Source organism: Bradyrhizobium yuanmingense (assembly GCF_900094575.1).
Classification (GTDB): Bacteria; Pseudomonadota; Alphaproteobacteria; order Rhizobiales; family Xanthobacteraceae; genus Bradyrhizobium; species Bradyrhizobium yuanmingense.
In genome coordinates this window covers 111112-166057 of the sequence record NZ_FMAE01000008.1, presented here as the reverse complement: position 1 = coordinate 166057, position 54946 = coordinate 111112, and the positions used below count along the sequence as shown (strand labels likewise).

58 protein-coding genes, 4 tRNA genes and 2 pseudogenes (2 of these 64 running past the window's edge) are annotated in these 54946 nt (G+C 64.3%); 38 read left to right on the top strand and 26 right to left on the bottom strand.

Annotated elements, in window-relative coordinates; genetic code table 11:
- Positions 1-247 carry the 5' end (the start) of an SIS domain-containing protein gene (locus tag GA0061099_RS28250; protein WP_225151402.1) on the bottom strand. 341 nt of this gene lie to the left of the window's left edge, so only the first 247 of its 588 coding nucleotides appear in the window; its start codon is at positions 245-247; its stop codon lies off the left edge, out of view.
- A gap of 166 nt (positions 248-413) precedes the next feature.
- Here GA0061099_RS28250 and GA0061099_RS28245 point away from each other — a divergent pair, with 166 nt between their 5' ends.
- The 19 genes from GA0061099_RS28245 (at position 414) to GA0061099_RS28155 (ending at position 18824) form a co-directional block, all read left to right on the top strand.
- Positions 414-1430, top strand: a complete 1017-nt coding sequence (locus GA0061099_RS28245) for an SDR family oxidoreductase (RefSeq protein ID WP_036027624.1) — start codon at positions 414-416, stop codon at positions 1428-1430.
- Between the two features lie 87 nt (positions 1431-1517).
- A complete protein-coding gene (locus GA0061099_RS28240; RefSeq protein WP_050996025.1) occupies positions 1518-3083 on the top strand; it encodes a PfkB family carbohydrate kinase in 1566 nt (521 codons plus the stop codon).
- A gap of 29 nt (positions 3084-3112) precedes the next feature.
- A complete protein-coding gene (locus GA0061099_RS28235; RefSeq protein WP_036027621.1) occupies positions 3113-4114 on the top strand; it encodes an NAD-dependent epimerase/dehydratase family protein in 1002 nt (333 codons plus the stop codon).
- A 5-nt stretch (positions 4115-4119) separates the two neighbouring features.
- Entirely contained in the window at positions 4120-4731 is a 612-nt protein-coding gene (locus GA0061099_RS28230) for a hypothetical protein (protein ID WP_225151399.1), read from the top strand.
- Positions 4728-5765 (top strand): phosphotransferase, encoded by a 1038-nt coding sequence (locus GA0061099_RS28225; RefSeq protein WP_074448154.1) that lies wholly within the window; start codon positions 4728-4730, stop codon positions 5763-5765. The genes GA0061099_RS28230 and GA0061099_RS28225 overlap by 4 nt, the downstream gene beginning before the upstream one ends.
- On the top strand, positions 5740-6588 hold the full coding sequence (locus GA0061099_RS28220; RefSeq protein ID WP_081492979.1) for a transketolase: 849 nt from the start codon (positions 5740-5742) through the stop codon (positions 6586-6588). The genes GA0061099_RS28225 and GA0061099_RS28220 overlap by 26 nt, the downstream gene beginning before the upstream one ends.
- 10 nt (positions 6589-6598) lie before the next feature.
- On the top strand, positions 6599-7558 hold the full coding sequence (locus GA0061099_RS28215) for a transketolase family protein (RefSeq protein ID WP_036027629.1): 960 nt from the start codon (positions 6599-6601) through the stop codon (positions 7556-7558).
- Between the two features lie 8 nt (positions 7559-7566).
- The gene (locus GA0061099_RS28210) at positions 7567-8673 is read left to right on the top strand and encodes a DegT/DnrJ/EryC1/StrS family aminotransferase (RefSeq protein WP_036027630.1); all 1107 of its coding nucleotides are present in this window, start codon (positions 7567-7569) and stop codon (positions 8671-8673) included.
- Positions 8663-9781, top strand: a complete 1119-nt coding sequence (locus tag GA0061099_RS28205) for a DegT/DnrJ/EryC1/StrS family aminotransferase (protein ID WP_036027631.1) — start codon at positions 8663-8665, stop codon at positions 9779-9781. The genes GA0061099_RS28210 and GA0061099_RS28205 overlap by 11 nt, the downstream gene beginning before the upstream one ends.
- Positions 9778-10584: a sporadic carbohydrate cluster 2OG-Fe(II) oxygenase gene (locus tag GA0061099_RS28200; RefSeq protein WP_036027632.1), complete on the top strand. Its 807-nt coding sequence runs from the start codon at positions 9778-9780 to the stop codon at positions 10582-10584. Before GA0061099_RS28205 ends, GA0061099_RS28200 begins: the two co-directional genes overlap by 4 nt.
- Positions 10577-10969: an LIC12192 family sporadic carbohydrate cluster protein gene (locus GA0061099_RS28195; protein ID WP_036027635.1), complete on the top strand. Its 393-nt coding sequence runs from the start codon at positions 10577-10579 to the stop codon at positions 10967-10969. Before GA0061099_RS28200 ends, GA0061099_RS28195 begins: the two co-directional genes overlap by 8 nt.
- Positions 10970-10994: 25 nt before the next feature.
- On the top strand, positions 10995-11660 hold the full coding sequence (locus GA0061099_RS28190) for a class I SAM-dependent methyltransferase (protein ID WP_036027638.1): 666 nt from the start codon (positions 10995-10997) through the stop codon (positions 11658-11660).
- Positions 11638-12222, top strand: coding sequence for a WbuC family cupin fold metalloprotein (locus tag GA0061099_RS28185; RefSeq protein ID WP_050996026.1), 585 nt, complete (start codon positions 11638-11640; stop codon positions 12220-12222). The genes GA0061099_RS28190 and GA0061099_RS28185 overlap by 23 nt, the downstream gene beginning before the upstream one ends.
- Before the next feature lie 4 nt (positions 12223-12226).
- Entirely contained in the window at positions 12227-12727 is a 501-nt protein-coding gene (locus GA0061099_RS28180; RefSeq protein WP_036027640.1) for a hypothetical protein, read from the top strand.
- Entirely contained in the window at positions 12709-13986 is a 1278-nt protein-coding gene (locus tag GA0061099_RS28175; protein WP_141697683.1) for a hypothetical protein, read from the top strand. Before GA0061099_RS28180 ends, GA0061099_RS28175 begins: the two co-directional genes overlap by 19 nt.
- A 199-nt stretch (positions 13987-14185) precedes the next feature.
- Positions 14186-15151: a lysylphosphatidylglycerol synthase transmembrane domain-containing protein gene (locus GA0061099_RS28170; protein ID WP_036027644.1), complete on the top strand. Its 966-nt coding sequence runs from the start codon at positions 14186-14188 to the stop codon at positions 15149-15151.
- 187 nt (positions 15152-15338) lie between these two features.
- Positions 15339-16544: a class I SAM-dependent methyltransferase gene (locus tag GA0061099_RS28165; RefSeq protein ID WP_036027646.1), complete on the top strand. Its 1206-nt coding sequence runs from the start codon at positions 15339-15341 to the stop codon at positions 16542-16544.
- Between the two features lie 9 nt (positions 16545-16553).
- A complete protein-coding gene (locus tag GA0061099_RS28160) occupies positions 16554-17759 on the top strand; it encodes a class I SAM-dependent methyltransferase (protein ID WP_036027647.1) in 1206 nt (401 codons plus the stop codon).
- Between the two features lie 3 nt (positions 17760-17762).
- Complete coding sequence (locus GA0061099_RS28155) at positions 17763-18824, top strand: Gfo/Idh/MocA family protein (protein WP_036027649.1); 1062 nt, start codon at positions 17763-17765, stop codon at positions 18822-18824.
- Here GA0061099_RS28155 and GA0061099_RS28150 read toward each other — a convergent pair.
- On the bottom strand, positions 18787-20481 hold the full coding sequence (locus GA0061099_RS28150; protein ID WP_036027651.1) for a hypothetical protein: 1695 nt from the start codon (positions 20479-20481) through the stop codon (positions 18787-18789). The two genes, GA0061099_RS28155 and GA0061099_RS28150, sit on opposite strands and share 38 nt — an antisense overlap.
- A 136-nt stretch (positions 20482-20617) precedes the next feature.
- Between GA0061099_RS28150 and GA0061099_RS28145 the strand changes: the two genes are divergently transcribed.
- The 3 genes from GA0061099_RS28145 (at position 20618) to GA0061099_RS28135 (ending at position 22535) form a co-directional block, all read left to right on the top strand.
- Complete coding sequence (locus GA0061099_RS28145) at positions 20618-21124, top strand: hypothetical protein (RefSeq protein ID WP_036027653.1); 507 nt, start codon at positions 20618-20620, stop codon at positions 21122-21124.
- Positions 21125-21128: 4 nt separating this feature from the next.
- On the top strand, positions 21129-21635 hold the full coding sequence (locus GA0061099_RS28140) for a hypothetical protein (RefSeq protein WP_036027654.1): 507 nt from the start codon (positions 21129-21131) through the stop codon (positions 21633-21635).
- Positions 21636-21773: 138 nt separating this feature from the next.
- Complete coding sequence (locus GA0061099_RS28135) at positions 21774-22535, top strand: glycosyltransferase family 2 protein (protein WP_036027656.1); 762 nt, start codon at positions 21774-21776, stop codon at positions 22533-22535.
- Positions 22536-22640: 105 nt separating this feature from the next.
- Here GA0061099_RS28135 and GA0061099_RS28130 read toward each other — a convergent pair.
- Positions 22641-22716, bottom strand: a tRNA-Trp gene (locus tag GA0061099_RS28130).
- A 148-nt stretch (positions 22717-22864) separates the two neighbouring features.
- Here GA0061099_RS28130 and GA0061099_RS28125 point away from each other — a divergent pair.
- Positions 22865-24100, top strand: coding sequence for a serine hydrolase domain-containing protein (locus GA0061099_RS28125; RefSeq protein ID WP_036027658.1), 1236 nt, complete (start codon positions 22865-22867; stop codon positions 24098-24100).
- Between the two features lie 191 nt (positions 24101-24291).
- Here the strand turns inward: GA0061099_RS28125 and GA0061099_RS28120 are convergent, their stop codons facing one another.
- A complete protein-coding gene (locus GA0061099_RS28120) occupies positions 24292-25059 on the bottom strand; it encodes an SDR family NAD(P)-dependent oxidoreductase (protein WP_036027660.1) in 768 nt (255 codons plus the stop codon).
- A 34-nt stretch (positions 25060-25093) separates the two neighbouring features.
- A complete protein-coding gene (locus tag GA0061099_RS28115) occupies positions 25094-25792 on the bottom strand; it encodes a histidine phosphatase family protein (RefSeq protein WP_074448153.1) in 699 nt (232 codons plus the stop codon).
- 133 nt (positions 25793-25925) lie between these two features.
- Here GA0061099_RS28115 and GA0061099_RS28110 point away from each other — a divergent pair, with 133 nt between their 5' ends.
- Both GA0061099_RS28110 and argE read left to right on the top strand, forming a co-directional pair.
- The gene (locus GA0061099_RS28110) at positions 25926-26711 is read left to right on the top strand and encodes an SDR family NAD(P)-dependent oxidoreductase (RefSeq protein WP_036027664.1); all 786 of its coding nucleotides are present in this window, start codon (positions 25926-25928) and stop codon (positions 26709-26711) included.
- Between the two features lie 400 nt (positions 26712-27111).
- The gene (gene argE, locus GA0061099_RS28105; RefSeq protein ID WP_036027666.1) at positions 27112-28284 is read left to right on the top strand and encodes an acetylornithine deacetylase; all 1173 of its coding nucleotides are present in this window, start codon (positions 27112-27114) and stop codon (positions 28282-28284) included.
- 142 nt (positions 28285-28426) lie between these two features.
- On the opposite strand, the gene GA0061099_RS28100 is transcribed toward argE, so the two are convergent.
- From GA0061099_RS28100 to GA0061099_RS28090, 3 genes are all read right to left on the bottom strand, one after another.
- Positions 28427-29053: a LysE family translocator gene (locus GA0061099_RS28100; RefSeq protein WP_036027667.1), complete on the bottom strand. Its 627-nt coding sequence runs from the start codon at positions 29051-29053 to the stop codon at positions 28427-28429.
- A 248-nt stretch (positions 29054-29301) separates the two neighbouring features.
- Positions 29302-30360: a phosphotransferase family protein gene (locus GA0061099_RS28095; RefSeq protein WP_036010960.1), complete on the bottom strand. Its 1059-nt coding sequence runs from the start codon at positions 30358-30360 to the stop codon at positions 29302-29304.
- Positions 30361-30491: 131 nt separating this feature from the next.
- A complete protein-coding gene (locus GA0061099_RS28090; protein WP_036027669.1) occupies positions 30492-31727 on the bottom strand; it encodes an acyl-CoA dehydrogenase family protein in 1236 nt (411 codons plus the stop codon).
- Between the two features lie 207 nt (positions 31728-31934).
- Here GA0061099_RS28090 and GA0061099_RS28085 point away from each other — a divergent pair, with 207 nt between their 5' ends.
- A complete protein-coding gene (locus tag GA0061099_RS28085; RefSeq protein WP_036027671.1) occupies positions 31935-32597 on the top strand; it encodes a TetR/AcrR family transcriptional regulator in 663 nt (220 codons plus the stop codon).
- Between the two features lie 303 nt (positions 32598-32900).
- On the opposite strand, the gene GA0061099_RS28080 is transcribed toward GA0061099_RS28085, so the two are convergent.
- The 8 genes from GA0061099_RS28080 to GA0061099_RS28050 form a co-directional block, all read right to left on the bottom strand.
- Positions 32901-33116: a hypothetical protein gene (locus GA0061099_RS28080; RefSeq protein WP_036010888.1), complete on the bottom strand. Its 216-nt coding sequence runs from the start codon at positions 33114-33116 to the stop codon at positions 32901-32903.
- A 338-nt stretch (positions 33117-33454) separates the two neighbouring features.
- Positions 33455-34684 carry a CaiB/BaiF CoA transferase family protein gene (locus GA0061099_RS28075; protein WP_036027673.1) on the bottom strand — a complete coding sequence of 410 codons (1230 nt, stop codon included), beginning with the start codon at positions 34682-34684 and terminating at the stop codon, positions 33455-33457.
- Positions 34685-34864: 180 nt separating this feature from the next.
- Positions 34865-36067 carry an MFS transporter gene (locus tag GA0061099_RS28070; RefSeq protein WP_036027674.1) on the bottom strand — a complete coding sequence of 401 codons (1203 nt, stop codon included), beginning with the start codon at positions 36065-36067 and terminating at the stop codon, positions 34865-34867.
- 132 nt (positions 36068-36199) lie between these two features.
- Complete coding sequence (locus GA0061099_RS28065; protein WP_036027676.1) at positions 36200-37027, bottom strand: 3-oxoadipate:acetyl-CoA acetyltransferase; 828 nt, start codon at positions 37025-37027, stop codon at positions 36200-36202.
- Positions 37028-37314: 287 nt separating this feature from the next.
- Complete coding sequence (locus GA0061099_RS41420) at positions 37315-37485, bottom strand: hypothetical protein (RefSeq protein ID WP_167361681.1); 171 nt, start codon at positions 37483-37485, stop codon at positions 37315-37317.
- Between the two features lie 13 nt (positions 37486-37498).
- Complete coding sequence (locus tag GA0061099_RS28060) at positions 37499-37714, bottom strand: hypothetical protein (RefSeq protein WP_036010879.1); 216 nt, start codon at positions 37712-37714, stop codon at positions 37499-37501.
- 61 nt (positions 37715-37775) lie between these two features.
- Positions 37776-39110: a PQQ-dependent sugar dehydrogenase gene (locus GA0061099_RS28055; protein WP_036027679.1), complete on the bottom strand. Its 1335-nt coding sequence runs from the start codon at positions 39108-39110 to the stop codon at positions 37776-37778.
- A complete protein-coding gene (locus tag GA0061099_RS28050) occupies positions 39107-39559 on the bottom strand; it encodes a DUF2231 domain-containing protein (RefSeq protein ID WP_036027682.1) in 453 nt (150 codons plus the stop codon). The genes GA0061099_RS28055 and GA0061099_RS28050 overlap by 4 nt, the downstream gene beginning before the upstream one ends.
- Positions 39560-39712: 153 nt before the next feature.
- Here GA0061099_RS28050 and GA0061099_RS28045 point away from each other — a divergent pair, with 153 nt between their 5' ends.
- Positions 39713-40576 carry a formate/nitrite transporter family protein gene (locus tag GA0061099_RS28045; protein WP_036010870.1) on the top strand — a complete coding sequence of 288 codons (864 nt, stop codon included), beginning with the start codon at positions 39713-39715 and terminating at the stop codon, positions 40574-40576.
- Between the two features lie 88 nt (positions 40577-40664).
- The gene (locus GA0061099_RS28040; RefSeq protein WP_063822476.1) at positions 40665-40859 is read left to right on the top strand and encodes a hypothetical protein; all 195 of its coding nucleotides are present in this window, start codon (positions 40665-40667) and stop codon (positions 40857-40859) included.
- 70 nt (positions 40860-40929) lie between these two features.
- Here GA0061099_RS28040 and GA0061099_RS28035 read toward each other — a convergent pair.
- Both GA0061099_RS28035 and GA0061099_RS28030 read right to left on the bottom strand, forming a co-directional pair.
- Positions 40930-41003 (bottom strand) — tRNA-Gly (locus GA0061099_RS28035).
- A 329-nt stretch (positions 41004-41332) separates the two neighbouring features.
- A pseudogene (locus GA0061099_RS28030) lies at positions 41333-43078 on the bottom strand (ATP-binding protein); the annotation flags it as partial.
- A gap of 411 nt (positions 43079-43489) precedes the next feature.
- Here GA0061099_RS28030 and GA0061099_RS28025 point away from each other — a divergent pair.
- Positions 43490-43660, top strand: a complete 171-nt coding sequence (locus tag GA0061099_RS28025; RefSeq protein ID WP_225128221.1) for a hypothetical protein — start codon at positions 43490-43492, stop codon at positions 43658-43660.
- Positions 43661-43671: 11 nt separating this feature from the next.
- Here GA0061099_RS28025 and GA0061099_RS43160 read toward each other — a convergent pair.
- Positions 43672-43933 (bottom strand): annotated as a pseudogene (locus GA0061099_RS43160) (hypothetical protein).
- A 27-nt stretch (positions 43934-43960) separates the two neighbouring features.
- Entirely contained in the window at positions 43961-44146 is a 186-nt protein-coding gene (locus GA0061099_RS28015; RefSeq protein WP_036027686.1) for a hypothetical protein, read from the bottom strand.
- A 211-nt stretch (positions 44147-44357) separates the two neighbouring features.
- Here GA0061099_RS28015 and GA0061099_RS28010 point away from each other — a divergent pair, with 211 nt between their 5' ends.
- Positions 44358-44732, top strand: a complete 375-nt coding sequence (locus tag GA0061099_RS28010) for a YciI family protein (protein WP_036027698.1) — start codon at positions 44358-44360, stop codon at positions 44730-44732.
- Here the strand turns inward: GA0061099_RS28010 and GA0061099_RS28005 are convergent.
- Complete coding sequence (locus GA0061099_RS28005; RefSeq protein WP_036010860.1) at positions 44699-45292, bottom strand: TMEM175 family protein; 594 nt, start codon at positions 45290-45292, stop codon at positions 44699-44701. The genes GA0061099_RS28010 and GA0061099_RS28005 overlap by 34 nt on opposite strands.
- Before the next feature lie 121 nt (positions 45293-45413).
- On the opposite strand from GA0061099_RS28005, the gene GA0061099_RS28000 reads away from it, so the two are divergent.
- From GA0061099_RS28000 to GA0061099_RS27990, 3 genes are all read left to right on the top strand, one after another.
- Complete coding sequence (locus GA0061099_RS28000; RefSeq protein ID WP_036027689.1) at positions 45414-47471, top strand: ATP-dependent helicase; 2058 nt, start codon at positions 45414-45416, stop codon at positions 47469-47471.
- A 56-nt stretch (positions 47472-47527) separates the two neighbouring features.
- Positions 47528-48508, top strand: coding sequence for an NADPH:quinone oxidoreductase family protein (locus tag GA0061099_RS27995; RefSeq protein WP_036027691.1), 981 nt, complete (start codon positions 47528-47530; stop codon positions 48506-48508).
- A gap of 95 nt (positions 48509-48603) precedes the next feature.
- Complete coding sequence (locus tag GA0061099_RS27990) at positions 48604-49635, top strand: LLM class flavin-dependent oxidoreductase (protein WP_036027693.1); 1032 nt, start codon at positions 48604-48606, stop codon at positions 49633-49635.
- 123 nt (positions 49636-49758) lie between these two features.
- Here the strand turns inward: GA0061099_RS27990 and GA0061099_RS27985 are convergent.
- Positions 49759-49844 (bottom strand) — tRNA-Tyr (locus tag GA0061099_RS27985).
- 207 nt (positions 49845-50051) lie between these two features.
- On the opposite strand from GA0061099_RS27985, the gene rlmB reads away from it, so the two are divergent.
- Positions 50052-50882 (top strand): 23S rRNA (guanosine(2251)-2'-O)-methyltransferase RlmB, encoded by an 831-nt coding sequence (rlmB, locus tag GA0061099_RS27980; protein WP_036010853.1) that lies wholly within the window; start codon positions 50052-50054, stop codon positions 50880-50882.
- A gap of 262 nt (positions 50883-51144) precedes the next feature.
- On the opposite strand, the gene GA0061099_RS27975 is transcribed toward rlmB, so the two are convergent.
- Positions 51145-51657: a hypothetical protein gene (locus tag GA0061099_RS27975; protein WP_036027703.1), complete on the bottom strand. Its 513-nt coding sequence runs from the start codon at positions 51655-51657 to the stop codon at positions 51145-51147.
- A 41-nt stretch (positions 51658-51698) separates the two neighbouring features.
- On the bottom strand, positions 51699-52181 hold the full coding sequence (locus GA0061099_RS27970) for a hypothetical protein (RefSeq protein WP_036027705.1): 483 nt from the start codon (positions 52179-52181) through the stop codon (positions 51699-51701).
- 281 nt (positions 52182-52462) lie between these two features.
- Between GA0061099_RS27970 and GA0061099_RS27965 the strand changes: the two genes are divergently transcribed.
- On the top strand, positions 52463-52957 hold the full coding sequence (locus tag GA0061099_RS27965; protein WP_036027707.1) for a hypothetical protein: 495 nt from the start codon (positions 52463-52465) through the stop codon (positions 52955-52957).
- A gap of 171 nt (positions 52958-53128) precedes the next feature.
- A tRNA-Thr gene (locus tag GA0061099_RS27960) sits at positions 53129-53203 on the top strand.
- Here the strand turns inward: GA0061099_RS27960 and GA0061099_RS27955 are convergent.
- Positions 53191-53910 (bottom strand): class I SAM-dependent methyltransferase, encoded by a 720-nt coding sequence (locus GA0061099_RS27955; RefSeq protein ID WP_036027724.1) that lies wholly within the window; start codon positions 53908-53910, stop codon positions 53191-53193. The genes GA0061099_RS27960 and GA0061099_RS27955 overlap by 13 nt on opposite strands.
- 320 nt (positions 53911-54230) lie before the next feature.
- Between GA0061099_RS27955 and GA0061099_RS27950 the strand changes: the two genes are divergently transcribed.
- Positions 54231-54434: a hypothetical protein gene (locus tag GA0061099_RS27950; protein ID WP_050996027.1), complete on the top strand. Its 204-nt coding sequence runs from the start codon at positions 54231-54233 to the stop codon at positions 54432-54434.
- A 23-nt stretch (positions 54435-54457) separates the two neighbouring features.
- Here the strand turns inward: GA0061099_RS27950 and GA0061099_RS41415 are convergent, their stop codons facing one another.
- Positions 54458-54622, bottom strand: a complete 165-nt coding sequence (locus tag GA0061099_RS41415) for a hypothetical protein (protein ID WP_167361680.1) — start codon at positions 54620-54622, stop codon at positions 54458-54460.
- Positions 54623-54721: 99 nt separating this feature from the next.
- On the opposite strand from GA0061099_RS41415, the gene GA0061099_RS27945 reads away from it, so the two are divergent.
- Positions 54722-54946: the 5' portion of a hypothetical protein gene (locus GA0061099_RS27945; protein WP_036027725.1), read on the top strand. It continues 147 nt past the right edge of the window; the window shows 225 of its 372 coding nt (coding positions 1-225); its start codon is at positions 54722-54724; its stop codon lies off the right edge, out of view.

The following is a 54946-nucleotide window of genomic DNA, read 5'->3' as shown; positions in this document are numbered from 1 at the left end:
TGAAGCAGAGTGCGGGCACCGACGCATTCTTCGCCAGATCGATCGCCAGATGCGAAGCGATGCCGGCCGACCCGCCGTTGCCGATGAAGATGACGCGACCGCCCTGCTCACGCGTGCGCAACCAGGACGCGCGCGTTGCGGAGATCCTCGCAAAAACACCGTCGTCGACCGCCGTCGCGCGATGCAGGCGCCCCATGTAATCGTCGAGGAAAGCCTTGTGATCGGGATCGACGGATTCGACAGGCATAGGCTGACGGCTCGATTGCAACATCACCGGGTGATACCGGCTATTACCAAGGATTGCAAAGGTATATTACTTGCAAAGTTTGCGGGCGACTGATAGTCGGCTTTTCGGGTTTCACTCAACATTGGCGAGCCTATTTCGCTGGGCATTCGCGTCACGGATGTTCCCCATGAAATGCATCGTTACTGGTGGCGCCGGCTTCATTGGAAGTCACCTCGTCGATCGCCTGCTCGATGACGGCCATGAGGTCATTGCGCTCGATAATTTCGTGATCGGACGCGCTGAAAACCTCGCCGCACGCGCCGGTTCGAGCCAGTTGCAGGTCGTGCGGGCGGACGTCACCGAACTGGACGCGATCAAACCGTATTTTCACGGAGTAGATTGGGTCTTCCATCTCGCCGCGCTGGCGGACATCGTACCCTCGATCGAATCACCGATCCCCTATCACCGCGCCAATGTCGACGGCACGGTCAACGTTCTCGAAGCGGCGCGGCACGCGGGCGCCAGCCGCTTCATCTATGCGGCTTCCTCCTCCTGCTACGGCATTCCGGATGTCTATCCCACGCCGGAAAGCGCCGAGATCCGGCCGATGTATCCCTACGCGCTCACCAAGAATCTCGGCGAGCAATGCGTCATGCACTGGTGCCAGGTCTACAAGCTGCCCGCCGTGGCGTTGCGCCTGTTCAACGTGTTCGGACCGCGCCATCGCACCACCGGCACCTACGGCGCCGTGTTCGGCGTGTTCATGGCACAGAAGCTCGCGGGCAAGCCCTTCACGGTGGTCGGCGACGGCGAGCAGACGCGCGACTTCACCTTCGTCAGCGACGTCGCCGATGCCTTCGTGACCGCCGCGCACTCCGATGTCTCGCACGAGATCTTCAATGTCGGCTCGGACAACACCTACAGCGTGAACCGCCTGGTCGATCTCCTCGGCGGCGACAAGGTCCACATTCCCAAGCGCCCGGGCGAGCCCGACTGCACCTACGCCGACATCAGCAAGATCAAGCGGGTCCTGAAATGGGCGCCGAAGGTGAAGTTCGAGGACGGCGTCGCGACGATGTTGAAATCGATGGACCAGTACAAGGACGCTCCGCTCTGGACGGTGGACAAGATCGCCGACGCCACCAAGGACTGGTTCAAATATCTCGGTGACGACGAGGCCACCCCGCAGAAGGCAAGCCGTTGAGCAGATTCGTTCACCCCCCAATTTCGCCGCCAGCCGATCATGTCCGGGCCGGCCAATCGAGACCGACCGCCGCCTTGGGTCATTCACATGGGTAACGCTGCGACAGACAAGCCGGCCGGCCATCCGGCACCGCACGAGAAAATCAAGACGATAGAGGAGCTCGGCGAGATTGCGCGCGCCGCACAGGCTGATGGCCTGACCGTCGCGCTCTGCCACGGCGTGTTCGATCTGGTGCATCTCGGCCACGTCCGGCACATCCTGGCAGCCCGCAACGAGGCCGACGTCGTCGTGGTGACCATCACCGCCGACCGTTACGTCAACAAGGGCCCGGGACGGCCGATCTTTCCGGAGAACATGCGCGCCGAGATGCTGGCCGCGCTCGGCACGGTCGACTGGGTCGGCATCAATCAGACCTCCAGCGCCGAGCCGGTCCTCGATACCGTCCGCCCCGACATCTACGTGAAGGGCTCGGACTACGAGAATCCCGAGGATGACGTGACCGGCAAGATCGCGGTGGAGCGCGAGGCGGTCGAGCGTCACGGCGGGCGAATCGTCTTCACGCGCGACGTGACGTTCAGCTCGTCGTCGCTGCTGAACCGCTATTTCGACATCTACGATCCCCCACTGCGCGACTACCTCCAGAAGGTGCGCGATGGCGGCGGCGCCGAACGCCTGCTGAAGCTGATCGACAAGATCCAGGACATGCACGTCGTGTTGGTCGGCGACACCATCATCGACGAATACCAGTACGTCACCGCGCTCGGGAAGGCCTCCAAGGAGAACATCGTCGCGACCCTGCTCAAGAATGGCGAGCAGTTTGCCGGCGGCGTCATTGCCGCGGCCAATCATGTCGCGAGCTTCTGCAAGTCGGTCGAGATCGTCACGACGCTGGGTGGCAACGACTATCCTGAAGAGTTCATTCGAGCGCATGTCCGCCCGAACGTCACGCTCACGCCGATCCGCGTTCAGGGCCGTCCGACCACCCGCAAGCTGCGCTACGTCGAGATGGGCTACCTGCACAAGCTGTTCGAAGTCTACACGATGGACGACACGCCGCTCGACGAGGCCGCGCGAACGGAGATCGACCGCGTCACCACCGAGCGCGTCCGCGGGGCCGACGTCGTCATCGTCACCGATTTCGGTCACGGCATGATCGCATCCAGCACGATCGACGCCTTGATCGCGAATTCCAAGTTCCTGGCCGTCAACGCCCAGAGCAACAGCGGCAACCACGGCTACAACCTGATCACGAAATATCCGCGGGCCGACTACATCTGCATCGACGCACCGGAAGCGCGGCTGGCGGCCACCGACAAGTTCAACGAGATCGCTTCGGTGATCCAGGACGGCCTGCATCGCAAGATCGATTGCGACAACATGATCATCACGCACGGCTCCTTCGGCTGCTACCCCTTCTCGTCGAAGACCGGCGTTGCGCGCGTCCCTGCTTTCACCAAGACCGTCGTCGACACCGTCGGTGCGGGCGATGCCTTCCTGACGATCACGGCGCCGCTGGTGGCGGCCGGCGGCAACATCGAGGACGTCGCCTTCATCGGCAATGCGGCGGGCGCGATCAAGGTCGGCATCGTCGGTCACCGCAACTCGGTCGAGAAGGCGCCGCTGGTCAAGTTCGTCACCGCGTTGTTGAAATAGCGCAAAAAGAATAATCCCGGAGAGCGACAGTGATTGATCGGAAATGGAACGTGATGGTCACCGGTGGCGCCGGCTATGTCGGCAGCGTGCTGGTTCCGCAATTGCTGGCCGCGGGGCACAAGGTCACCGTGCTCGACTTGTTCATGTATGGCGAGGACGTCTTCGACGCCGTTCGCGACAATCCGAACCTGCGCCTGATCAAGGGCGACATCCGCGATGAAGCCGCAATCAACGAGGCCCTGCGCGGCAACAACGCGGTGATTCACCTCGCCTGCATCTCCAACGATCCCTCCTTCGAGCTGGATCCCGCGCTCGGCAAGTCCATCAACTACGACTGCTTCCGCCCGATGGTGCGCGCCGCGAAGAAGGCGGGTATCAAGCGCTTCATCTACGCCTCCTCCTCGAGCGTCTACGGCATCAAGGACGAGGCCGAGGTGACCGAGGAGCTGTCCTGCGAGCCGCTCACCGACTACTCCAAGTTCAAAGCGATGTGCGAGACCGATCTTGCCGACGAGGCCGCGTCCGGCTTCGTCACCTGCACCGTTCGCCCCGCCACCGTCTGCGGCTACGCTCCGCGGCAGCGGCTCGACGTTGTCGTCAACATCCTGACCAATTTGGCCGTCAACACCGGCCGCATCCGCGTGTTCGGCGGCACGCAGAAGCGGCCCAATCTGCACATCCAGGACATGACGGCGGCCTATCTGTTCCTGCTGCAGCAGGATGATGCGAAGATCGACGGCAAGACCTACAACATCGGCTACGAAAACCACTCGCTGATGAAGATCGCCGACATCGTCAAATCGGTGGTTGGAAACAATGTCGACGTGGCCGTCGAGCCGACCGACGATCTGCGTTCCTACCACGTCTCGTCGGAGAAGATCCGCCGCGAGCTCGGCTTTGCGCCGACGCACACGATCGAGCAGGCCGTGTCCGGCCTCGTGGACGCCTTCAGGGCGGGCCGCCTGCCGAACTCGCTCAACGATCCCAGGTATTTCAACATCAAGATGATGCAGAACATCAGCCTGAAGTGAGCGGCGTGCGGATCGGCATCGATTTCGACAACACGATCATCTGCTACGATAAAGTCTTTGCCGCCGCCGCGCGCCAGCGCGGGCTGGTGCCGGAGGGCTGGGACGGGCTGAAGACCGACGTGCGGGATTTCTTGCGATCCCGCGCCGGCGGCGAGCTTGCCTGGCAGGGGCTGCAAGGCTTCGTCTACGGCAAGGGAATCGGCGGCGCCGAGATCTACCCAGGCGTCCGCGAATTCCTCGCCGCGAGCCGCAAGGCCGGCGCGAGCGTCCATATCGTCAGCCACAAGACGCAGTTCGGCCATCAGGATCCCGATCGGGTCGACTTGCGCGAGGCTGCGCGTGGCTGGCTGAAGTGCGCGGGGCTCATCGACGCCGCCGACGCCGCGATCTCGGCGGGCAATGTCTATTTCGAGGACACGCTGGCGGCCAAGGTCGAGCGGTTGGCAAGCCTGCAGCTCGACATCTTCATTGACGATCTCGTCGACGTCTTCGCGCAGCCGCATTTTCCGAAGGCGACGCGATCGATCCTGTTCACGCAGTCGCGGCCGCCGCATCCCGCGCATTGCGAGCCGCTCGCGACCTGGGCCAATATCCACCGCGGAGTGTTCGGGGCATGAGCCAGCCGGACATCAGCATACAGGATGCGGTCTCGATCGGCAGCCGCCTCTCCGGGGCGCGGGTCGCGGCGGCGCAACCGGCGCGGGCCGGCGGCAACAACCGGGTGTTTCGGCTGGAGATGGCGGAAGGCCCGCCCCTCGCCCTCAAGCACTATCCGTCCGACGGACGTGATCGCCTCGGACAGGAATATGACGCGCTTTCGTTTCTCTCGCGCCACGGCATCAATGCGACGCCGCGGCCGATCGCAAAAGACCCGGCCGCGTTCTGTGCGCTGTATCAATGGTTCGACGGTGACCCCGCGGTCCTGCATCCGCAGTCCGACGACGCCGACCAGTTGGCCGATTTCCTGATCGAGCTGCAAAAGCTGCGCGACGCTGAAGGCGCGCAGACTCTGCGGAATGCGTCAGCCAGCATCTTTTCGCCCGCGGCGGCCATCGCCCAGTACGAGCAACGCCTCGACGACCTGAAGCGGGCCTCAGATGATCATCCGGATCTGCGCGCATTCATGGATGACAGCCTGGTTCCCACCACTGCCATTGCGATCCGGCAACTCCGAAGACGCTATGCGGAACGGGGCCTCGATCCCGCCGCGGACCTTGCGCCCGCCCAACGTGCATTGAGCCCGTCGGATTTCGGACTGCACAACGCACTGCGCACCGACGACGGCAAATTGCGCTTCATCGACTTCGAGTATTTCGGCTGGGACGACCCGGTCAAGCTCGTGTCCGACACCGCGATTCACCCCGGCAGCGGTCTGCCCGAGGCCGATGCGAATCGATTGATCGAGCGGCTCTCGCGCGCCTTCACGGCTTGGGATGACGCGTTTGCGGTCCGCCTTGACGTACTGTATCCTGTGTTCGGGGCGATTTGGTGCCTGATTGTCCTGAATGCCTATTTGCCGGAAAGCCGCTCCCGGCGTGCCCTGGCTGCGCAAGGTGGCGATCTGACGGTCCGCCTTGCCGGCCAGCTCGACAAAGCCCGCCGGCTCCACCAGACGATTTGCCAACGTGATCCAGATCTCACCCCACGCTGAAGCTGCTCTCACCTGCACGCTGGACGAGCGGAGCCTTTATTTGCGCCGCCTGGTGCTCGGTTCGGTCCGCTCGGCAGGACGCGGCCATGTCGGGCCAGCCCTGTCGCTGATCGAGATGGTCCGCGTGCTCTACGACGACGTGCTGCGGATCGACCCGAAGAACCCGGGCGATCCCGATCGCGACCGCGCCATCCTCAGCAAGGGACACGGATGTCTGGCGCTCTATGCGCTGTTGGCCGACCGCGGCTTCTTCCCGCTGTCGGAGCTGGACGGCTTTTGCGGTCCCGACAGCATTCTGGGCGGACATCCCGAATACGGCATGGTGCCCGGCGTCGAGGCCTCGACCGGCGCGCTCGGACACGGCCTCTCAATCGGCGTCGGCCTTGCGCTCGCCGCCCGCATGCGCGAGCGCAGCTACCGCACCTTCGTGCTGCTCGGCGACGGCGAGATCAACGAGGGATCGGTGTGGGAAGCGGCGATGGGCGCCGCCAAGCACGGCCTCGACAACCTGGTCGCGCTGATCGACTACAACAAGCTGCAGAGCTACGGCCCAACCGACTACGTGCTGCCGCTGGAGCCGCTCGCGGACAAGTGGCGCAGCTTCGGCTTCGCGGTGCAGGAGGTCAACGGCCACGACGTCGGCGCACTGCGCAACGTGCTGAAGCAGCTTCCGGCCGTTGCCGGCAAGCCCACCGCCATCATCTGCCATACCGTCAAGGGCAAGGGTCTTCCGGCTGCGGAATCCAATGCCGATTGGCATCACAAGAACAAGCTGACCGACAGCGAGCTCGACGCCATTCGCGTCGCCGTCGGCGATTTTTGATCGGCTCCCCATGCGCAACACCGCGATGAACATGGTCCACAAGCTCGCCGCGCGCGACGAGCGTGTGCTCTACATCGGCTCCGATCCCGGCGCCGGCACGCTGCGTGCGATGAGCAAGGAGTTTCCCAAGCGCCATCTGATCGAGGGCATCTCGGAAGCGCATATCATCGGCATGTCGGCCGGTCTGGCGATGGAGGGCTTCGTGCCCTACGTCAACACCATCGCGACCTTCCTCACCCGCCGCTGCTACGAGCAGGTGGCGGTCGATCTCTGCCTGCACAATCTGCCGGTGCGACTGATCGCCAATGGCGGTGGCCTCGTCTATGCGCCGCTCGGTCCCACCCACCAGGCGATCGAGGACATCGCGATCATGCGGGCGCTGCCCAACATGACGGTGATCTGCCCGTGCGACGCCGACGAGGCCGCGCGCATGATGGAGCAGACGCTGGATTGGAAGGGCCCGATCTACATCCGGCTCGGCAAGGGCGGCGATGCCATTGTGTCCAAGGCCGAGCATGGCTTCGAGATCGGCAAAGCGATCCTGATGCGCCCGCCCGGCGACGTCCTCATGGTGACCACCGGCATCATGCTGCAGCGGGCGCTGGCCGCAGCCGACCTGCTGGCCGCGCAAGGCCTTCGCGCCGGCATCCTGCACATGCATACCGTGAAGCCGCTCGATACCGCAGCGCTGCTGCAGGCGATCCGCGGCACCAGACTCTTGGTCACGCTGGAGGAGCACGTGCCCTCCGGCGGCCTCGGCAGCGCCGTCGCGGAGGCGCTGATCGACAAGCTCGGCTCCGGTTTCCCCGCGATGCTGCGGCTGTCGCTGCCGGACCGCTTCATGCACAATTACGGCTCGCAGGACTCGCTGCTGAAGAAGCACGGGCTTTCCGCGGGCGCCATTGCGACCTCGATCGAGCATGCGCTCGCCGCGTCGCACACCCCCTCTCCTCAACTTCATTCCACCTGACGGGCCACATGTACGACGTTCGATATTCCTATCTGCTCGAGCAATTCGCGGATCCCGCACCCATCCTCGCCGAGATCGGCCGGCTGGTTGCGACCGGTGACTTCACCCTTGGCAAGCCCGTCGCCGAATTCGAAAAGCGCTTCGCTGAATTGATCGGCGTCCGTCACGCCATCGGCGTCGGATCCGGCACCGACGCGCTCAAGCTGCCGCTCAAGGCGCTCGGCATCGGTCATGGCGACGAGGTCATCACCGCAGCGAACACCTTCATCGCCACGGTCGGCGCGATCGCGGAAACCGGCGCGACGCCCATCCTGGTCGATTGCGACGATTCCTTCTGCATGAACGTGGACCAGGTCGAGGCCGCCATCACCGGGAAGACCAAGGCGATCATGCCGGTCCAGTTGACCGGCGAGGTCACCGACATGGACAAGCTGATGCCGATCGCGCAGCGCCACAACCTGCCGGTGGTCGAGGACGCCTGCCAAGGCATCCTGTCGGAGTTTGCGGGAAAACGCTCCGGCACCCACGGCATCGCGGCCGGCTTCTCGCTGCATCCGCTCAAGAACCTCAATGTCTGGGGCGATGCCGGCGTCGTCGTCACCAATGACGACGGCATGAACGAAAAGCTCCGCCTGATCCGCAACCACGGCATGAAGAACCGCGACGAGATCGCGATCCTCGGCTGCAACTCGCGGCTCGATTCCCTGCAGGCCGTGGTCGGCAACTGGCTGATCGGCCAGACCAGCGAGATCACGCGCCGCAGGATCGAGAATGCGGCCTATTACGATGCGGGTCTCGCCGGCCTGCCCGGCCTGCGCATCCCGCCGCGCCGTCCCAACGTGAAGCACGTCTACCATCTCTACATGGTGTTCGCCGAACGCCGCGACGAGCTCTACAAGTACTGCCTGGACAATGGCATCGAGGCCAAGATCCACTATCCTATCCCGCTGTATCAGCAGGAAGGCCTGAAGCATCTCGGCTACGCGCCGGGCACGTTCCCGGTCACCGATCGCCACGCCAAGGAAGTCATCAGCTTCCCGGTCGACCAGCACCTGACGCGCGCCCAGCAGGATCGCGTCATCGAGACCGTCAGGAAGTTCTGCCATGGACGCTGACACCGGCCGCCGCCGCATCGGCTACGTCAATCTTCCCGCGCAGTTCGAGGAAGAGCGCGCCGAGATCCTGCAGGCGGTCGAGGGCGTGTTTTCCCGCGGCGACTTCATCGGCGGCGCCGCGGTCGGGAAGCTCGAGGAGGAATTGTCGGCCTATCTCGGCTCGCCGCATGTGGTGACGCTGAACTCCGGCACCGACGCGCTGATCCTCGCCATGCGCGCGCTTGACATCGGTCCCGGCGACGAGGTGATCACGCCGCCGAATTCGTTCGTGGCCTCGACCGCCGCGATCATCGCGGTCGGCGCCACGCCGGTGTTTGCGGACGTGCTGCCGGACCAGAACATCGATCCGGCCGCGGTCGAGGCTGCCGTCACGCCGCGGACCAAGGCGATCATGCCGGTGCATCTGACCGGGCGCATGGCCGATATGGCTCCGCTGATGGCGATCGCTGCCAAGCACGCGCTTGCCGTGATCGAGGACAGCGCCCAGGCGGTCGGTTCGACCTATGATGGCCGGATGAGCGGCACCATCGGCACCTTCGGCTGCTTCTCCGCCCACCCCTTGAAGAATCTCAATGCCGCCGGAGATGCCGGCTTCCTCGTCACTGCCGACGCCGAGCTTGCCGCAAGAATCCGCCGGCTGCGCAATCACGGCCTGATCAACCGCAGCGACGTCCAGGAATGGGGGATCGTGTCGCGGCTCGACACGCTCCAGGCCGAGGTGCTGCGCATCCGCCTGCGCCACCTTCCTTCCGTGATCGAACGCCGGCGGCGCAACGCCGCGCAATACCGCGCCGAGCTCGCAGGGCTGCCCCTGTTCATTCCGCCCTGCCGGAACATCGAGTTCAACACCTTCCACACCTTCGTGGTGCAGACCGAGCGTCGCAACGATTTCCAGAAATATCTTGCCGACAAGGGCATCGAGACTGCGATCCATTATCCGGTCCCGATCCATCTGCAGCCGGCAGCGGCGCATCTCGGCCATGGCCGCGGCGCGTTCCCGGTGACGGAACGGCAGGCGGACCAGATCCTCACGCTTCCCATCAACCAGTTCCTGTCGGCCGCCGACATCAGCTATATTTGCGCGACCGCCCGGGAGTATTTTGCATGACGGACACGGACTTCCTGCACGCCGACGAGCAGGCGCTGGCGCAGCGTTTCATCGATGATGGCTTCGTCACCACCCCGGCCGACGATCGCGCCGGGCTCGACCGGATCCAGCGCCGTGCTGCCGAGCTCGCGGCGGACTATCTGAAGCTGCCGCACAGCAACGATCCCTACGCGATGCTCGACACCATCCACACGCGGGTGAGCGTGGATGATCTCAACGGCCTGCGGCTGCACGTCTTCAACGGCCTCAACGCCGAGCCCTGGTTCCGCCCGACCTATTTCCGCCTGGCGCGCTCGACGATCGAGACCATCGTCGGCAACGAGCTCTGCATGCAGCGCCGCGTCAATCTCAGCATCCAGCTTCCCGGCGACAGCTCCTCGCTGCTCGCCACCCATTCCGACGTCTGGTCGGGCGACTCGCCGTTCGAGGTCGTGGTGTGGGTGCCCCTGGTCGATGTCCGCCGGACCAAATCGATGTATCTGCTGCCGCCGTCCCTGAACGGCGAGATGCAGGACCGGATGGCGGCCTTGCGCAGCGCCGAAGAGCTCTACAAGACCATCAAGCCGCACGCGACCTTCATCGAGATTCCCTACGGTCACGTCATGCTGTTCAACCAGACCCTGATGCACGGCAATCGCGTCAACGAGGAAGCCGGCACGCGCTGGAGCATGAACTGCCGCTTCAAGAGCATCATGTCGCCCTACGCGGACAAGCGCTTCGGCGAGTTCTTCGAGCCGATCCTGCTGCGCCCCGCAACCCGGGTCGGGATGCAGTACAAGCTGCCGGGAGGCTTCCATGGCTGAGCGAGCCGGCCATCGCGGCTATATCGGCGCCAGGCCGCTGAACGGCAGCCGCACCCCGCAGCACGTCCAGAACATCGTGATCCGCGACTATGCGCGGCGCAAGAACCTGCACTATCTGTTGAGCGCCGCCGAGCACACCATGCCCGGCAGCTACATGGTGCTGGAAGACATTCTGGACGAGCTGCCGCAGCTGCGTGGGCTGATCCTCTACAGCATTTTCATGCTGCCGCCCGACGAAGCACGGCGGCGGCAGATCTACGACCGCGTGCTGCGCGAGGGCTGCGATCTCCATGCAGCGGTCGAGGAGATCACGCTGGCGTCTCAGAAGGACATCCAGGCCGTCGAGGACATCCTGCTCGTCAACAAGTTCGCGACTATCCTGTGATGATGCCGCGGACCGGTTGGCCCCCATGACCGAGATCAACCTGCTCCAGCCGATGCACGCATCGACGAGGCGGGACTACGTCCAGCGCGTGGTCGAGCACGACAAGGCGGAATCCGCCACTGTGGCGCGGCAATGGGGACGCGACTATTGGGACGGCGACCGGCGCTACGGCTACGGCGGCTATCGCTATGACGGACGGTGGCGCCCGCTCGCCCAGACCCTGATCGATCGCTACGGCATCAAACCGGGCATGAGCGTACTCGACGTCGGCTGCGGCAAGGGCTACCTGCTCTATGAGTTCACCCAGCTCGTCCCCGATCTCAGGATCGCCGGCATCGACATCTCCGAGTATGGCATCGCCAACGCCAAGGAGGAGGTGCGGCCGCATTTGAAGGTCGGCAGCGCCGTCGAGCTCCCCTACCCCGACCACAGCTTCGACCTCGTCGTCTCGCTCGGCGTGCTGCACAACCTTCCGCTCGAGGACGTGTTCCGCGCGGTGCCCGAGATCGAGCGCGTCGGACGCGGCACCTCGAAATATCTGATGGTCGAATCCTTCCGCAACGAGCGCGAGAAGGCCAATCTGCTTTACTGGCAGCTCACCTGCCTGAGCTTCCACGGCCCGCAAACATGGGCCTGGATCTACGACAAATGCGGGTATCGGGGCGACCATGGGTTCATCTTCTTCGAATGAGGCAGGCCTGCACCGGCCGACCTCGTTGCGCGCGCAAAATCCGGAAGTGTACTATTCGGACGATGCCATCGTCACCGCGGACGATGCCACGATCGCGGAGCTGAAGCGCATCGCCGCCGGCAACCCGCGCCTGCGCAGTCGGCTGTGCACGCATCCCGATCCTTCGTCCGGACTGCACGAGATGCTGATCGTGCACCATCGCGAAGCCTATGTGCGGCCGCACAAGCACCTTGGCAAACCTGAATCGTTCCACGTGATCGAGGGGACCGCGCAGGTCGTGATCTTCGAGGACGACGGCGGCATTCGCGAGGTGCTCGAGATGGCGCCCTACGGTCAGGGCAAACGCTGCTATTATCGCATGCCGGAACAGGTCTTCCACTCGATCCTGATCACCTCGGAATGGCTGGTATTTCACGAAACCACCGCCGGCCCGTTCGATCCTTCGCGCACGGCATTTCCCGACTGGGCGCCTGATGGCAGCGACGCTGCCGCGGTGCAGGACTACGTCACAAGAATTGGTAGGCTCGCCGCGGAGCATCTGAACAAACGAGGCAAAGCCTAGGACCATGGTCACCCCCGTCGGTTTCGACGATGCTCGCACGAATGTAGATCCGAAAGCTGCGGCTCTCCGACAACGGGAGCGGGCGGGCATTGGATACGTCTACGTCGCTCTGGTTCTCGCCTTTGTTACGGCCGTGCCCGCGCTGTTCGCGCGTGAGGTCTTCGGCGACGATTGGACTGTGTACTACATCTATTGGACTCAAGGTGCCGCTGGCGTCGCTCGCGTGCTGTGGGAGTCGGCACACGCCGGCTTCGCAATCCCGATGACGCTGTTTGTGGCGCTTTTGGACAATACTCCCGATGTGGCCGCACGGCTCGCCGGACTGGGCTGCCATCTCGTCAATGGCTTGTTGCTCCACTTCATCCTGTTGCAATCATCACATACGAGACGGATCGCTGCACTTGCCACGGCTCTATTCCTACTCAGCCCATTTTATGCAATCCGCCTGACGCTCAACGCAGTCTACGACTTCTTCCTGCTCTCTATTTGCTTTCCTACGCGCTGACATATTCAAAGGTTCGAGCACTTCGACGGACGGCGCCGTTTGCTCTCTTTTTCTCGCTGTCGTTGGAAGTTCTGATCGCACTTGAACCGCTCCGCATCGTGCTGACCTGGTCCACCTCCGAAACGTGGAAACGCAGGCTCGTGCGTCTTGCTCCGTTCTACCTAGTGATCGCGGCGGTGGTCATACTGCGTCTGACCATCCTGGGAAAAAGCGGTCACTACGCGGGACAATACGGCTTTATGTACGACCTCAGCGTCATCCGCAATTCGCTGCTGGAACACCTCCGGGCTTTTCCCGAGGGCCTATCCTATGCCGCCTCCCATGGGACCGCACTGCTGGGCCATTCTGTCCGGACGGCACTGACGTTAGTTGCAATTGCGGGATTCGCTCTCCTCTCTTCCAGAGCATTGTGGACACCTTGGGTGCTCGAGGGTCGCGGCTCGATCAGACGCGTGCTGGTGTTGCTCCTGTTGGGAGCCGCGATTGCCCTTCTTGGCGCTATGCCATTCGCCCTGACTGGGACTTATGGCGCCATGACCAGGGGGGAATCGAGGCTACTCTTCGCCTCGCAAGTCGGCATACTGATATTGGCGGCTACCATTGTACAAATGATTCCGACGTCGCGCCTCCGCGCCGCTACCGCGGGCGGACTGATCGCGATCTTCGCACTGGCGATGGCGCAAGATTCAAAATGGCTGCTGTATGATGGTCTGATCAGCGCAGACCTGCAGCGGCAAGTTCGGGCAGCCTTACTTGCAGATCCCCAGCCAAAGGTCGTAAAGCTCCGAGTTGAGAACAGCGAGATTATCTCATTTCGGTCCAGATGTCTGGGTGCCAGTGACATGAATGTTGCGCAAATGATGTTGCGGGATGAGAATCGCGAAAGGTCGTTTATCTATACGGATTATTGCGGGGATTTTCAGTACCCTGGCGCCATCCTCAGTGGCAACTGCACGGTCTCTTACCTCGAGTTTTTTCCCTGCCCGCCACGCCGAGAGACCTGGCGCTATCGCGCTGAGCCGGGGATTCCGAAGCTCGACAACATCGGATTCGTTGAACTAATGAAGGCCGCCCTCACGGAAGCGCCGTCGGCCACGCAAGGTCGCGGCGAACTCGTCCAATTGAAGGACGATCTGCCGGTCCCCTTGCCAAGAGCAGAATACCGGCCGCCTTGCCGCCGGCCTGGAGTACGCGGATCCGCCTGGCTGCTGGCTCTACCCACGCCGGCCTGCGAGGATTCTGGCTCAGGAGCTCGATAGACTACAACGATCCTTGTACTTGGCACACTTTTGAGTCACAGCAGGGTATTCTGGAGATGGACCGGTTGGATTGGTTCTTTCCCCTCATTCTCGTCGGAGCTCGTGCCGCGGCTCACAATTACCACCGCCCGGCGGGTCGCATTCGGCCGATACGCGCTGCCGGACGAAACTGGTTGATGACGGGTAGAACGAGCTGACGATGCTGCTCGGCAGGAAGAAGATCATTGTCGTCCTGACCAAGCTCATGGTCTCGGCCGGCATCATCGTTCTGATCGCACGCGACTTGGATCTTTCGTCACTCAAGGCCGACCTTCTCGCTGTTAAATTGCACCTCCTGGCGATAGCGATCTTGCTGTTATTCGCGCAGACGCTCGTACTGTGCAACCGCTGGATCCTGGTCCTCCGCGCGATCGGCGTATCTCTGAAGTGGCTGGCTGGGTGGCGCATCCTCATTGCCAGCGCCTGGTTTAATCAGGTATTGCCCTCCGGTGGTGAAGCCATCCGCATATGGATGTTGCGGCGGCATGGAATACAGTGGCCGCAAACCCTTAGCAGCATTATCGCAGATCGGTTCATCGGCCTCCTGGCCCTCGGCTTCCTCATTCTGGCAGGAACGCCCTTCTTGATCTCGCGCATCCACGATAATGTCTTGCTGTTCGCCGTCTTGGGTATTCTCGCTGGCGCATACTTCGGCGCAATTGCCCTAACAATGCTGAATCGTTTGCCGGCCCGAGTGACTGCAGTTCTTCCAGAAAGGCTCTTGCAATTTGCGGCACTTCTCGAGGCTCCGCTACTCGCGCGAGCAGGACGTACAGCATTATTCGGGTCGGCTATTGTTGTTCATCTTCTGACCGTTTCAGCTTGTTATGCCCTCGCGATTGGATTGGACGCCGGGCTGTCCGCATTTGATGCACTCATCCTCGTTCCGCTGGTAATTATGGCGGCCGCTGTCCCGCTATCCATCGGAGGGTGGGGCATTCGCGAGGGAGCGATGGTCGGAGCGCTCGGTCTCGTTGGTATTGCACCCGACAAGGCGCTCGCAATATCGATCTTGTTGGGGCTCGGCAATCTCATCGTGGGCGTCGTCGGAGGAGCTGTGTGGCTGCTTGCACCAGAGCGTGCGACTGACAGTCCTGATGCCACTGCGCCGCTGCGACAACCGTAATTACGCGGTCCATCGCACTGAACTGCAGCCGAACGCCCTGGGTGCTTCTGCTCGAACGCGCCCGCGTTACTGCACAGCACTGTTCCGGCCCGGTTGGTGCAGGGAAAGGGCAACTTAGGAATTGTCGCGCAGGCGGAGCCAATATATAGGCTGTTGTCCAGCGTCATTCCTGCGAAGAGCCGAAGCCGTGACCGACCATTGCCGCCTTTGCCATTCGACCAACCTGCGTCCGGTCATCGACCTCGGATTGATGCCGATTGCGCATCGCCTTCGGCATAGCCGAAACGAGCAGGAGGAACGCTATCCGTTCGAGGTGCTGGCGTGCGGCGAGTGCGGCCTGCCGCAGATTGTCAAGCCGATCGATCCAGACATCCTGTATCGCCAGTTCAACTACAATTTCAGCAGCTGGAAGCCGGAGCCGCACCAGGTCGACGAGCTCGACACCATCGCGGAATTTTCGAAGCATCAGTCCGTGTTCGAGATCGGATGCAACGACGGCCTGTTCATGGACAGGCTGCGCGAGCGCGGCGCGAAGGTCCTGGTGGGCGTGGAGCCCAACCCGGTGTCGGGCAAGATCGCCCGCGAGCGCGGCATCAAGGTCTATTCCGACATGATCAGCCCGGCGCTGTGTCACGACGCGGTCGCCCAGGCCGGCAAGTTCGACCTCGTCGTCTCGCGTCAGGTGCTGGAGCACATCGTCGATTTCGAGAACTTCTTCGACTGCGTGAAGATCGCGCTCAGCGACGAAGGGCTGCTGTTCATCGACGTGCCCGACTTTGATCCCGGTTCAACGGCGGGCGACCTCTCCGTCCTGTGGGAGGAGCACGTCAGCTACTTCACCGAGCCGACCCTGCTCGCGCTCTTGGCTCGGCACGGCTTCGAGACGGTGTCGGTGAAGAAATACAACTTCAGCGGCGGCAGCCTCGCGGTCGCCGCTCGTCGTGCAACCCGTGACGTGACGCCGCCGCCTGCGCCCTCCGGCGTCGGTGAGAAATTCGGCCAGCGCGCAAGGGAGTACGGCGCGCGCCTGCGGCCGATCCTCGCCAAGGCCCGTGCGAACGGCGCCGAGATCGCGATCTACGGCGCGGGCTGCCGCGCCTGCACCTTCACCAACGCGCATGAGCTGGCGGATCTCGTCGACCTGTCGGTCGACGACCAGAGGGAGCGTCAGGGCCTGTTCCTGCCCGGCACCGGCATACCGATCCGTTCGCCGGACGAGCTCGCAGGCAAGTCGGAGCCGCTCGTCTGCCTTCTCGCCGTGAACCAGGAAAACGAAGCCAAGGTCAGCAGCCGGCTGCGCGAGAACGTGAAGCGGCCGCTGCACATCGTTTCGATTTTCGCGCCCTCCGACATCTGGAGCGAGCTCGACCGGCTCGAGGCGGCCTTGGGTTAGGGACGCGGCATGGCTGACGAGAAGCTCTTCAATTACTACGAACGTCAGGACGTCCTACCGACGTTCGGGAATTTCAAATCGGCCGCCGAACTCGATGCATATGCCAGCCAGCGGCGCGAGCTGTTTTCAGACAAGCTCGTGCTGCCGCCGCGGCTGTTCCGCGATGCGGAGGTGCTCGAATTCGGTCCTGATTCCGGTGAGAACGCGCTGGTGTTTGCCGGCTGGGGCGCAAACATGACGCTCGCCGAACCGAACCGGCATGCGCATCCGAAAATTGAGGCCTATTTCGCGCATTTTGGCCTGACCGAGCGCCTGCGCGAACTCGCGTTGGCCGATGTCGAGGGATTTCGCAGCGAGCGCCGCTACGACATCATCGATGCCGAAGGTTTCATTTACACCGTGCAGCCGACCGAAAATTGGCTCGGCGTCTTCGACCGGCTGCTCCATCCGGACGGTTTCGCCGTCGTATCCTATTACGAGCGCTATGGCGGCTTCTTCGAGCTCGCGCTCAAGGCAATCCATGCCGCCGGCAAGGCTTTGTCGGGCCGTCCCGCACTCGCAACCGCGAAGACGCTTTTCGACGCGAAATGGAACAGCATTCCGCACACCCGCAGCTTCGAATCCTGGCTGATGGACGTGCTCGAGAACCCGTTCGTCCGGCATCGGTACTTCCTCGACGCAGCCGCCTTGTGCACGGCAGCGCATGAGCAGGGATTCGACATCCATTCGGCGTGGCCAGCCTATCGCGACAGCCTGGACGTTTACTGGCACAAGAAGGTTCTCTCCGCCGACGAGAAGCTGCGGCGTGCGGCGCGCCATCTCGACCGCAGCCGCCTCAGCTTCCTCGGCGGACGCAAGCTCTACCTGGTCGGCAAGGCCGATGCCGTGGCGGTGATTTCGGCATCGATCGAAACGCTGGTTCTCGACGTCGACGCGATGATCGACGCCCCCTTCGGCGAGAGCCTGCCGCGCGTGATCGCGAGCCTTGCGTCCTTACGCGAGGCGATCCGAACGACGGACATTCTCGCGGACGATGCTTCCGACATCGAAACCATCGTTGCGACGCTCGACAGTTTCCACCGCATCTTTGGCGCAATCGGGCGACGCGATGCGCCCGCGGTCACGGCCCTGACCCAGACAGATCCGGCGTTCATCAGCACCTGGGGACAGCCGGCGCATTTCCTCGTCATCCGGAAGCGGTTCAAGGGATCATAGCCAGTGAGGCCAGGCATTGGCATCATCGGAACCGGGATGGTCGGCCAGATGTGCCACCTCGCCAATTTCGTCGCCAATCCCGCCTGCCGCGTCGTCGCCATCGCCGATCTCCGGCCGGATCTCGCTGCCGCTGCAGCGCAGAAGTTCGGTGTCTCGCGGGTCTATGGCACGCATCGGGAGCTGCTTGCGGACAGCGAGGTCTCCGCCGTGGTCGTCGTGACGAAGCGGCGCGCGACCGGGCCAATCGTCCTTGACGCGCTGAACAGCGGCCGCCACGTGCTGTCGGAAAAACCGATGGCCTATACGACGGCTCAGGCGAATTTGCTGGTCGAAGCGGCGCGGCAGGAAAACCTCGTCTACAGCATCGGCTACATGAAGCGTCACGATGCCGGTGTGGCGCGCGCGTTCGAGGTGCTGACGCGCTTGCGCAACGACCGATCGCTCGGAGACGTGGTCCGTGCCAAGGGCTGGTGTTTCGGCGGCGACACCGGCCGGTCGCGCGACAATTTCGTCATGACCTGCGAAACGCGGCCGGACGGGATCGAGCTCTGGCAGGACGGTCCCGACTGGATGCCGAGCGCGATGCGGGCTGGCTACGACAACTTTCTGAACGTCTTCAGCCATATCATCAACCTGGCGCGCTACTTGCTCGGATCATCGCCAACGGTCGCCGACAGCTCCGTCGAAACTTCGGGAGCCGCGCGCATCACCCTCGACTTCGACGGCATCGCTTGTACGCTGGATCTCGTGAACGGGTCCGAGGGAGCCTGGCGCGAGGGACTGACGATCGATTTCGAGCGCGGCGCCCTTACCATCGAATTGCCAGCGCCCTTCGCCGAAGAGGAGGCACGGGTCATCCTCGATCATCAAGACGAGACCACGCAGCTCGTGCATGCAACCAGCTGGGCATTTCGGCGCCAGGCCGCTGCCTTTGTCTCCGATGTTACCGAACGACGGATGCCCCTCGCGTCTGGCCAAGACTCGGTGACCGACATCGCGCTTGCAGAAGCGATCTGGAAGCGGCGCGCTAGCGGCCAGGCGAGACATCTTCGCTGGCGCCGTTGAGCGGCAAGATTCCAGCGATCGGGCCGACCGTGATCTTGACCTCCGCGAGTTGAGCCAGAAACTCTGCAACGTCACAGCGCGCCAGCAACCGACATGCGTAGTACTTTCGCACCAATGCCCGGTCCGACGCAGCTCCAGAGCCCGCCTTCAACAAGATCGTCGCCTGCGGTCCCGACGGATCGAAATGACGGAATGCAGTTCCCGGAGCAACCCGCTTCCACTCCATTTCCTGGAGGATGTCGGGCCGCTCGGCACGCAAGGCAAACCCAAAGAAGGGCTGATTGCCCCAGGCGAGCCGGAGCATACCGGTGACTTCGGCCAGGCCGAACGGCACGTCCCGTGACCGATAGTCGAAGAATCGGTCGTCGAGCGCGTAGACCGTCGCCGTGGGCTGGATCCGGTCGGCGAGGCTGCGCGTCAGAGCCTCCTGCTTCAGCGTTCTCGCCTGCATGAAGACGTAGTCATTCCACAGCATTCCGATCCATAGGATCGAGCCCAATCCGAACAACATCGCAACGGCGGCGGTCGGGCCGATCCAACGTTCGGCCTGACGCTTGAACGCGAGAAGCGCCAGCCCCGCCGGCACGCCAAACAGCAGCAGGTGACGGCTTTCGTAGAAATGCTTGGACGAGGGACGCAGGCCGGCAATCAGATAGGGCGAGGACAACGCGAGGAACAAACCAACGGCGAGGATGAGCGGCAAGGCGGTCGCCCGTCTGAGTGCAGTTGCCTCTGTGCCGGGACGAGGTAGCAGCAATGCGACGCCGACGAGCACCGCAGCCAGGACAAAGGGAGCCGGGACCTGGATTGCCGCCCTGATCGCGTGGCCCACGACGTCCCTGTAGCCGGCGTCGAAGAACGCCTTCCATCCGCTCGCCAGCTCCCCGAGGGTCGGCAAATGGGCGCCATAATGCTGCGCGTACAAACCGATGCGCTTGAACCAGATACCAAGCGTGCCCGCATAAACAAGAGGAAGGGCAATCAATTCCGGATAGCCCAAAGCACAGCGCCAGGCTGCGAGCCATGCACGACGAACGAAGCCATGCGCAACGGCTCCGCTCCGCCATGTTGCAACGAACAGTCCGAGCATGACACAGGCATAGAGCACAACCGTCGAGTTGAGCGCGAAGCTGAGCACGAATAGGCATGCACAGGCCACGCGAAGCAACACACGCCGCCAGCCCTGCGCGCTGAAGGCGAGCGTCAGCAGCCATGCGCCGACGAACAGGAGTCCGAAGCTGAAGACATAGACCGCGTTCGCCTTGCCGGCCCAAAGCTGATAACCGGGATAGGTCCAGACGATCAGAGCGAAGCCGACCGCTTCGGCGCGGTCGAGCAGATCGAGCCGTATCGCTGTCAGCATCAGACACACCGCGCCGAAGACGATTCCGGCCAGTGCCAGCGATACCATCACAACGACTGGGGCGCCGGTCCAGTTCGCGAACGTGTCGTAGCTGTAGAAGATCGGATGGCCGGCGCCATTCAACAGGAAATCGATGTCGATGAAATAGTCCGGACGCGGCTTGAGCACCAGCCAGTCGTCCATGAACAGGCCGTCATTGAGAAGCATCGGCGCATGCGCGACAAGCAGCACGACGATCAGGATGGCTATGGCGCGCAGCGACGGGGACAAGCTCGGAGGGGAAAGAGAGGACATCGTCGGCGAGGATTCGCACGCCCACGCGGCGACCGCAAGGCCGGGGCGCCAGGGCTCCCTTGACCGCAAAAATGCGACCTCCTATAGACTGCCACTCTGGCTGGGCCTTCAGAGGCGTCCGGGACGGTTTTCCACAATGAACATGCTACCGGGCCCGGCGCAAGCCGCTGCGATTGGTCTCAGCCTCGCATTTCCATTGCTTTTGCTGCTTTACGCGCGCATCGCCGCCACCGGCGGAGCCGGCCGTCGCTTCCGGCTGGGCAGCGTCAGCGTCGTCATCCTTTACGCCGTCGCCTGTATCGCCCTTCCAGGTCAGCGCCACGTCGGCGATGTGCTTGGCGGTCTCTTCCTGCTCGGGACCGCAATGATGCTCTGCTACATCCTGTTCAGCCTGCTGGCCTGGGGCTTCACGCTGACGCTGCTCACCGCACTCGTTCAGGCTGGACATCCTCTCACCCTGGAGCAATGGGCGAGAGCCTACATGCAAGGTGGAGATCTCGGCACCTTCACGCACAACCGCCTGAAGCTCCTGATCGGGGCCGGGATGGTCATCACGGCGGACGGCCGGCTTGCCCCCACCTCCAAGGGGGTTGCGGTAGCGCATCTCGTCAAGCTCGTTCGTCTGTCGACAGGCCTTGGGTGAGTCGATGTCCTTTGCTGTCGGACTTGCCGCCGTCGCCGTGTTCGCCCTGCTGGCGCCTGCCCTGCAATTCATGGCCCGCGCACGCGCTTGGCCGCTCGGACCCGTGACCCTGCTGGCGATTGCCACGGTTGTCTCGCACGGTCTCGGGGTGATGCTCGGAATTCTCTTCGTCCCGCAGCTTCAGTACTGGGACGCCGCATCGATTTTCGGATTTTGCGTCATGGCTTACGTGTTCGCCTTTGGCGCCGTGTATAAATCGGTTTCGCTGGGCATCCTGCTCAGTCTCGTCGATCGCCCCGATCGCAGGGCACCGCTATCGGAGATCGCTGACGGGCAGGTTCCAGATCTGTTCCGCGGACGAATTGGGAACTTGGTCGATGGCGGCCTGGTGGAACGGTCCGATTCGCACTTCACGGCGACGGCGGCGGGCCGGAATATGGCAGGCCACGTCGGACGGCTGCGCCGCGCCTTCGGCATTGGCGACACCAGCCTCTATGATTTTTCCGACTAGTTGCGCGGAACACACACATCATAGGTTTCGCGCCGGTCTTGTGGGCATACCGGCGAGCCGCATTGTTCGCCCGGTTCAGATGACCTAGACTTGCATGGGGTCACCGGGACAAAGTGGCCCCGCCAACGGGCGCATACAATGACACCTTCCAGGGCGGCAAAAAGGCTTACGATCGTCATTCCTGCATTGAACGAGCAGGACAAGATCGCCGACACGATCGACGGCGTGCTGCCGCTCGCCCGCGACCTGCTCGACGATTTCGAGATCTTCCTGATCGACGACGGCAGCACCGATGCCACTGGCGCGATCATGGACGAGTTCGCAGCCGGCGAGCCGCGCATCATCGTGCATCACAATGCCGAACCGCGGGGTGTCGGTGCTGGCTTCGAATTTGCGCTGTCGCGCGCGAAATTCGATGCCATCACGCTCATCCCCGGCGATCACGCCTTCCAGAACGAGGGTGTTGCCCGGATGTTCAAAGCGGCGGGCGCCGCCGACCTCGTCATCACCTATCGCGACAACCAGTCGGACCGCTCCGTCAACCGCTCGCTGCAGTCGCATTCGCTGCGGTTCATCCTGAACTGCCTGTTCGGCTTCTGGCTGTCCGACTATCACAGCATGATCGTCTATCCCGTGAAATGGCTGCGCCAGATCGCGGTCAAGGCCGACGGCTACGGCTACCAGATCTGTGCGCTGATCTCCCTGCTCCAGCTCGGCCTCACCTACGTCCAGGTTCCGGTGAGCCTGAACGCGGAGCTGAAGGGCTCGTCGCGCGCGCTGCGGCTGCGCACCTATCTCGAGCTCGGCGGGACCATCCTTTCCCTGCTGCGCCGCGTTCCCATCCGGAACGTCAACCTCAGGCAGATTCCCGCCGACGCGGAACGGACCCCGGCGCGCTAGGCCTCGCCGGACCACGACACGGCACCTCCAGCACAGCGGCTGCGAGAGCACGGGCGCGCGCGGGACGCCCTCCCGCCGCAATCTAGTCTAAGTGATTGATTTGGCTGGCAGGAGTGGCAGGGCTCGAACCTGCGACCCCCGGTTTTGGAGACCGGTGCTCTACCAATTGAGCTACACTCCTACGAACCCGCGTCGCCGCGGATCAGGGGCGCTTTCAAGCACAGAGAGTGGCCGGTTTGCAAGGGTGAACCGCGCCGGCTTCGCTTGTTTGTGCCGGGGGTTCTGGGCCACAGTCCATCGGCCATAACGAAAAACAATCGGGAGTGCCCATGACCGCTACAGCGACCGCCACTGCCGCCCCGCAGGCCGCAAACGCGCCCCACACCCCAGCTTTGCCGGAAGCGCGCCCAGAGACGCTCGGGCTGTCGCGGCCACGGCTCCAGGCCATGTCGGACGCCTTCAAGCGCGAGATCGACAAGGGAACCGTTCCCGGGGTCACGGTGCTGGTGGCGCGACGCGGCCAAATCGGCTGGTTCGAGGCGCTCGGCAAGCAGAGCCCGGCAGGCGCGGCGCCGATGGCGCGCGATTCGATCTTCCGCATCTTCTCGATGACCAAGCCGATCGTTTCGGTTGGCATCATGGCGCTGGTCGAGGACGGACAGCTCCTGCTCAGCGATGCCGTCGCAAAGTTCATACCGGAGTTCGCGAGCCAGCAGGTCGGCGCCGTCAAGGACGGCCGGTTGGAGCTGGTACCGCCGGCGCGGCCCATGACCGTGCAGGACCTGCTCCGCCACACCTCCGGCCTCACCTACGAGCACCAGGGCGACGGCCCCGTGCACAAGCTCTACCAGGAGTCCCGCGTCCGCAGCCGCAAGATCACCAACGCCGAACATGCCGCGCTGGTGGCGAGCTTCCCGCTGGTCTGCCAGCCCGGCGCGGAGTTCAACTACAGCCGCTCCACCGACATCCTTGGCCGCATCATCGAAGTCGTCAGCGGCAAATCGCTCGGCGCGTTCCTCACCGAGCGCGTGCTTGCGCCGCTCCAGATGGCCGAAACCGGCTTCTCGACAAGCCAGGCCAATGCCGGCCGCCTTGCCGAGCCTTTCGCGGCCGACCCGTGGACCGGCGACAAGGTCGCCCTGTTCAACATGCTCGAGCAGCCCGTGATGGAGTCCGGCGGCGGCGGCCTGGTCTCGACCACGATGGATTACGCCCGCTTCTGCCTCATGCTGCGCAATGGCGGCACGCTCGACGGCAACAGGATCATCGGCCGCAAGACCCTGGAGCTGATGGCCTCCGATCACCTCGGGCCAGGCGTGCCGACCAACGGCACGCTGCTATCGCCGGGCCATGGCTTCGGCCTCGGCTTTGCCGTGCGCCGCGAGGCCGGCATCGCGCCCTTCCCCGGCAGCGTCGGCCAGTATTTCTGGAGCGGCATTGCCGGCACGTTCTTCTGGATCGATCCGAAGGAGGATCTGTTCGCAGTGTTCATGAGCCAGGGGCCGGGACAGCGCGACCACACGCGGACCCTGGTGCGGGATCTGGTGTACGCGGCGGTGGAGTGAGGCCCTGCGCTTACGCGCGACGCCGTATCATCATCCGCACTGTCATGCCCCGCGAAGGCGGGGCATCCAGTACGCCGCGGCGGTCATTCGTTCACACAACTGCGGCTGCGGGGTACTGGATCGTCCGCCTTCGCGGGCGATGACCGCTGTGTATGGGTGGACTACGTGCCCTTTCCCTTCCGACAAACGCATCAACTGATCGTCGCGCCGCCGTCGATCACCATGGTCTGGCCGGTCATGAAGTCGCCGGCCTTCGAGCCCAGGAACACGGCCGCGCCGGCGATCTCGTCGGGGATGCCGATGCGCAAGAGCGGCGAGCGCGAGGTCGAGGCTTTCAGGTTCTCCGGATTGTCCCACAGCGCCTTGGCAAAATCGGTCTTGATCAGGCCCGGCGCGATGCAGTTCACGCGAATGTTGTGCGGGCCGTATTCGCAGGCGAGGTTGCGCGCGAGCTGCATGTCGGCGGCTTTCGAGATGGCGTAAGCGCCGAGGATGGTCGAGCCCTTGAGGCCGCCGATCGAGGAGACGATGATGATTGAGCCGTCCTTGCGCTCGATCATCTGCGGCACCACCATCGAGATCAGCCAATTGTTGGCGACGATGTTGTTGTCGAGGATCTTCCTGAACTGATCGTCGGAGATGCCGGCGAGCGGGCCGTAATACGGATTCGATGCGGCGTTGCAGACCAGCACGTCGATCTTGCCGAAGGCGCGGTTGCTCTCGTCGACGAGGTTCTGCAGATTCTCCTTCGACGAGATGTTGGCGGCGACCGCGACCGCGGTGCCCTTGCCGAACCTGTCGTTGATGCCTTTCGCCACCTGGTCGCAGACGTCGGCCTTGCGCGAGGAGATCACCACCTTGGCGCCGTGCTCGGCCATGCGCTCGGCGATCGCGAGCCCGATGCCGCGCGTCGAGCCCGTGATGACGGCGACTTTCCCCTTCATGTCGAACAAGGTCATGTTTCTCTCCCAGATTTGATTTTCGTATTCAGTATCAGGCCAGCTTCTTGACTTCCGGCCCCGCCGGCTGATGCATCGCCGCGTGCGCTGGATCGGCGATCCACGGCTGCTGATTGACCATCGGCAGCCGCCAGACCGTGCGATCGGGACTCGCAAAATAATCCAGCCGCGTCACCGAGCAATTGTCGATGTCGAACGACAGCCCGCGCTCCGGCTGCCCGCCGAGCGCGAACCCCACTGCCGCCCTGATAGTGCCGCCATGCGCGACTGCGATGATGTCCTGCCCGGCCGCCTCGGCGTTGATCCGCTCGATGGTGCGGCGCGTGCGGTTGTACAGGTCCATGAAGCTTTCACCGCCGGGCGCGGGCTCGTTGATGTCGGCGAACCAGCTCGCACCGACGGGGCGGCTGGCAATGAACTGGGCGCGGTTCATGCCCTGCCAGCGGCCGAGGTTCTGCTCGGCGAGATCCGCCTCCCATTTCAGCGCTGCCGGCCTTGGAAAACCCGCGGCCCAGATCGCCTCGGCGGTCTGATGGGTGCGCATCAGATTGCTCGAATACCAGACCGCCTGGCGTGGCAGCACCTTGGCAACAGCGTTGAACACGTAGGTATCGCTGGTATCGCAGGCGATGTCGCTCTGCCCGTAGATGTTGCCGCCGTCGTTGCGCACCGGCGCGTGACGGACCCACCACCACCGCGTGATGACCACGTTCGGCTTGTCTGCACCTGCCATCGAAACCCTTCCATCCCGTCTATTGTCGCTGTACGTGAGTAGTGAACGCGTCTCAAGACACTTTGCCGTTTGAAATCTTGTTTGAAATTCCGTCGCGCGGCAAGCGTCGTGCACGAGCAAAAGGGAGAAACGCATGGGTCGCCTGCAAGGCAAATCCGTCATCATCACCGGCGCCGGCAGCGGCATCGGCCGCGCGGCTGCGCTGCTGTTCACCAAGGAGGGCGGCAAGTTGATCGCGGTCGATCGCACCGAGGCGGTGAAGGAGACGGTCGAGGAGATCAAGAAGGCCGGCGGCGTCGCGGAAGCGATGGTTGCGGATGCCGGCTCCGAACGAGACGTCATCGCTGTGATCGACAAGGCGGTGAAGACGCACGGCCGGCTCGACGTGATCTGGGCCAATGCCGGCGTCTCCGGCGGACTCGTTCCGCTCGCCGAGCAGACCGTCGAGCATTGGCAGGAAATCCTGCGCGTCAACCTGATCGGGCCGTTCCTCGCGGTGAAGTACGCCATGCCGCACATGGTCAAGCAGCAGTCCGGCGCGATCGTGCTGACCGCCTCTGTCGCCGGCCTCAAGGCCGGCGCGAGCGGGCATCCCTATGCCGCGAGCAAGGCCGGCGTGATCAGCCTGGTGCAGACCACGGCGTATTCGCTCACCGGCACCGGCGTGCGCATCAATGCGGTCTGCCCCGGCCTGATCGAAACAGGCATGACCAAGCCGATCTTCGACCGCGCCAAGGAGCGCGGCACCCAAGACAAGATCGGCCAGCTCAACCCGCTCAAGCGGCCGGGACAGCCGCACGAGCTCGCGGCGATGGGACTGTTCCTGGCGAGCGACGAGGCTTCGTATGTGAACGGCCAGGCGTTCCCGGTCGACGGCGGCTTGACGGCATCGATGCCATATACGGGCAAGCCGGTTTAGTTCGCAGGTCGTGTCCCGGACGCGACGCAGCGCGCAAGCGGTGCGGCGCAGAGCCGGGACCCAGCAGGCTACGTCGCTCGCTGCTGCACGGGCCCCGGCTCTGCAGCGCATCGTCGAACCGGACGATGCTTCGCATCGCCGGGGAGACGCTGCGCAGCGTCCGGGCCACGAGACGTGAGTTTCAGGTACACAGCTGCCTCAATCCTTCATTGCGAGCGCAGCGAAGCAATCCAGAATCCCTCCGCGGAAAGACTATGGATTGCTTCGCTGCGCTCGCAATGACGGTCGTGTGGTGGGCAGCATCCGGGCTGCGGGACTGTGTTGATTTGCTCGACCGGGGCTCACGTTGGTATGGTTCCTGCAGGCAACTCAGCCTCCATTCCCTGACAAGACCGTGACAATGCCAAGCTCAAGACCCGACCGCATCCGAAAACTCCTCGCCGACCTCGTCTCGTTCGACACCGTCAGCGACCGCACCAACCTGCCCCTGATTGCCCATATCGAGAGCTATCTCGCCGCGTTCGGCCTCAAGGGTGAGCGCATCGTCGACGAGACCGGCGAGAAGGCTTCGCTCTGGGTCACGATCGGGCCGGAGGATCGGCCGGGCTTCGTGCTGTCGGGCCATACCGATGTGGTGCCTGTCGTGGGCCAGGACTGGAGCCATGATCCGTTCAAGCTGGTGGAGCGTGACGGCAAGCTGTACGGCCGCGGCACCACGGACATGAAGGGCTATGTGGCGGTGTGCCTCGCCATGGTACCGGAGATGGTGGAGGCGAGACTCAAGACGCCGATTCATCTGGCGATCTCCTATGACGAGGAGATCGGCTGCGTCGGCGTGCGGCCGATGCTGCACGAGGTCGCGAAGAAGAGGGTCCGGCCGCTCGGCGCATTCATCGGCGAGCCCACCCAGATGCAGGTCATCATCGGCCACAAGGGCAAACACGGCGTGCGCGCCACATTCCACGGGCTTGCACGTCATTCCTCGATCGCGCCCGACGGCGTCAATGCGATCGAATATGCCGCCGAGCTGATCGTCGAGATCCGCCGCCGCGCCGTGGCGCTGGCGGCCGTGCGGTCGACGGACAGCCTCTACGATGTCCCGCATTCGACGCTGCTCACCAGCATCGTGCAAGGCGGCGCAGCGCTGAACATCGTGCCTGATACCTGCACCGTGGATTTCGAATGCCGCGGCATCGGGATCACCGAGTCCAAGGAGGTGACTGATGCGATCGTCGCCTGGGCCAAGGCCGAGATTGAGCCGGCGATGAAGGCGAGACATCCCGATTGCGGCATCGATTTCGAGGAGATCCTCGACTATCCCGCGCTCGACACCGCCGCCGACGCCGCCATCGTCACGCTGGCCAAGAGCCTCGCAGGACGCAACGACCACGCCAAGGTCGCGTTCGGCACCGAGGCGAGCTTGTTCGCCGACATCGCCGACATTCCCTCCGTGGTGATCGGCCCGGGCTCGATCGCGCAAGCGCATACGCCTGACGAGTTCGTGGAGATGGCAGAGCTGGAGAAATGCGCGGGCTTCGTGGAAAGGCTCATCGCGCATTGTGCGAAGGGGTAGCTCGTCGTCATTGCGAGGAGCGAAGCGACGAAGCAATCCAGACTGTCACCACAGAGAGGTTCTGGATTGCTTCGCTGCGCTCGCAATGACGGGCGTGTAGGAACCTCCTGCCCGGATATCGCTGTACTCATCCGCTGCGGGCTCACCGCTCCTGCAGGGCCAGCCTCACGCCGACGGCGCAGTAGATGGCGCCGACCACCTTGCCCTGCCACTTCACCACCGCCGGATGGCGGCGCAGTAGGTTGCCGAGACGACCGGCGCCGACGGCGAACACGACAGTGCTGACGAGACCGAGCAGCACGAAGACGACACCGAGAATGGCAAGCTGAAGTGCAGGCGCGCCGTGCTCCGGCTTCACGAATTGCGGCAGGAACGCCAGGAAGAACAGTGCGGTCTTGGGATTGAGCACCTCGGTCAGCACGGCCTCGCGAAAGGCACGGCCCGCGCCGATCGGAGGGGCACCGCCGTTCAGCGCGATCGGCGCCTCGTCCAGCATGGCCCGAATGCCGAGATAGATCAGGAAGCCAGCGCCGGCATATTTGACGATGCTGAACAGCAGCGCCGAGGTCGCGATGATCGCCGAGAGTCCGACAATCGCCATCCCCGTATGTACCAGGTCTCCAGCGGCGATTCCCGCACCCGTGGCGATGCCGACCTTCGCTCCCGAGCTTGCCGCCCGCGCCATCGTGAGCAGCGTCGCTGGTCCCGGGATGAAGACGAAACCGAGCACGATGAGGACGTAGGTGATGAGGGTAGTGTGGTCGATCATGCGCGGGTCTCCCGGGGCGGATTGGGCAAAGGGATACAAGGACTCGGTCGCTGCGAAAGGCACTTGCGCGGTGTGAATTGCGAGTCTTGGATTCCGCCTCCTCGTCATTGCGAGCGCAGCGAAGCAATCCAGGGGGCCACCGCGGAAAGAATCTGGATTGCTTCGCTGCGCTCGCAATGACGGCGCGTGTGGAGCAGCGCTTACCAAAACAAAAAAGGGCGCGGCCATCAGCCGCGCCTTTGTTCTTCCTACACCGCCCCCGCCTTCTGCGCGTATTCCCATGAGGCCTTTGACAGCGGCACGGTGCGCTTGGCGGATTCGAGCGCCTTGGCGTTGGCGGCGGTACCGTCGCGGACGCGGCCGGCGATGCCCTGGGTGATGCCGGCGAGACGGAACAAATTGTAGGCGAAGTACCAGTTGAGATCGGGCACCGTCATCTCTGTGACGTTGCAATAGATCTGCGCGGCCTCTTCGAGGCTCGGGATATTGAGCGCCTTGAGGTCGGCACCGTCAAGGCCCGGCATGATCCATTGCATCAACAGATAGGTGAAATCGGCCATGGGATCGCCGAGCGTCGACAGCTCCCAGTCCAGCACCGCCTGCACGCGCGGTTCCGTCGCGTGGAAAATCATGTTGTCGAGGCGATAGTCGCCATGGACGATGGAGACGCGCGCCTGCTCCGGCACCGTCTTCGGCAGCCATTCGGCGACCTTCTCGAATTCGGGAATGTGCTGGGTCTCGGAGGCCCGATATTGCTTGGTCCAGCGATCGATCTGGCGGGCAAAGTAGTTGCCAGGCTTGCCGAAGTCGCCGAGCCCGATGGTAACAGGGTCGAACATATGCAGCTTGGCCAGCGTCTCGATCTTGCTGGTGAAGATCTTGCGCCGCGCTTCCGGCTCCTGGCTCGGCAGCGTCGGATCCCAGAACACGCGCCCCTCCTCCATCGACATGATGTAGAAGGCCGCGCCGATGACGCCGTCGTCTTGGCACAGCGCATAGGCGCGCGCGACCGGAAAGCCCTGCTTGCCAAGCGCCGCGATGACGCGATACTCGCGGTCGACTGCATGCGCCGAGGGCAGCAGCTTGCCGAACGGCTTGCGGCGCATCACGTAGGAGCGGTTCGGTGTGTTGAGGCGATAGGTCGGGTTGGACTGCCCGCCCTTGAACTGCAGCACCACAAGCGGGCCTTCGAAGCCTTCGACGTGCTCGCGCATCCAGGCCTCGAGCCGCATCTCGTCGAAGCGATGCCGCTCCTCGACCGGCTTGGTGCCCGAAAACTCCTCGTCTTTCCTGACGCCGTCAGCCACGGTCACGCTCCCTCTTCAGTCCGAACATGATCCTAATCGGTAACCGCTAACGCACTTGCGTCAAGCGGTTACCGCAATTGGATCATGTCCCGTCGTTTCTTCAAGTCGGGAGCGCCGCAGGGCTCCCCCGCTTAGTGATTGGGAGAGTTTGCATACTTCCGAAGTTCGAGCCTGGCAATGGCGCGATTGTGCACCTCGTCCGGGCCGTCGGCGAGCCGCAGCGTGCGGATGTGGGCGTAGTCCTTGGCAAGGCCAGCCTCGTCCGACACACCGCCGCCGCCGAACGCCTGGATCGCCTCGTCGATGATCTTCAGCGCCATGTTGGGCGCAGCGACCTTGATCATGGCGATCTCGGCCTGCGCGGTCTTGTTGCCGACCTTATCCATCATGTCGGCCGCCTTGAGACACAGAAGACGCGTCATCTCGATGTTGGTGCGGGCCTCGCCGATGCGCTGCTCCCACACGCTGTGCTCGACGATTTTCTTGCCGAACGCGGTGCGCGAGGCAAGCCGCTTCACCATTTTCTCCAGCGCCTCCTCAGCCTTGCCGATGGTTCGCATGCAGTGATGGATACGGCCCGGGCCGAGGCGGCCCTGCGCGATCTCGAAGCCGCGGCCTTCGCCGAGCAGGATGTTCTCCTTCGGCACGCGCACGTTCTCGAGCAGCACCTGGGCATGGCCGTGCGGGGCGTCGTCGAAGCCGAACACCGGCAGCATCTTCTCGACCTTGATGCCGGGCGTGTCGAGCGGAACCAGGATCTGCGACTGCTGCTGGTGCTTGGCGGCCTTGAAATCGGTCTTGCCCATCAGGATCGCGATCTTGCAGCGGGGATCGCCGACGCCGGACGACCACCATTTGCGGCCGTTGATGACGTAATGGTCGCCGTCGCGCTCAATGCGGGTCTCGATGTTGGTGGCGTCGGACGAGGCCACCGCCGGCTCCGTCATCAGGAAGGCGGAGCGGATCTCACCGTCCATCAGCGGCCGCAGCCATTTCCGCTTCTGCTCCTTGGTGCCGTAGCGGATGAACACTTCCATGTTGCCGGTGTCGGGCGCGGAACAATTGAACACTTCCGAGGCCCAGGTGATGCGGCCCATTTCTTCCGACAAAAGCGCGTATTCGAGATTGGTCAGTCCCGCGCCGCGGAATTCATCGTCCTCATGCTCGGACGGCGGCATGAACATGTTCCAGAGGCCTTCGGCCTTCGCCTTCTTCTTGAGGTCCTCGAGAACAGGGATCACCTTCCAGCGGTCGCCGCTCTTGTCCTGCTGATCGTAGATCGGCACCGCCGGGCGCACGTGCTTGGCCATGAAGGACCGCACGCGGTCGAGCCATTCCTTTTGCTTGGGCGACATATCGAAGTCCATGCGACGCTCCTCTCTCTCACTGGTCCTTTTGCCCGGACTGTCCTCCCGCTTTGCGCGGCCCGCAAGCGCGAATGCGCGTCCTTGCGGACCTGTCGAAACCCGGCTGCAGTTGCGAACGAGTCCCGATTGCGGATTGACTTTTCCCGACCTTCAAACGATAGTTTCATACAACTGTTTGAATTGCAACTCCCCTCCCCGAGGGCATCCATGGCCAGCGATCATACGAGGTCTGCCATTCTCGCCGCCGCCGAGCGGCTCTATGCCGATCGCGGCTTCGGCGACGTGACGCTGCGCGACATCGTCGCGGAGGCGGGCGTCAACCTCGCCGCGGTGAACTATCATTTCGGCTCAAAGGACGAGCTGATCGCGGAACTGTTTGTCACGCGGTCGATCGCCACCAACCGCGAGCGCCTGCACGAGTTGAAGGCGGCGGAGGAGCAAGGCGGCGGCCGCGCGCCGATCGAGGTCATCCTGCGCGCGTTGGTCGGGCCGACCTTGCGCGGCTGCCTGGGGCCGGAGAACCAGCGCTCGACCGCCGCGCGCTTCATGATCCGCGCCTCGATCGAATCCGTGCCGCCGATCCGGCGCATCAAGAACCGCGAGATCGACCATTTGCGCAAATTCGTCGGCGCGATGCGGCGGTCCCTGCCCGACCGCAGTGACGTCGATATCTATTGGGGCCTCAACTTCGCGCTCGCCATGGCGCATCACACCATCCGTGAGAGCGAGCGGCTGACCAAGCTTTCGGAGGGCAAATGCGACCTCGACGACGTCGAGGATGTGGTCACGCGCGTCGTCAGCGTGGCGACGATGGCGCTGACGGCGGGACGGATGGAGCCGAAGGTCTCTTCAAAGGTGGCGGCGCGTTAGCGCGGATGGGCGTTGACGGTACGGAGCTGGAAGCTGCATTCGCGGTGCGCTCCCTCGCCCCGTTCTTACGGGGCCGCGACGAGCTTTGCTCGCGCTGAGAGGGGTTGGGGTGAGGGGCCTCTCTCCACCCGTGCGGTCTTCGGGGAGACCTGTACCCCCTCACCGGGATTGCACCGGACGATGCTTTCGCATCGCCGAGGCGATCCGACCTCTCCCCGCAAGCGGGGAGAGGTGAAGTCAGCGCCATTCACCTCACAACAGGCGATGCAGTCGATCTGGTCGAAGAATGATTGGTGGGCGGGACTACGCCCGCTGCGGCATCTCCTCGGCCTCTTCCTTGGCGAGCAGCAGCAGCATTTCGATGCCCATCTCGCCTTCCTGCGGCGAGCGGATGAACTTGATCTCGTCAGCGCTCTGCCGCAGCGCGGCAATGATGGCGACGGCCTGATTGGCGGTGGCCGCCTCGGTCGCCAGAATGGCCTTCTGGTCCTTGGCCTGGAACCCGATCGTGTAGGACACTCACTTCCCTCCCCGAACTCAAGTGGAGAGATCGAATCAGAGTCGGAGGCAAAGCGGAAGCCTGTGCGACTACGGACCGGGATTAGCTGGGGATTGCGGGCAAGCTTCACGCAAGCCCCGGCATGGCGCCCCGATTTTCTCGCCGTTTCCACAAGCGCGGCCCTCTTCCCTTCTCCCCTTGTGGGAGAAGGTGGCGCGAAGCGCCGGATGAGGGGTTCTCTCGACGAACTCGACTGCAGCTTTGCACGCGGAGAGAACCCCTCACCCGTCTCGCCGCTTTGCGGCGAGCCACCCTCTCCCACAAGGGGAGAGGGAAAGCCGGCGCCGCTTCGTCGAATCTAGATGATGCCCTGCGCCTTCAGCTGCTCGATCTTGCCGGCATCATAGCCGAGCTTGCCGCCGAGCACCTCCTGGGTGTGCTCGCCCAGAAGCGGCGGGGCGCGGTAGTCCTTGATCGGGGTCTCCGAGAGCGTCAGCGCGTTGCGGACCAGCGACAGATCGGGCTCGAAGGGATGGTTGACCTTCACGCGCATGCCGCGCGACTGGACGTGCGGGTCGGAGAACACCTGCTCGAAATTGTTGATCGGCCCTGAGGGCACCCCCGCCTCCTCCAGCTTCTCCAGCCAGTAGGCTACCTTTTGCTTCAGGAACAGGCCGGCGAAGATCGCCATGATCTCCTTGCCGTGCACGACGCGGTCGTTGTTCTTGACGAAGCGCGGATCGTTCGCGAGCTCGGGCTCGCCGAGCACGGCGCAGGTGCGCTGAAACTGGCCGTCATTGCCGACCACCAGCATCAGCTCGCCGTCGGCGCAGCGGAACACGCCGGCGGGCATGCCGCCATTGCCCCAGGTGCCGCGGCGCGGCGGCGTCTTGCCGTTGACAAGGTAAATTTGGAGCCAGTGCGACAGCGATGCGATCACGGTATCGAACAGACAGACGTCGATGTGCTGTCCCTGCCCGCCATTGGCATCGCGATGGTAGAGCGCCGAGAGAATGCCGATCGAGGCGTTCATGCCGGTCATGTAGTCGACGATCGAGGGGCCGACCTTCATCGGGCCCTCGCCGGGCTCGCCGTCGATATGGCCGGTGACGCTCATCAGGCCGCCCATCGCCTGCAGGATGGCGTCGTAGCCGGCGCGCGGCGCGTAAGGTCCGGTCTGGCCGAAGCCGGTCACCGAGCAATAGATGATGCGGGGATTGATCGCCTTGATGGTCTCGTAGTCGAGACCGTAGCGCTTGAGATCGCCGACCTTGTAGTTCTCCATGAAGACGTCGGCGTCCTTGGCGAGCTCGCGGACGATCGCCTGCCCTTCGGGCTTGGCGATGTTGACGGTGACCGACTTCTTGTTGCGGTTGGCACAGAGATAGAACGAATTGTTGTTGTTGGCCTTGCCCTCGGGGTCGGCGAGGTAAGGCGGACCGAAAGCGCGCGCGTCGTCGCCGGTGCCCGGCCGCTCGATCTTGATCACCTCCGCGCCGAGATCGCCCAGCATCTGGGCCGACAGCGGCCCGGCCAGCACGCGGGTGAGGTCAAGGATCTTGATGCCTGAGAGCGGCAGGGCCGACATGTCGATTTCCTCCGGGGAACTAACCTTGGCGCGGCGGCGGGATCGCGAGGCTGCGCTCCCTGCCGATACCACCATTTTCGCACGCTGAGCACTGCACTGGCGGCATACGGCTATCTCCTGCCGGGCCGGAGGTGATCGCCGTCCGCAAACTTTCCGCGCCGCGAATATTGCTTGATCGGCTCAGGTCACGACCGCCGGCTGTCGCGGCCGGCGGCGAGCGAGCAGAACGAGGATCAGCACCGTCGCGCAGGAGAACACCAGCGTGAGACCGAGCGCAGCACGGCTGCCGAACTCCGTCAGCAGGCCCGCGAGCAGCGGCGGTGAGATCGCGGAGGCGAGGTTGAGCGGCAGCGAGATCATCGACATCGCCTTGGCGAACTCGGCCTGGTCATAGAACACCAGCGGGATGGTCGCCCGCGCCACCGCCATTGCGCCGCTGCCGGCGCCATAGAGCAGGATGAAGACCGCGACCGCCCACGTGGCGCCCTCGCTCGACATCAGCAGCAGCATGGCGACCGGCAATGCGCTGCCCGCGACGAGCCCGGTCGTGATGCCGTCCCATCGTCCGCCGCCGAGAAAATCCAGCCCGCGGGCGCTGACCTGGATCACGCCCAGCATCGAGCCGAACACCAGCGCCTGAGCCGGCACCAGCCCCTCCGCCCGCAACAGCTCGATCAGGATCGCACTGACGCCGAAATTGACGAAGGCGTTCAGCGTGATCGCGGCGACGACGAGGCCGAACGTGCTCCGTGCAATGGCAGGCGGCGGCGACCGCTTCGCCGGCGCGGTGCCCTCGTCCTGTGCGATCTTTCGGCGCGGCGCGCCGAACGCATAGAGCGGGAGGCTGACGAGGAGCATCATCGCGGCGTAGACCAGGCACGTCCCCCGCCAGCCGAGGTGACCGCTCAGGAACGAGGTCGTCGGCCAGAAGATGCTGCTGGACAGGCCCGTCACCAGCATCAGCGCGCCGATCGCGTTCTTGGCCTGCCGCCCCGCGATCTCGTTCAGCATGATATAGGCGCCGGTCGACAGCGTGGCGCTGCCGGCGATGCCGAGGACGATCCACGCGGCGAAATAGAGCATCGGCTCGCGCGCCAGCGACAGCAGCACGAAGCCTGGCGCCGTGACGATCGTGCCGACCATCATCACCGTCCGCGCGCCATGCCGCGCAAACGACTTGGCGAGCAACGGACCGCACAGCCCCATCGAGACGTAGAGAACGGACGTGCCGGCGAACACCGCCGGCAGGCTCATGCCGAGATCGGCGGCGAGATCGCGCCCGACGATGGCGGGAAGCCCGATCGTGCCCCATCCGACCAGCTGCGTGGTGGCGAGCATCAGCAAGACCCCGATGAGCCTGCCGTCATATTTCAAGAACTGCATTCCAAACGTCGCCTGCCCGGCAGGCGCAGATTGCGCCTGTAGCACCTGTCTACTCGGAGAAACGGCGCACGGGAACGCCGGCCGCCGAATGGCAGGCGGCAGCCGGGAGCATGTGAGGACGAGGAAGTCGCCCTACCCTGCCATGGCGAGTAGCGATCGCGCCTCAGTCGCGGTCGCAACGCGCCGGCCGTGGCGCGCGACCGCCTCGCAGGCCAGGGTCACGAGCTCGGCGTTGCTGGCAGCGAGGCGCGTCTTGTCGATGCGGATATTGTCCTCGAGCCCGGTGCGGACCGCGTCCGCCCCTCGGGCGAGCGCCCACCCCATGACCTCGGCCTGATGGCGGCCGATTCCGGCTGCGGTCCAGGTTGCCTTCGGGATCAGCCGCCTGAGCTCGCCCAGGAGAATGTCGAGCACATGCTCGTCCGCCGGCATCGCGTTCTTAACGCCCATGACGAACTGCACGTGCGGACGCGCGTCGATGAGGCCCGCATCGATCAGGCGGCGGGCGCCATGCAGATGCGACAGATCGAAGATCTCGATTTCCGGCCGGATGCCGTTCGTCTTCATGCTAGTGGCGAGCGTCTCGACCAGCGCGGCGCTGTTCTCGTAGACGATGGTCGGAAAGTTCACCGATCCCGTGGAGAGCGAGGCCATGTCGGGCTTGAGGTAGAGCGCCGATCCGCGCGCCGAGGGATCACGGCCACGCCCGCCGGTCGAGAACTGGACGATCATATCAGGACAATGCTTTTTGATCCCCTCCTGCACCTGGGCAAAACGCTCGGGATCGGAGGACGGCGTCTCGTCGTCGTTGCGGACGTGGATATGCGCAAGCGTGGCGCCCGCCTCGAAGGCCTGGTGCGTCGATTCGATCTGCTCCGAGGGCAGGATCGGCACCGCCGGATTGTCCTTCTTGCGCGGAACGGAGCCGGTGATGGCGACGGCAATGACAGCGGGGTTCATCCAGCGACCTCATGATCTTTGCGCTCGCGCGCATAACGTTCGGCCAGTCTTGCTACAAGTGAAACCCTGTCGCCGCAACATTCGTCGATCGCAGCGACAGGGCCTTTTCGTCCGAATCAGGTCGGAAGTGCGGTCGCCCGGCCTGCTGTAGCCGTGCGGCTGGCGGCGGCGCGCGCGATGACCTCGAGGCGACTACCTCGATTCAAAGGCCGCTACGGAAATGACGGAGGAGTGCCGCCCGCCGCGGGCGATTGATCGTCTGGTCGGTTGGCCGCAGCGGAGCCCCCTCACGCGGTGTGGCCGGGATCCACGTGCTTCGGCGTCTTCTTCTCGCGCTGCGGCGTCATCTTGGCCGGATCCGGCGCGCCCGGCACGCCGCGCGGGCCGAGCTGGTCGCGCTGGATGTCGTCCTCGGAGCGGGATGGCTCGACGCCGTTGGGCTCACGGGGCTTGGTCATCGCGTCTTCCTTCTCAAGCGTTGTCCCGGACGCCGAGCGCGTTGCCTCCCGCCTCGCGGCCGGGCACGCTGACCTGAACTTCATGTCCCTCACGCAGCGCGAGGGATGCGGCGGCGACTGCGGACTCGAACGCGGCTTCCTTGGTGGCGTAGGTGTTCTTGACGTCGCCGTCGTGCAGCACGCCCCATTCGTCCCGCACCGGCACGATGGCATATTGCGCAAGGCCCATTGTCCAAACTCCTGGCTCTAGATCTCAGAAAAAAGGTCTGCACGACAACGCGCCTGCGCGCTTAACGTTGCGTCAGCTGCGGATGGGTCGCGCTCACTCGCCAGACCGTGTTGCCGCTGTCGTCCGCAACCAGAAGCGCGCCGGTCTTGTCGATGGCAACACCAACGGGGCGGCCGCGCGCCTTATTGTCGCTGTTGAGGAACCCGGTGACGACGTCCTGCGGCGGGCCGCTCGGCTTGCCGTCTTTGAACGGCACGAACACGACCTTGTAGCCGCTCAGCACCTGCCTGTTCCAACTGCCGTGCTCGCCAACGAAGGCGCCGCCGCGATAGGCGGCCGGCAGGCTGGTGCCGGTGTTGAAGGCGAGCCCGAGCGGGGCGACATGCGAGCTCAGCGCATAATCCGGCACGATCGCCCTGGCGACGAGATCCGGCCGCTCCGGCTTGACGCGGGGATCGACGTGCTGGCCGAAATAGCTGTAGGGCCAGCCGTAGAAGCCGCCGTCCTTCACCGAGGTCATGTAATCAGGCACGAGATCGGGACCGAGCTCGTCGCGCTCGTTGACCACCGTCCACAATGCGCCGGTCTGCGGCTCGAAGCTAAGGCCGTTGGGATTGCGCAGGCCGCTTGCGAACACGCGCCAGCGGCCGCTGGCGCGATCGACCTCGAGGATGGCGGCGCGATTGTGCTCGGCCTCCATGCCCCTCTCGGCGGCGTTGCTGTTGGAGCCGACGCCGGCGTAGAGCTTCGAGCCGTCGGGGCTGGCGACCAGGCTCTTGGTCCAGTGATGGTTGATCGGACCGCCCGGCAGCGGCGTCAGCACCGTGCCCGGCGCGGTGATCTTCGTGTCCCCTTCGGTGTAGGGATATCTGACGATGGCGTCGGTGTTGGCGACATAGAGATAGTTGCCGACCAGCGCGACGCCGAACGGCGAGTTGAGATGGTCGAGGAAGATGCTTTGCGTCTCCGGCACGCCATCCCCGTTGCTGTCGCGCAGCAGCGTGATGCGGTTGCTCGCGCCGCTGTCGCCGCCGGAGGTCGCCCAGGACTGGATGACGCCCATCACGAGTTCCTTGGGCCGCTTGATCGGAGCGCCTTTCGGCGCCTTGGATTCCACCACCAGCACGTCGCCATTGGGGAGAACGTAGAGCGAGCGCGGGTGCTGCAGGCCGGTGGCGAAGGCCTTGGCCTGCAGGCCCTGCGCGACCGTCGGCGTCTCGTCCTTCTTCCAGCCGACGATGCGGGCAATGTGGACCGGCGGCAGCAGATATTGCTGGATTTCGGGAAGTGCCGGATTGGCGCCGACCTGCGCCTTGGGATCGCCGCTGCCGTCATTGCAGCCGGCCAGCCCCAGCAGCGACGCGCACAACAGCGCGCGGATCATCGCAGATATCATCGTGCAACTCCCACGCCGTGGCGATAGACGAGAGCCCAGCCGAGCCACCCCGTGATCGGCAGGATCAGCACTGTGAGCGCGGACAAGGCGAGCCCGCTCGGCCACACGGAAGTCCAGCCATCGCGCATGTGGATCATCAGATTGACGATCGAAAGGATCAGCACCACGGCATTGCCGATCAGATGCGGCCAGGCCGGCGCCTGCGCCCGCACCAGCCGATTGCCGAGGAAGTCGATCAGGCCCGCGATCGCCGCCAGCACGCCGAAGACGATTCCGGCGAGCAGCAGCCAGGCCGAAAAATTCGCCCACATGATCTCGGCACTGGCGACATAGGCGATGTCGGTCAGCAGCGCCCCGACGAAACACGTGATCGGGATCGGCACCAGCATCGGATGAATCGGATGACCCGCGATCTGCGCGGTGGAACGCACGCGCACGTCGTATTGCACGGTTGGCCTCGTGACTTTCACCCTTGCCCCCACGGCGAACTCCTGCTCATGACGAAGGTTCCTCCGCGTGCTGCACCGCGCCTGCACCGCGCAAGGGGAACTGAATGGGACATCCGGAAGTCTTGACTGGATCAGCCTTTCGGAGACCGCAGCGTGGATCAGTCTGGCGACGGCGCCTCATTCAACCCAGCATCCAAGCTCGACGGCGTGTCGCGGCGCCAGACCAGGCAGATCGAATCCCAGAGCAGGCCAAGCGCCGCGCTGATCCATGAGACGATCCGCGCCGAAGGCGAGCAGGAGCTGGAGCGGCGATGGTGGGCCATCGTGCTGTCCGGTTTTGCCGCCGGCCTTTCGATAAGCCTGTCGCTAATCGTTCAGGGCGAGTTGCATGCGCTGATCTCGGATGAGGCGACCCGCCGCCTGGTTGCTCCGCTCGGCTACACCGTCGGCTTCCTGGTCGTCGTGCTGGGACGACAACAGCTCTTTACCGAGAACACGCTGACACCGATCCTGCCGCTGTTGCACAACAGGGATCTCGGCACCTTGGCAAGCGTGCTCAAGCTCTGGATCCTGGTTCTCGCCTCGAATATCGCAGGGACCTGGGCGGCCGCCTCCGTGCTCGCTCGCACCAGCATCTTCGAACCTCGCATCGTGGACGCCTTCATCGATCTCAGCCGGCCGACGATCGAGGGGACGTTCTCGAGCACCTTCGTCAGGGCCATCTTCGCCGGCTGGCTGATCGCCTCGATGGCCTGGCTTCTTCCGGCTGCCAAAGGCTCGCGCGCACACATCATCGTAGTGATGACCTATGTGGTCGCACTCGGCCAGTTCTTGCACATCGTCGCGGGTTCGATCGAGTGCGCCTTTCTGGTGCAGAGCGGCCTGGCCTCGTTCAGCCAATATGCCTCCGACTTCTTCATACCCACGCTACTCGGCAATATTATCGGCGGAACGACCCTGGTTGCGCTGCTGAACTACGGACAGGTCGCCGCCGAAATCGATAACCACAGGGGATAGAGCCTGCACGAAGCGGCTGCTTTGGACAGGAACGATAGCGCAGAGCTGGGTTTGCCCTAGCAATCAACGCGGTCAAGCAGGATCATTCATGAGCATCGAGAGCAAGAGCCCATTCGACAAGGAACCGGCCGAAGGATCACGCGACATCATTGATTGCGAACTTCAGCGCGGCGACGAGGCCGACAAGGTCGATCATCTCCCCGGCGTGAAGGTCAGCGGACAGCCTCGAGGCGGCGCGGTCGATCGCGCACGGAAGGAACGCGAGCGACGGGACGAGGAATAGCTGATCGGCCGTCAAGCCACGGGCGGCTATCGAGGAAACGCCCTGCTGGGATATCGCGTCCAACAGGTTCTGGAGCGGGTGAAGGGAATCGAACCCTCGTATTCAGCTTGGAAGGCTGCTGCTCTACCATTGAGCTACACCCGCGTTGGGGGCTCCCTAACACGGCCGGGCTGCGGTCTCAACTGCCCAGGAGGTCGCTTTCCGGCGTCTTCGGCGGCCTTGCGAACGACCCGGGTTCCTGCGGACCCGCCGCCCCTTAACAGCGGCGGGATCGCCGCCTATATTGAAGACTTCCGAAACCAACGAAAGGAGGTGATCCAGTGTCTTATCTCAAGCGCTGTCACCTCGCTGGGATCGCCCGCTAGGCTTCGAGTAGGGCTTGGCATCGGGGCGCTCTCAGCCCTGGACCAGCGAGCAAGAAATCGGGCGCGACGGGGCTTCCCCGCCGCGCCTTTTTCGTCTGTCGCCGCGGCTCAGGCGGGCGGCTCGCCGGCAAGCACCTCGCGAATCTTCTGCGACAGCTCCGCCTTGCGGTATGGCTTGAACAGCAGCGCCACGCCGGGATCGAGATGTCCGTCGTGGACGATGGTGTTGTCGGTATAGCCGGAGGTGTAGAGCACCCTCACGCCCGGCCGGCGGAGCCTGACGGCTTCGGCCAATTCATGCCCGTTCATGCCGCCGGGCATGATGATGTCCGTGAACAGCAGATCGAATCGGGCACCTTGGTCGACCAGCGTCAGCGCGGACGCGCCGTCGCTCGCAGCGAGCGTGCGATAGCCGAGGCCGCCGAGTTGCGCGATGACATAGCCCTGGACCAGCGGATCGTCCTCCACCACGAGTATCGTCTCCCGCCCGCGCGCCGTGGCGGGCGCTTGAACCGGCGCCGTCCTGGCCACCGCCTCGCCCTTTGCCCGCGGCAGGAACAGCCGCATCACGGTGCCGCGCCCCTCCTCGCTTTCGATCGCAACAGTGCCGCCGCTCTGGCGGGCAAAGCCGTAGACCATGCTCAGCCCCAGACCGGTGCCGCGGCCGACCCCCTTTGTGGTGAAGAACGGCTCGAAAACACGCTCGCGGATATCGGCCGGAATGCCGTGACCGGTGTCGCCGACTGCAACCATCACGAAGGCGCCGCGCACGCCCTCACCAGCGGTCCCCGTGCCTTCGAGCTCGCGGTTCGCGGTTTCGAGGGTGAGCTTGCCGCCGCCCGGCATCGCGTCGCGCGCATTGACGGCGAGGTTGACGATCGCGGAGGACAGCTGCGACGGATCCACCATCGCGGACCAGGCCTCGTCGGCGAGCCGCGTCTCGATCTCGATTTGCTCGCCGAGCATCGGCCTCAGCAGCTTCGCGGTCTCGACCACGAGCGCGTTGACGTCGATCTCGCGCGGCTCCAGCGGCTGGCGGCGCGCGAAGGTCAGGAGTTGCGAGGTGATCTCCGCCCCGCGCGCGGCCGCATCATCGATCAATTGCGCGATCGCGGCCAGCTCGGGCTTGTCCGCAAGCCCTTCCTGGATGATCTCGATCGTGCCGGTGATAACCGTGAGCACGTTGTTGAAATCGTGCGCCACGCCGCCGGTGAGCTGGCCGATCGCGTCCATCTTCTGGGACTGACGCAGCCGCTCCTCGATCTCGTGCTGCGCGGTGAGGTCGGTCGCGGAGCCGCGGTAGCCGAGGAAGCGTCCATCGTCGTCGAAAACCGGCTTGCCGTTGACGCTGAAATGATGCATCCGCCCGCGCGTGTCGCGTCCGCGATACTCGAATTTGCGGAACGGCTCGTGACGGTCCAGCGTCGCCAGATGCGCGCGCCATTTCTCGGCCTCGGTATCCCGATCGAGCGCAGTATCGATGCGACGCGTGCCGATCCGCACTTTGGGATCCATTCCGAAGGCAATCACCCGGTCAGAGAGATAGGTGAAGCAGTGGTCCGGCCCGGTTTCCCAGAACCAGTCGGACGCGGTTTCGGCATAGTCGCGGAAACGCTCTTCGCTCGCCCGCGCCTCCGCTTCGGCGCGCCGGCGGATGGTCAAATCGCGCTCGAGATTGGCATTGGCCTCGCGCAGCTCGCCATAGGCCTGCTGGAGGTTCGCGCACATCGCGTTGAAAGCCTCGATCACCTTGTCCAGCTCGTCGGCATCGGAGGGCGGCCGGCGCTCCAGGCGTAACGGCGGTGGGGGCCGGGTCAGGCTGTATTTGCTGACGTACTCGGCGATGGCCGCAAGCGTCTCGATGTCGGTCAGACCAGGCTTCGCCGCCGTCGGCGCGATGGCGTGGCTGCGCTTGGCGTCCTCGTCAGCTGCGTTGGCCATGCACCATGTTCCCGAAATGGCGGCTCGCTGCTGCGGTCGAGCGGTTGCAGTCTCGAGCAATCCATGGGCTGAGACGCGCCCGTCTCGTCACCCGATGCAAGCGACGTCCCGTCGGCCCGCGAGCTCGAAGTCGGCAAGTCACGTCTTCCGCCCCCGCAGCGGCACTGCTGGGCAAATTATCACTGCTCGTGCTAAAATGTCATCGGTGAAAGTCCGGTATGGCTCGCGGGACGAGCGCGCAATGATCGTTGCGACCGGGTGTGCAGGCGCCAACTTTGGCGGCTAGCCGTCGCCTGCCTGTCGCTGCTCGCCACTGACCCTGCGTTGGCGCAGGACACGATCCGGCTGGCGCGCATCGCCTGCAACCACTACCTGTATGAACGTCATCGCGATCTGGTGCCTGAGGTCGGCAAGGTCATCGCTCGGATGCAGGCGAGCGGCGAGCTGGGCTCGCTACGCGAGGCCCTGGTCAAGCAGGTCTTGAGCGGGCAATGACGAATGCTGCGTCAGCCGGCGCGAAGCCGCTCGCGCAGCGCGACGGCGGCGATCAGCATGCCGACGCACCAGGCCACGACCGCGCGGTGCGGCTCCTCGCCGAGCAGCACCGTGACCAGAGCATGATCCAGAAAAGTGTGTAGCGGTTTTCCGAAAAGATCATGCTCAAACATAACCTCTGGTCAGAAGGCACGGGACGATGGCCTTGGAGGTCCGGCTCATCAGCGCGAGCAGGAACGGCATCGCCGCGATCGATATCTGCAGGACGTCCATTTCGAACGCCGGCCTCGCCGCAAGGCTTCAGAACCCGAAGATGTTGAACACGCGCCGCCGTTTGCCGCGCCGGCTTTCGACGATCCGCTCGCCGCCGTTCTCAGCCGAGCTGCCGTAATAGCGGTGATGGCCGGCCTGGTCGTGCAGATCGGCCGGCTCCGACTGCCCTGCCCGCCGCGCGTCGCAGATGATCTTGATGGTATGACCCGACATTGCCGCCTCCAGCAAAGAACTTGTTGTTTATGGTCCATCAGTCGCGACCAGTTCCGGCGGCGTTCACATGGGCAAGGACGCAATCGGGTTTCAGGACGGTTTCGCCGCTTGCGGGCCACGCAATATTTTGCTTCGGAAGTGTCGGCACGGGCCGCCGTGCCACGTCCTCAGGACTTGCGCAGAAACAAAAGCAGAAAAGAACGAGGTGACGATGCTGTACGCCATCCTGGCCTATCACGTGGAAGACGAGGTCCTGTCCTGGACACCGGAGCAGGATGCCGCGGTCGTCGCCAAGGTCATCGAGGTTCAGGCGCCGCTGCGGGCCAGCGGGCAGTTTGGTCCGGCGGCCCGGCTGGATGAGACCCGCAAGGCCCGCACCTTGCGGGGTCCCGGCGCGGGAATGGTGCTGGACGGGCCGTTTGCCGAGACCAAGGAGCAGCTTCTCGGCTTCCACTTGATGCAATGCGCCACCGAGGAGGAGGCGATCGAAGCGGCGCGGAAGCTGCGCGCGGTCAATCCGACGGCGGTGTACGAGATCCGCCCGGTCAAGCTTTACGTGCCGGCCGATGGGTTCGGCGCGACATAGAAGCGCTGGATCAGGAGGCCGCCAAAGGCAAAACACCAGATGTAGGGCGCGATATGCGGCGCAAACGCCGCAACGATGGTGCCCGGGATGAACACGGCGACCGGAAACAGCGAAGCCATGATCTCGCGGCCCCAGCCGCGCAGGATGGTCCACCACAGCAAGGCATTGAGGCCGCCGATCGTGGTCAGGTGCAGGCCGTAGAGCACCGCCACCGCGCTGCTCATGGCGTAGTTGGTGTAGAGCCCATTGGTGACCGGCAGCAGCACGATCGAGAGCAGGAAGAAAAGGTTGAGGACCACCATGCCGCGGCTGCCGACGGGCTGACGTGCCAGCCGGCGGTGATGGCTGATCCAGAACACCCCGGCGATGATGAAGCTGAGCGCGAAGCCGGCAAGCTTGCCGGAATACACCCGGGCGAGATCGTTCCAGTCGGGCGCGCCACTGAACACTGCCGCCTTCGGCAAATCGTAAGCCAGCAGCGTCATGGCGACGCCGAAAATGGTATTGCTGAGCGACTCCAGCCGCCGCATCTCGAATTGTTCGGGTTTGAGCTCGGTCATCTCGCCATGGGGTGCTGGAACCAAAGGGCTGTCTTCCCCTAAATCCTAATTCCAGTTCCGTCCAGCCGCATTGCGATTCGCGCCGGGATCGCCGAGTCTCATCCTTTCACCGGGGCGATTCGTGGCGACATATCTGGACACGCTCAATGCGGAGCAGCGCCGCGCCGTCGAGCATGGCGTGGCCGAAGGGGCCATCGTGGGCGGTCCCCTGCTCGTCATCGCCGGTGCCGGCTCCGGCAAGACCAACACGCTCGCCCACCGCGTCGCGCATCTGATCGTCGCAGGCGCCGATCCCCGCCGCATCCTGCTGATGACGTTCTCCCGACGCGCGGCGGCGGAGATGGCCGGAAGGGTCGAGCGCATCGCGCGCAAGGTGCTCGGCGAGAACAACGCCGCAATCATGCGCGATGCGCTGACCTGGGCCGGCACCTTCCACGGCATCGGCGCGCGGCTCCTGCGCGAATATGCCGAGCGGATCGGCGTCGATCCCGCCTTCACCATCCATGACCGCGAGGATTCTGCCGACCTGATGAACCTGGTCCGGCACGAGCGCGGCCTGTCGAAGACCGAGAGCCGCTTTCCGGCCAAGGGCACCTGCCTGTCGATCTATTCCCGCTGCGTCAATGCCGAGATGGAGATCGAGAAGGTGCTCGCCCAGCATTTTCCCTGGTGCGCGGGCTGGGCCGCCGAGCTGAAGGGTCTGTTCGCCGCCTATGTCGAGGCCAAGCAGGCCCAGCACGTGCTCGATTACGACGATCTGCTGCTGTACTGGTCGCAGATGATGAGCGATGCGCTGATCGCCGAAGAAATCGGCGGCCGCTTCGACCACGTGCTGGTCGACGAATATCAGGACACCAACCGTCTGCAATCCTCGATCCTCTTGGCGCTCAAGCCCGACGGCCGCGGCCTCACCGTGGTCGGCGACGACGCGCAGTCGATCTATTCGTTTCGCGCCGCCACCGTGCGCAACATCCTGGACTTTCCGCAGAGCTTCTCGCCGCGCGCGGAGATGATCACGCTCGACCGCAATTACCGCTCGACGCAGGCGGTGCTGTCGGCGGCGAACGGCGTGATCGGCCTCGCCCGCGAGCGCTTCACCAAGAACCTCTGGACCGACCGCACCTCAGGTCAGAAGCCGCAGCTCGTCACCGTGCACGACGAGGCCGACCAGGCGCGCTACATCGTCGAGGCGGTGCTGGCGAACCGCGAGCAAGGCGCGCTGCTCAAGCACCAGGCGGTGCTGTTCCGCACCTCCTCGCATTCGGGTCCGCTGGAGATCGAGCTGACCCGCCGCAACATCCCCTTCGTCAAGTTCGGCGGGCTGAAATTCCTCGATGCCGCCCATGTCAAGGACGTGCTGGCCCTGTTGCGCTTCGCCGAAAATCCGCGCGACCGCGTCGCCGGCTTTCGCATCCTGCACCTGCTGCCGGGCATCGGGCCTGCGACCGCACAGCGCGTGCTCGACCAGATGGCGGAGAGCACCGACCCGCTTGCCGCGCTCGGCCGGCTGCCGGGGCCGGCGCGCACCGGCGAGGACTGGACCTGTTTCGTCCGCACGGTCGAAAACCTGCGCTATTCGGAATGGCCCGTCGACCTCGAACGGGTGCGGCTCTGGTACGAGCCGCATCTCGATCGCATGCACGAGGATGCCGAGACGCGCCGCGCCGATCTGATGCAGCTCGAGCAGATCGCGAGCGGCTATGCCTCTCGCGAGAAATTCCTGACCGAGCTCACGCTCGATCCGCCGGATGCGACCAGCGACAAATCAGGGCCACCCCTGCGCGACGAGGACTACCTGATCCTCTCCACCATCCACTCCGCCAAGGGCCAGGAGTGGAAATCGGTGTTCGTGCTCAACGTCGTCGACGGCTGCATGCCGTCCGATCTCGGCGCCGGCACCAGCGCCGAGATCGAGGAGGAGCGCCGCCTGCTCTATGTCGCGATGACGCGCGCCAAGGACGATCTGCATCTCGTCGTGCCGCAGCGCTTCTTCGTGCACGGTCAGGCCGCCAGGGGCGACCGCCACGTCTACGCCTCGCGCACCCGGTTCATCCCGGAGCAATTGGTCTACCTGTTCGAGCGCACCGCCTGGCCGAAGGCAGCAAGCGGTGCTGCGCGCACCGCGGCGCAGGGGCCGAAGATCGACATCGGGGCGCGGATGCGGGGGATGTGGCGGTAGACACAAGAGGCTAGTGTCGAGACCTGTCAGGATAACTGGAACAACAGAGGTCCGACATGAAAGCCGTTGTCGTCGAGCAATACGCCCCCATCGATCAGATCGAGCTGAAGGACGTACCGCCTCCGTCCATGGAGGCGGTACAGCTGCGCATCCGGGTGGAAGCTGCCGGGATTGGCTTCGTCGACGGGCTGAAGATCGAGGGACGCTACCAGACCAAGGACCCCCTGCCCTTCATTCCCGGGACGGAGTTCGCGGGGGTGGTGACGGACGCGCCCGGCGCACCGGGCGGTTACCAACCCGGCATGCGCGTGATGGGCATGACGCGATCGGGCGCACTGGCCGAAGAGATCGTCGTTAGGCCTGAAGCGGTCCATCCCCTGCCGGATGGCGTCGCAGCCGAGGTCGCCGCCTCGTTTCGCGCCAATTACCTGACGGCCCTTTATGCGCTGGGCGCGCGCGCTTCGCTGGCCGCAGGCGAGCAGCTTCTCGTGCTGGGTGCCGCCGGCGGCACTGGGATTGCGGCCGTCCAGATTGGAAAGCTGCTCGGCGCTCGCGTCATCGCGGCTGCATCAACACCAGAGAAGCGCGAGTTTGCGCAGGCGCATGGCGCCGATGCGGTGATCGACTATACGCAGGCCGGCTGGCGCGACACGCTCAAGGAGTTGACGGCAGGACGTGGCGCGGACGTGATCTTCGATCCCGTTGGCGGCGAAATCTCGGTGCAGGCATTTCGATCCATCGCCTGGCGCGGACGCCATCTCGTGGTCGGCTTTGCCGCCGGCGCCATTCCCGCGCTGCCGTTCAATCTGCCGCTGCTGAAAGGCGGCGCCTTACTCGGTGTCGATCTTGCGCAGATTCCAACGCGCGAGCCCGATGTGCAGAAGCGCCTGATGTCACAATTGACGGACTGGCTTGCCGATGGCCAGTTGAAGCCCGTGGTCGGCCAAGTCTTCGCCTTCGAGGATTTCCGCGCGGCATTCAAGACGATGCAGACGCGCGCTGCGCTCGGCAAGATGGTGGTGCGCATCGGGCGATAAGATCCACAAACGGAAACCGAGCATTTCCGCACGTGCGCTTGTGACCGGGCTGCGGCCCCTTAGATGTGGCCGATCCTCCCACAGAGACCTGATCGATGACCCCACCGCTCGAATTCGGACTGGATACCTTTGGCGACGTCACAAGAGATGCGTCCGGCGACATGATTCCGCATGCGCAGGTGATCCGCAACGTGGTCGACGAAGCGGTGCTGGCGGACGAGCTCGGTCTCGATTTCATCGGTCTCGGCGAGCATCACCGCGCCGATTTCGCGATCTCCTCGCCGGAGACCGTGCTCGCGGCGATCGCATCGCGCACCAGGCGCATCCATCTCGGCTCGGCCGTGACGGTGCTGTCTTCGGACGATCCCATCCGCGTGTTCCAGCGCTTTGCCACGCTGGATGCGGTCTCGAACGGACGCGCCGAGGTGATCCTCGGCCGCGGCTCGTTCACCGAATCCTTCCCGCTGTTCGGCTTCGACCTGCGCAAATATGAGGAGCTGTTCGAGGAGAAGCTCGATCTGTTCGCTGCGCTCTTGTCGCAGCAGCCGGTCACCTGGCAAGGCAAGCTGCGTCCGCCGCTGAAAGATCAGCTGGTCTATCCGGCGGTCGAGAACGGCAAGCTGAAAACCTGGATCGGCGTCGGCGGCAGTCCGCAATCGGTGGTGCGCGCCGCGCATTACGATCTGCCCTTGATGCTGGCGATCATCGGCGGCGATCCAGCGCGCTTTGCGCCCTATGTCGAGCTCTACCATCGGGCCTTCAGGGAGTTCGGTCGCCCGGCCCAGCCGATCGGCGTGCATTCGCCGGGCTACGTCGCCGAGACCGACGCGCAGGCGCGCGAGGAGCTCTGGCCCGACTACAAGGCGATGCGCGACCGCATCGGCAAGGAGCGCGGCTGGCCGCCGATGGGCCGCGACGAGTTCGTCCATGAGGCCGAGCACGGCTCGCTCTATGTCGGCGCGCCGGAAACGGTGGCGCGAAAGATCGCGAAGACCGCAAAGGCGCTCGGCATTTCGCGGTTTCAGTTGAAGTACTCGGCAGGGCCCTTGCCGCACGAGAAGCTGATGCGCAGCATCGAGCTCTACGGGCGGAAGGTGGTGCCGATGGTGCGGGAGATGATGGGGTAGCGGGCTCGAGATGAGTCAGTCCGCCTACGCCCTGCGGGCTACGGCGTGACAGCCTTCGCTCACTTCGCGCCACGAGCACTTGTGCTGGCTTGCCGAGCCGTAGCTCGCGAAGCGAGCGAAGGCTGGTGGGGGAGGCAGGACTCGAACCTGCGAAGCCATGAGGCGGCTGATTTACAGTCAGCTCCCTTTGCCACTCGGGACACTCCCCCGCTCGACGGCAGCACAATCGGGCCGGACCTTGCCGGCGGACCGAAGACGGCCATGGAACGTGAAGGCCGCGGCAACCCGTATCGGGGCGCGACCGGGCGCGTTTATGGGCGAAGCGGTGGGGCAAAGTCAACCGAGGCAAGCAGCTAAAATCGCCCTCGAAGCCACTCAAATTGCCATATTGGGGTCCCCGTGACACAAGCGAGCCCATGAAGGACAAAAAATTCGCCCCGAGGGGCCCCCGCAGGGGGGCTAAGCCCTTCAACAAACCAGGGAAATCGACCGGCCGGCCGGCTTGGCGCGAACGCGATTCGCACCCCGACGGGCCCGTCATTCTCTATGGCTGGCACACCGTCACCATGGCCCTCGCCAACCCGCAGCGGCGGATCCGCAAGCTGACGCTAACCGAGAACGCCGCGCGGCGGCTGGCGGACGAAAACATCGCGACCCGCATCGCGCCCGAGATCGTCCGTCCCCAGGAGATCGACCGCCTGCTCTCGCCCGACGCCGTGCATCAGGGCCTGCTCGCCGAGGCCGATCCCCTGCCCTCGCCGGACATCGAGACGCTCAAGCAGGAAGGCATGGTGCTGGTGCTGGACCAGATCACCGATCCGCACAATGTCGGCGCCATTCTGCGCTCTGCAGCGGCCTTCGCGGTGAAGGCGATCGTGACCACCGCGCGTCACAGCCCCGAGGCGACGGGCGTGCTCGCCAAGGCCGCCTCCGGCGCGCTGGAGCTTGTGCCTGTCGTCACGGTGCAAAATCTCGCCCGCGCCTTAACGGCGTTGAACGAGCGCGGCTTCCAGACCGTCGGTCTCGACAGCGAAGGTACCGAGGACCTCTCGAACGTCACACTGCGCGAGCCGCTCGCGCTGGTGCTCGGCGCCGAAGGCAAAGGCTTGCGGCAATTGACGCGCGAGACCTGCAGCGTCGTGGCGCGGCTCGACATGCCCGGCGAGATCAAAAGCCTCAACGTCTCGAATGCGGCCGTACTCTCGCTCTATGTCGGCGCGAGCCGGCTGGGGCTGATGAAGCGCTAGCGCTATAGGCGCCGCGCATATCCGGACGATGCTAGACTACGCCTGTTTTGCCCGACGGATCAATCGAAGTCTCTGTTTTTCCGAAATTTGGAGTTCGAACAATGAGCTAATGAGCGATGCTCGCTCATCTCGGGCACATTGCGCTTCAAGTCCTTGATTTCACTGTTCCCGGCTACTGTGCATGGGGTTGTTTTGAAGAGAAAGCAAAACGCCCGTCCGCATCACGCGAACGGGCGCTTCGCAAATCTCAACCGATCAGAGATCAGTAATAGCGGCGCAGCACGCGGTGACCGCCATAATAGCGCGGTGCATGGCGGTGGGCGTAGCCGTAACGGTGAGCATGGCCGTAGTGCACGCGCGGCAGATAGCCGTAGCGCGGGCCGTAGCCGTAGCGATAGGGACGGAAGTACGGGCGGCGATAGGGATAAGCGGCCGGCGGTGCGACCGCAGCGGCACGATAGCCATAGCCATAGCCGTAATTGGCGGGCGCGACGACCGCGTCCTCGCGGTAGGTCGGATACGGCGCGAAGGCGCCCGGGCCGGTATAGGTCGGCCCCTGGTTGACGTAGTAATACTGCGTGGTCGGCTCGGCGAGACGCTCATAGGCGCCGTAGCCGTAGCCGTAGCCATACCCGTATCCGCCGCATCCGGTGTTGCAGCCGCTATAGACCGGTGCCACCGGCGCGCACGTGCTGAAGCCGCAGGCCGCGGCCGGCGCGGTGGCGGCGAACATCACGGCAGTTGCCGCGACCAGTCCCGAAATCATCTGACGCATTACTCTCTCCTGTTGATTTCCGTTTTTGGTTTTCACGTTTCTCAACCCGGCGGCCTGCCGGGTATCTCTGTGCGCGGCCGCGGCCGCGGGGGCCGAGGACGGTCGTTGATCTCGGGCGCGTAGATCACCGGCGGCGGATCGACGGGCGGATCCATCTGCGCCGGCAGCGGCGCGGACGAGGCATCCCAGCTCTGGTGGTAGCTCTCGGCGGGCTGGGGCAATTTGCGGTTCGCCGGCGGCTCGACCTCGAGCCGGCCGTAGCCTGGCCGCAGGCCCAGCGTCGGATAATAATGGCCGACGTTGTCGGGCTGCCGCTCGGCGATATAGCGTCCGCCATAGATCGTGGGCTGCACCTGCTGGCCCTTGCCGAGGCCCCAGGTGCCCTCGACGACGGCATAGGACGCATCGATGTTGTTGATGATGACAGGCACGCCGGGACGGCCGGGAACGACGATCTCGAAGCCGGCTGCAAACGCGGTTGCAGGCAGTCCGATCAGAAAGGCGGCGAGCGCCACGGCACGCATGAGGAGACCCCGGTTATCCGGGCGCAACCTATCCGATCGCGACGCAGAGAGAGTTAAGGCCTGCTCACCAAATTCCGGTAAGCCTAACGTGCAAGGATTGCGCGCCGCTCAAATGTTGCACGGCGAGGTAGTGAAGCGTTAACGGCGCGGAACCGCGCGGCTGGAACAGCGTACTGCTCACATCGGTTTGACGGCTCGCATCCGAAAAATCCCAAGGTTGCATCGGAACGTCCTGCGCCGTCGGCGTTTAGCTCCTGTCAACAAAATGGGAGCGAACAACCATGACCATCAAGCTTCTCGGGGCCACGGCGATCGCAGCGACCATGCTGGCAGGCTCTGCCATGGCGCAGACCGTCGTCACCAATCAGGGCCGCTGCTCGGCGCAATTCCCGAACGGCAATTGCCAGACCTTCGGACCGGGACAGGCCACCACCGAGAGCGGCTACCGCCACCGCCGCGCGGCCTATCGCCAGACCAACCGCGACTGGAATAACGACTGGAACAGAAGCCCCACTGGCTTCTGGCCGACCGACGTTGCGGCGGGCGCTGTCGGGACGGCGGCCGGCGTCGCGGGCGCCGCGATCGGCACCGCCGGCGCGATTGCCACCGCCCCATTCCGAGGTTGGGACAATTCCTACGCCTATGACAATTCGTGGGACCGCGGCTGGGACAATCGTAGCTGGGACAGGCGCACCTATGCCCAGCGCAACGGCTTCGTCTGTACGCCCGGCACGTACTTCAAGGGCGCAGACGGCCGCCGGCAGCTCTGCCAGTAAGCCGGCTTGAGCCGAACGCGACACATCGGGCGGCCCGCGCGGCCGCCCGATTCACGTCCTGCGACGACGACCTCCCGGTTCTGGCACTTTCCGATCAAGTCTGGTATTGCGGCGCGCACGGGTAGACGGGGCCCGGCGCGAGCCGAGCTCTGCCCTGCCTCTTGAGGCATCGCCGGCTTAGCTCAGCGGTAGAGCAGCGGTTTTGTAAACCGAAGGTCGGGGGTTCAATCCCCTCAGCCGGCACCAGCTTCTGACGCGAAGCTATTCTCCGGCAGCTCATCCAGCCGCCAGAGCCCGAGGCTCTTGTCGCGCCAGCCGCCACCGCCCTCCTCGCAACGCTCGTCGATCACTGCCTGCGGTGCCGGCCAGCCGAACGGCGCTTTCTCCATGTTGAGCGCGCGCCAGTCGCCATCCTCGCAATCGTGATTGTCGTCCCACTCCGGAAAGGTCGTGACGAGCAGGAAGCGCGCGCCGCTCATCCGAAGTTGCGCGAGCGCGCGATAGATGTTCGCAAAGCTCAGATGCACCAGGCAATCCCGGCAGAGAATGACGTCGGCGTGCGGCAGCTCATCGCGCGTGATGTCAGCAACGAGAAACCGACCGGACGAACCGTCAGCTGCGACACGCCGGCGGTTTGCATCGATCAGCGACGGTACGATGTCGATGCCGGTGTAATCGATATCGAGCTCGAGCCGGCCGATCCAACCTGCATCGCCGCAGGGCGCATCGAGCAGCGAGCGCACGCCGAGCCGTAGCAGCAATGGAGGCAGCGCCTCCTGGATCGCGGCTGTGGCGACATCCTCCGAGCCGAGGCCGGACACCGAAGTGGTTGCGCCCCAGAGGTTGGTCCGCTCAATCCGCGCGAACCGCGCGGCGAGATCCAGCCCTGAGAAATTGTCACGGTCGGCAACGAAGCGTTCGTGCGCAAGCACGGGGGGACGATCGGCGGTCATTGGGCGAGCCTTTTGCGGCGCGGGTACACTATACAATCCGGCCGAACTGTTCGAAATTCCCTGGCAGCGAACCTACGCACGTCATTCGTCTCGTCGAGACCATGCGCTCCACCACTCCCAAAGAGAAGGCCAAGATCGTCGCCGGCGCGCTTACGGCCGTCGTCGCGACGGCCATGCTGTTCGTGCTCGCGCTCGGCTTGGTGCTGTCGCACTAGGCGCGATCTAAAGCCCCCCGTTTTCGCATCGAAAATCGCCGGCCCGGAACCGGCTCCGGCGCCAGCCGTTGTCAGCGCATGCGGATCCGGGAAGAAAACCGAAACATGATTCTGCTGGCGACGGTGACGCTGTGCTGTATCGCCGTGGCCGGGATGTTGGCGCTGTTCGAGCCGGCGCCTGTACGGACGCCCGATAAGCTGGTCGCCGATAGGGCCGTGATCGAGCCCACTCCGCGCACGCCAGCTCAGATCCCGGTTCGGGTGGTCGGCGCGCCGTTCGAGCCCAACGTCAATCCGCGCGAGCGGTAGCGATTACCTCGACGAGGTCTTGCTTACCTCGGCGAGGCCTTGGCGCCCTCCTCGGGTCGGCCGTGGACACGCGCCAATTCCTCGACAAACGCGATCACCTCCGCCCGCTTGTCGGGCGGCAGCGTCAGGAACGCGCGGATGAGCCTCAGGCCCTCCGCCTCGTTCGGTCTTTCTTTCGATGCATCCATCTGCCCAGTGTCGGGCTACCGGGAAAAATATGCAACCCTTGCAAACAGCCTTGATTCGAAGCAGCCGCTTTGCTGGAATACGCGCGGCTGAGGTGGATCATGAAATGGATCAGGGAGCGCGACGCACTGATCGCGCAGACGCTGGCTTTCGTCCAGTCGGTGACCGGCAGGAAGGATGACGTTCTTCAGCCGGAGGCGCCCGCATCTGGCCCGGCCGTCGCGATGGAGATCGTCACCATGCAGGCGGTCACCGTCGAGATCGAACCGCCGCAAGCCCCCCTTGCGCCGCGGCCCGCGCCTCTGCCGCCGCGGACGAGCGGCGAT

Coding starts and splice junctions, on each gene's coding strand:
- GA0061099_RS41420 (WP_167361681.1), bottom strand. CDS start 37,485: ATGACCAAGCCCCGTGAGCCCAACGGCGTCGAGCCATCCCGCTCCGAG.
- GA0061099_RS28180 (WP_036027640.1), top strand. CDS start 12,227: ATGGTCACCCCCGTCGGTTTCGACGATGCTCGCACGAATGTAGATCCG.
- GA0061099_RS27995 (WP_036027691.1), top strand. CDS start 47,528: ATGAAAGCCGTTGTCGTCGAGCAATACGCCCCCATCGATCAGATCGAG.
- GA0061099_RS28185 (WP_050996026.1), top strand. CDS start 11,638: ATGGGTTCATCTTCTTCGAATGAGGCAGGCCTGCACCGGCCGACCTCG.
- GA0061099_RS28245 (WP_036027624.1), top strand. CDS start 414: ATGAAATGCATCGTTACTGGTGGCGCCGGCTTCATTGGAAGTCACCTC.
- GA0061099_RS28085 (WP_036027671.1), top strand. CDS start 31,935: ATGGCCAGCGATCATACGAGGTCTGCCATTCTCGCCGCCGCCGAGCGG.
- GA0061099_RS28090 (WP_036027669.1), bottom strand. CDS start 31,727: ATGGACTTCGATATGTCGCCCAAGCAAAAGGAATGGCTCGACCGCGTG.
- GA0061099_RS27950 (WP_050996027.1), top strand. CDS start 54,231: ATGATTCTGCTGGCGACGGTGACGCTGTGCTGTATCGCCGTGGCCGGG.
- rlmB (WP_036010853.1), top strand. CDS start 50,052: ATGAAGGACAAAAAATTCGCCCCGAGGGGCCCCCGCAGGGGGGCTAAG.
- GA0061099_RS28140 (WP_036027654.1), top strand. CDS start 21,129: ATGTCCTTTGCTGTCGGACTTGCCGCCGTCGCCGTGTTCGCCCTGCTG.
- argE (WP_036027666.1), top strand. CDS start 27,112: ATGCCAAGCTCAAGACCCGACCGCATCCGAAAACTCCTCGCCGACCTC.
- GA0061099_RS28145 (WP_036027653.1), top strand. CDS start 20,618: ATGAACATGCTACCGGGCCCGGCGCAAGCCGCTGCGATTGGTCTCAGC.
- GA0061099_RS28205 (WP_036027631.1), top strand. CDS start 8,663: ATGGACGCTGACACCGGCCGCCGCCGCATCGGCTACGTCAATCTTCCC.
- GA0061099_RS28060 (WP_036010879.1), bottom strand. CDS start 37,714: ATGGGCCTTGCGCAATATGCCATCGTGCCGGTGCGGGACGAATGGGGC.
- GA0061099_RS28170 (WP_036027644.1), top strand. CDS start 14,186: ATGCTGCTCGGCAGGAAGAAGATCATTGTCGTCCTGACCAAGCTCATG.
- GA0061099_RS28195 (WP_036027635.1), top strand. CDS start 10,577: ATGGCTGAGCGAGCCGGCCATCGCGGCTATATCGGCGCCAGGCCGCTG.
- GA0061099_RS28075 (WP_036027673.1), bottom strand. CDS start 34,684: ATGTCGGCCCTGCCGCTCTCAGGCATCAAGATCCTTGACCTCACCCGC.
- GA0061099_RS41415 (WP_167361680.1), bottom strand. CDS start 54,622: ATGGATGCATCGAAAGAAAGACCGAACGAGGCGGAGGGCCTGAGGCTC.
- GA0061099_RS27970 (WP_036027705.1), bottom strand. CDS start 52,181: ATGCGTGCCGTGGCGCTCGCCGCCTTTCTGATCGGACTGCCTGCAACC.
- GA0061099_RS28135 (WP_036027656.1), top strand. CDS start 21,774: ATGACACCTTCCAGGGCGGCAAAAAGGCTTACGATCGTCATTCCTGCA.
- GA0061099_RS28065 (WP_036027676.1), bottom strand. CDS start 37,027: ATGAACCCCGCTGTCATTGCCGTCGCCATCACCGGCTCCGTTCCGCGC.
- GA0061099_RS28010 (WP_036027698.1), top strand. CDS start 44,358: ATGCTGTACGCCATCCTGGCCTATCACGTGGAAGACGAGGTCCTGTCC.
- GA0061099_RS27955 (WP_036027724.1), bottom strand. CDS start 53,910: ATGACCGCCGATCGTCCCCCCGTGCTTGCGCACGAACGCTTCGTTGCC.
- GA0061099_RS27975 (WP_036027703.1), bottom strand. CDS start 51,657: ATGCGTCAGATGATTTCGGGACTGGTCGCGGCAACTGCCGTGATGTTC.
- GA0061099_RS28070 (WP_036027674.1), bottom strand. CDS start 36,067: ATGCAGTTCTTGAAATATGACGGCAGGCTCATCGGGGTCTTGCTGATG.
- GA0061099_RS28015 (WP_036027686.1), bottom strand. CDS start 44,146: ATGTCGGGTCATACCATCAAGATCATCTGCGACGCGCGGCGGGCAGGG.
- GA0061099_RS28125 (WP_036027658.1), top strand. CDS start 22,865: ATGACCGCTACAGCGACCGCCACTGCCGCCCCGCAGGCCGCAAACGCG.
- GA0061099_RS28005 (WP_036010860.1), bottom strand. CDS start 45,292: ATGACCGAGCTCAAACCCGAACAATTCGAGATGCGGCGGCTGGAGTCG.
- GA0061099_RS28200 (WP_036027632.1), top strand. CDS start 9,778: ATGACGGACACGGACTTCCTGCACGCCGACGAGCAGGCGCTGGCGCAG.
- GA0061099_RS28110 (WP_036027664.1), top strand. CDS start 25,926: ATGGGTCGCCTGCAAGGCAAATCCGTCATCATCACCGGCGCCGGCAGC.
- GA0061099_RS28115 (WP_074448153.1), bottom strand. CDS start 25,792: ATGGCAGGTGCAGACAAGCCGAACGTGGTCATCACGCGGTGGTGGTGG.
- GA0061099_RS28160 (WP_036027647.1), top strand. CDS start 16,554: ATGGCTGACGAGAAGCTCTTCAATTACTACGAACGTCAGGACGTCCTA.
- GA0061099_RS28225 (WP_074448154.1), top strand. CDS start 4,728: ATGAGCCAGCCGGACATCAGCATACAGGATGCGGTCTCGATCGGCAGC.
- GA0061099_RS27965 (WP_036027707.1), top strand. CDS start 52,463: ATGACCATCAAGCTTCTCGGGGCCACGGCGATCGCAGCGACCATGCTG.
- GA0061099_RS28240 (WP_050996025.1), top strand. CDS start 1,518: ATGGGTAACGCTGCGACAGACAAGCCGGCCGGCCATCCGGCACCGCAC.
- GA0061099_RS28215 (WP_036027629.1), top strand. CDS start 6,599: ATGCGCAACACCGCGATGAACATGGTCCACAAGCTCGCCGCGCGCGAC.
- GA0061099_RS28120 (WP_036027660.1), bottom strand. CDS start 25,059: ATGACCTTGTTCGACATGAAGGGGAAAGTCGCCGTCATCACGGGCTCG.
- GA0061099_RS28040 (WP_063822476.1), top strand. CDS start 40,665: ATGAGCATCGAGAGCAAGAGCCCATTCGACAAGGAACCGGCCGAAGGA.
- GA0061099_RS28055 (WP_036027679.1), bottom strand. CDS start 39,110: ATGATATCTGCGATGATCCGCGCGCTGTTGTGCGCGTCGCTGCTGGGG.
- GA0061099_RS27990 (WP_036027693.1), top strand. CDS start 48,604: ATGACCCCACCGCTCGAATTCGGACTGGATACCTTTGGCGACGTCACA.
- GA0061099_RS28100 (WP_036027667.1), bottom strand. CDS start 29,053: ATGATCGACCACACTACCCTCATCACCTACGTCCTCATCGTGCTCGGT.
- GA0061099_RS28210 (WP_036027630.1), top strand. CDS start 7,567: ATGTACGACGTTCGATATTCCTATCTGCTCGAGCAATTCGCGGATCCC.
- GA0061099_RS28150 (WP_036027651.1), bottom strand. CDS start 20,481: ATGTCCTCTCTTTCCCCTCCGAGCTTGTCCCCGTCGCTGCGCGCCATA.
- GA0061099_RS28190 (WP_036027638.1), top strand. CDS start 10,995: ATGACCGAGATCAACCTGCTCCAGCCGATGCACGCATCGACGAGGCGG.